This window comes from Neorhizobium sp. BETTINA12A, from assembly GCF_023006485.1.
In the GTDB taxonomy this organism is placed as follows: domain Bacteria; phylum Pseudomonadota; class Alphaproteobacteria; order Rhizobiales; family Rhizobiaceae; genus Neorhizobium.
The window spans coordinates 57,672-103,386 of the sequence record NZ_JALBGW010000004.1; the positions used below are offsets into that span (position 1 = coordinate 57,672).

Consider the following 45,715-nt stretch of genomic DNA (forward strand, 5'->3'; position numbering starts at 1 on the left):
TTCCATCGCTGGTCCTCGTCGAGACCTGGCAATGGACGCCGCTGATCATGCTGATCGTGCTCGGCGGCCTCGCCTCACTTCCCCGCGAACCTTATGAGAGCGCCGAGATCGACGGTGCCAACGCCTGGCAGAAATTCCGCTACCTGACGCTCCCGATGATCGCGCCCTTCCTGATGATCGGCGTCATCATCCGCTCGATCGACGCGATCAAGAGCTTCGACATCATCTACGCGATGACGCAAGGGGGACCGGGCACAGCGTCCGAGACGATCAATATCTACCTCTATAACACCGCCTTCTCCTATTACGACATCGGCTACGGCTCGGCGATGGCGGTCGTCTTCTTCGTCATCATCATCGCGCTCTCTTTCGCGCTGATGATGGTGCGCGCACGGGCAAACTGGTCGGACATGGAGACGCGCTGATGGAACACGCCCTCGTCGAACGCCCCCTCAACAAACGCCCGCTCGTCAGACGTAAGACGCTCGATCGCATCGGCCTGCTGTTCGCAGCCCTGGTCATGGTGTCGCCGGTGGTGCTGTTCTTCCTCTGGATGATCTCGCTGTCGCTCAAATACGAGATCGACAACGGCGCCTATCCGCCGATCCTCATCCCGGAAAACTTCGCCTGGTCGAATTATGTGCAGGTGTTCCGCGAGAACAATTTCTTCCTGTATTTCTGGAACTCCGTGCTGGTGACGGGGGCCGCGACACTGCTGGCGCTCATCATTGGCGTGCCGGCGGGATACGGTATCGCCCGGTTGAAGGCTGAGAAGGCAGCGATCGTCATCATGATCGCCCGCATGACGCCCGGCCTTTCGTTCCTCATTCCGCTCTTCCTCCTGTTCCAGTGGCTGAACCTGCTCGGCACGCTCTTGCCCCAGATCATCATCCATCTGGTCGTCACCGTGCCGATCGTCGTGTGGATCATGATCGGTTATTTCGAGACGACGCCGATGGAATTAGAGGAGGCTGCCAGCATCGATGGCGCAACGCCCTGGCAGGTATTCCGCCTCGTGGCTCTGCCGATCGCCAAGCCCGGCATCGTCGTCGCCTTCATCCTGGCGCTCATCTTCTCCTGGAACAACTTCGTCTTCGGCATCGTTCTCGCAAGCCGCACCACGCGGACGCTGCCCGTTGCCGTCTACAACATGCTTTCCTTCGAACAGGTCAGCTGGGGACCGCTCGCCGCGGCCGCGCTGATCGTCACCCTCCCCGTGCTGGTACTCACCCTATTCGCCCAGAAGCAGATCGTCGCAGGCCTGACGGCCGGCGCGGTCAAGGGCGGCTGAGCAGGCTCACAAACAGGATCGAATTTCATGGCAACCGTCACCCTTCACAACATCCAGAAGCGCTTCGGCGCGGTCAACGTCATCCAGGACCTGAGCGTCGATATCGCCGACGGGGAGTTCGTGGTTCTCGTCGGTCCGTCGGGCTGCGGCAAGTCCACGCTGCTGCGCATGGTCGCCGGCCTCGAAGAGGTCAGCGGCGGCGAGATCCGCATCGGCGCCCGCGAAGTCAGCAACCTGCCGGCCCGCGACCGCGACATTGCCATGGTGTTCCAGAACTACGCGCTCTATCCGCATATGACGGTGGAGGACAACATGGGCTTCGCGCTGAAGCTCAAGCGGGCGAACCCCGCTGATACCGCCGAGCGCGTGAAGAAGGCCGCGGCAATCCTCGGCCTGGAAAACCTGCTTCAACGCTACCCCCGCCAGCTTTCGGGCGGCCAGCGCCAGCGCGTCGCCATGGGCCGGGCAATCGTCCGCAATCCGCAGGTGTTTCTTTTCGACGAGCCCCTCTCGAACCTCGACGCCAAACTGCGCGTGGTGATGCGCAGCGAGATCAAGGCGATGCACCAGCGCATCGGCACGACGACAATCTACGTGACGCATGACCAGATCGAGGCCATGACCATGGCCGACAAGATCGTCGTCTTGCACGACGGCAATATCGAGCAGGTCGGCGCTCCGCTGGAACTCTACGACCGGCCGGCCAACCTTTTCGTTGCCGGCTTCATCGGTTCGCCGGCCATGAACTTTCTGGACGGCAAGATCGAGGAAGGCGTTTTCCGCACCGAAAAGGGGCTGATCCTGCCTCTTCCGGCCGAAGTCTCGCCGGCGAAGGCTGGCGGCCGCCCGCTCGTCTACGGCATCAGGCCGGAACACATCCGCGCCAGCGATCAGGGCATCCAGGGCCGCGCGGCGATCGTCGAAGGCACCGGCTCGGAAATCTTCGCCAAGCTCGATTGCGGCGGCGAGCAACTCTCCTGCCTTTTCCGCGAGCGCATCGATGTCAGGTTCGGCGACACGGTCGGTATCTCGATCGACGCGAAGCAGGTTCATCTCTTCGACAAGGCGACGGGCCACAGGCTCTGAGTGAGAGTTGGCGGCGCCTAACCATTTGCGCAAGCGCAAAGACAGCCGCTTTTTTCTTCTCAATCTGGGGGCATGAAAGCAGATGCCACAATTCCCCGCCACTACGCCAATCTCCAGGATTTCGTAGCCCTTCTGGAAAGCAGGGGGCGGCTGAAGCGGATTTCGCAGCCCGTTTCGCTGGTCCATGAGATCACCGAGATCCACCGCCGGGTCCTTATGGAAGAAGGACCGGCGCTGCTCTTCGAAAAGCCGGTCGATGCCTGTGGCAATACCCTGGCAATTCCGCTGCTTGCCAACCTGTTCGGAACCCGCGAGAGAATAGAGTGGGGCCTCGGGCTCGGAGCCGGCGGCATCTCACGCCTTGCCGATTTCCTGAGCGAATTGCGCGAGCCGCGGCCGCCGAGATCAATGCTCGACGCATGGCGAAAACTTCCGCAGCTAAGGGCGGCGCTCTCGCTGAACCCCCGTTCGGTTTCGCACCCCTCCTGTCAGGAGATCGTCTGGCAAGGTGCCGATATCGATCTCGACCGGCTGCCGATCCAGTCCTGCTGGCCCGGCGAGCCAGCCCCTCTCGTGACCTGGCCGCTGGTGATCACCCAGGCGCCGGACGATCCGGCGGATGTCAATGTCGGCGTCTACCGGATGCAGAAGCTCGGCAAGGACCGGCTGATCATGCGCTGGCTCGCTCATCGTGGCGGCGCTAGACACCACAGGATGTGGCAGGCGCTCGGCCGGGACATGCCGGTGGCAGTGGTCGTCGGCGCCGACCCGGCGACAATCCTCGCGGCCGTCATGCCGCTGCCGGACAAAATGAGCGAGCTGAATTTCGCCGGCGTCCTGAAAGGCAAGCGTCAGGCGGTTGCGCCTGCGTTTTCCGTACCGCTCCCCGTTCCCGCGGAGGCGGAGATCGTGCTCGAGGGCACGATTTCCGCTACGGAGATGGCGGACGAAGGACCTTATGGCGATCACACCGGCTATTACAACGCCGTCGAGAGCTTCCCGGTCCTCTCCCTTTCGGCGATCACGATGCGCCGCAATCCGGTTTATCTCTCCACCTATACCGGACGACCGCCGGACGAGCCGTCCAGGCTGGGCGAAGCCATGAACGAGATCTTCATCCCGCTGGTCAGGCGCCAGTTCCCGGAGATCAGGGATCTTTGGCTGCCACCGGAGGCCTGCTCCTATCGAACCATGGTGGTGTCTATCGACAAGCGATATCCGGGCCATGCCCGACGCATCATGATGGGCCTGTGGTCGATGCTGCCGCAGTTCAGCTACACCAAGCTGATCATCGTGGTCGATCCGGACATCGATGTGCGAAGCTGGCCGGACATCATGTGGGCGATTTCCACCCGTTTCGATGCCGGCCGCGACCTTATGGCCGCCGACAACACGCCGATCGACTACCTCGACTTCGCCTCTCCGCGGCCGGGCCTCGGCGGCAAGCTGGGGCTGGATGCCACGACCAAGATCGGCTCCGAGACGACTCGGGAATGGGGTCGGGTTCTCGAAATGTCCCCCGAAATCATCGAGAAGGTCGACCGGATATGGCCATCGCTCGGTCTCGACGGGACCTCGTCATGACCGGCCGGACACTTGCGACGAAACCATTATCGGCAGACGGCTTTCCAAGATTTCAACCAGTGTCGTAGAACATAAAAAGGCGTTGAACCGGCAAAGCTTGCCGCAACACCGTCGATTTGAGGAAGAGCGATGCATATCGAACGCGACCCGAACGGCGACTTCATCCTGGAATCCGGCGAGATTGCCGGTCGGTTCGGGCTGTCTCGCGACGATTTCCGGCAGAGAATCCGCCAGGGTCTCGTGACAAGCACGGTCGAGCGTGGCGAAGCCGAGGATATCGGAACGTCCCGCCTGAGCGTCCGTCTCGGAAACCGTGTCTGGCGCGCCGTCCTCAACAACGAAGGCGAGGTTCAGAACGAGGCCGTGACCTTCGTTCGTGGGAGAGGCCGATCCGGCGGATTCTGACGCCGATCGCGGGCCTTTCAAAGAACCATCGCTCCTCTTTGCGCTGGCTCAAGCACGGCCGCTCCCGCAACCGATAGCCTGTGCCTGCATTTCAGCAGGACGCATGAATATGGAATTTCCCCGCGCACTCGCCATCCCCTTGGCCTACATGCCACTTGCCGCGATCGAGCGGGCGACAGGACTGCTGTTTCAGCGCGTCCTGAAAGAACATCCCGACCTGTTCGAGCGGCTGGGCGAGTACAAGGCGAAACGCTTTGCTTTTCTTCCGAGCGACCTGCCGCTCGCCTTCATCGTGGAACCGGCCGGGCCATCCATCCGCGTCATCCGGAAATCAGCGATGCAGGACCTCGCCGATGCCTCCGTCGAAGGGCCGCTTTTCCTGCTGCTTGCCCTGCTCGAAGGCCGCTGCGATGCCGACGCGCTGTTCTTCTCTCGCGATCTCTCCGTCACCGGCGATATGGAAGCCATGCTTGCGATGCGCAATGCGCTCGATGGCGCCGACATCGATCTGCCCCGCGACCTGTCGAGGCTTGCCGGCCCTCTCGCGCCCCTCTTCGGAAAGGTGGGCCGGGATATCCGCCGCCGCGCACTGAACTGCGAGACTTCCCGATGGAACTGATCTGCCCGGCCGGAACGCCGGCGGCCTTTCGCGAGGCCGTCGATGCAGGAGCCGACGCCGTCTATTGCGGCTTCCGCGACGAAACCAACGCTCGCAATTTTCCCGGCCTCAATTTCAGCCGCGAGGAATTGCGCGAGGCGATCGCCTATGCCCGCCGGCATGGCACCCAGACCTTCGTCGCCCTCAACACCTTCATGCGCGCCGGAGACGAGGAGATCTGGTACCGCGCCGCCGCCGATGCCGTTGCTCTTGGGGTCGATGCGGTGATCCTTGCCGATTTCGGGCTTATGGCACATGTGGCCGAACGTTATCCCGAGCAGCGGCTGCATGTCTCGGTCCAGGCCTCCGCCTCGAACGTCGACGCGATCAACTTCCTCGTCGATGCCTTCCATGCCAAGCGTATCGTCCTGCCGCGAACGCTCACCATTGCCGACATCGCCCGCATCGCGCCGCAGATCCGCTGCGAGATCGAGGTCTTCGTCTTCGGCGGGCTCTGCGTCATGGCCGAGGGCCGCTGTTCGCTCTCCTCCTACGCGACGGGGAAGTCGCCCAACATGAACGGCGTCTGCTCGCCGGCAAGCCATGTGCGTTATCGCCAGGAAGGCACGGAACTGGTGTCCGAACTCGGCGACTACACGATCAACCGCTTCCCAGCCGGCGAAGCGGCCGGTTACCCCACCCTGTGCAAGGGTCGTTTCGATATCGCCGACAGCCCCGCCTATGCATTCGAGGATCCGGTTTCCCTGGATGTCATGGGCGAGATCGACGCGCTTTCGGCAGCGGGCGTCAGCGCCCTGAAGATCGAAGGCCGCCAGCGCGGCAAGGCCTATGTCGCCGAAGTGGTTTCGACCCTGAAAAAGGCCCTGTCGGCCGGACCGGAGCAACGAAAAGCGCTGCTGATGCGCCTGCGTGGCCTCAGCGAAGGCCAGAAGACCACGTCGGGTGCCTACGAGAAGCGCTGGAGATGAGCATGCACCGCACCACTTCGCCCTCCCTGACGATGGGACCCGTCTATTATCTCTGGGACGGCCCCAAATGGCGCGATTTCCATTTTCGCATCGCCGACGAAACGCCGGTAGACCGTGTGGTGATTGGCGAAACCGTCTGTTCCAAGCGGCAGCATTTCATCGAACCGCATATCGCCGAGGTGATCGAGAGGTTGGAAACCGCGGGCAAGACCGTAGTCCTCTCGACGCTGTCGCTCGTCACTCTGGAGCGCGAGAGCCGGCAGATCCGCGATCTCGTCGCCGACAGCGAACATGCAATCGAGGCCAACGACCTTTCCGCCCTCGGACTGCTGAACGGCAGGCCCCACAGCATCGGCCCATTGGTCAACGTCTACAACGCGCCGACGGCCAGATTGCTCGCCGACCGGGGAGCGACCAGCATCTGCCTGCCGCCGGAATTGCCTTTCACGTCGGTCGAGAAGATCGTTGCCGACGCGCCCACAATCGCATTCGAGGTCTTCGCCTTCGGCCGCATGCCGCTTGCCATCTCGGCGCGATGCGCTCATGCGAGATCCAAGGGCAAGATCAAGGACAATTGCCAGTTCGTCTGCGGCGAAGATCCCGACGGCCTGCCGGTGAAGACCCTTGACCGGCAATCCTTCCTCGCCCTCAACGGCGTGCAGACCGTGTCTCACACCTGCCAGGCCCTGCTGGGCGAACTCGCCAGCCTCGCCGCATGCGGCATCTCGGCGATCCGCCTGTCGCCGCAGGACTGCGACATGGTGGAGGTCGCAAAGCTCTACCGCGCCGTGCTCGATAACGCATTGGACGCGGACGAGGCGATCATGCTGCTGCGCGAAATCTATCCCACCGCTGCTTTGTCGAACGGTTTTCATCATGCCCGCGAAGGCGCGGCATGGGCCGCGCGTGCCCGCGACACGGCCCATGGTCGAGCTTGAGCACTTGCCTTGCGAGGCGATCAGGCGCCAAGAAACAGAAGCGGATCCGCGCCCACCAAAGCCGCATGTCCCCCACCGAGAAGCCAGACGAGCAACGCAGTCGTGCAAAACATGGCGGCGGCCATCGGCATGTCAAATGTAATTACAGCCTTACTATTTATCGCCGCTGCGAACGGAATGACGGAAGTCTGCGACGAGGCCGTCGGCCAAGTTGGCCCCAGCGATCGACGTGCCCTCTTTTCGAGCATGAACAAGCCGCCGGCGGAAAAGGCGGCGAAGCCGCCGAACAGAAGCAGCGAACGCAGATCTCCGTTTGGAGGAATGTGCCCGACCGACCAGCAAAGAAAACCCCAGAGAACCGGATGGCGCGTGACGGCCACGATCGCATCCGGCTCGCCTCCCTTGCGGAAGGAAATCGAGAAGGGATTGCGGCTGAAGAGACCGGCAAGGACCAGGAAAAGCCCGATCGGTGAAAGTACGAAGGCAGGCCAGGCCTGCCACGGCCTCGGTTGCCAGATTTCCACGTAATCGAGGCTCATAGCGGACAGGAAGAGCCAGGCCAGAGCCGCGGTCGAGATGGTCGAATAGGCGGCGATATAGCTTCCATGCCCCATCCATCCGATCAGCGCGCCGCGAATCTTCGGGACTGCGGGCTAGGAATGCAGGGCGATGAAGGCTATGAACGCCAGCAGAAACCGCAGCATGGCACGGCCGCTACTGTTGCCAGAAGAGAACGCCCGCGATGGCGACGGAAAAGACGACCGCCGCCAGCGAGCTGTAGCCCTGCAGGACACCCATCCGTTTCAGGGCGATGGCGAATATGACAATGATCGGGGCGGCCATCAGAAGGCCGACTTGTGCATCAGACATGGCAAATCCTTGGTTTGCCGTCATCCTAACCTCTCTATCTGCCGTTTCTTTGCGATATGACAAAGAGCCGGATCTGTATTGCCTCCATTTTCCGGGACGGAAGAATACCGGAGGTTTCGGAATGGCGGCGATCTCGACCAGCGAAGAGAGGGATGAAGGTGGCGACCTTCTTCTCTGGGTGCTCGTCTGGGGCGAGCTTGCGGCTTTCGGTATCCTGCTGACCGGCTATGTCGTCACGTCCATGCTGCATCCGGAAAGTTTTGCGCTCGCAAAGCTCCACCTCGCACCGCGGCTGGCGGGGCTCAATACAGTCGTGCTGCTGGCGAGCAGCTGGCAAGCGGCGCTTGCCGCCAGATCCCAGGGAAAACCTCGCCGGCAGCGCCTGTTCCTGCTCGGCGCAGCATTCCTGGGTTTGCTCTTCGTCGCTCTCAAATTGACCGAATACAGTTCCGAATGGGCGGCGGCAGGGGACGAGAACCTGCAGAGCTTCTTCGAACTCTACTTTCTCATCACCGGCTTCCACCTCGCCCATGTCGCGTTTGTTGCCGTCCTCTTCGTATTGGCGGCGATCAGGCTGGAACGTTCGACGATCGTCACGCTGACGACCATCTGGCACGTCATCGACATCGTCTGGCTGGTAATGTTTCCACTGATCTACCTGAGCTAGGAGGCCGGAATGGACGGTTCGAAACTCTTCGGCAGCGCCAATTGGGTGATGATGCTCGGCATCGTCGGCGCATTGATCGCTGCACAATGGAAGCATGAGGTGATACCGGCAGCGGCACTTGCCGTCATCCTCCTCATGGCCATTGCAAAGATACGGCTCATCGTGCTCGACTTCATGGACCTGCGGGGGATGCGACCCAATCTGGCCCGTGCGCTGATGATCTGGCCTATCTTCTTCTCTGCCCTCTCGCTGGGCAAGGTCGTACTGATGGCCATTCTTTAGGTTCAGTTCTCACCTGCACTTTCCCCTCCGGCACCTGCCTGAGCTCAGGCCGGTCCATGGTTGCCCGCGCGCCATCGGGAAAGCTAACGCTTACCTTTCAAAAAATAGCGGACCCCGCAGGGCAACGCTTTTTTGTTTGGTAAATCGCAAAGAGCGGCTCCGGAAAACCCCTCATAGAAGCTTCACGGGTCGTCGTCCGCTTTTCGCGGATGTGGCCCCGCAGCAACCCGCAAGGCATCCGCACAAAGGGGACATGAGGATGGCAGAACGCCTCACAAAGACCGGGGCTCGTAACGTCTTTTACGGCGGCTCCGCGTTCTTCTTCGTAATCTTTCTCGGGCTTACCGCCCACAGCCACTACTACATGCGAACCACGTCCACGGACGAAAGCACGCTTACGGATTCCGTCGCGCGCGGCAAACATGTCTGGGAAAAGAACGCCTGTATCAACTGCCATACGATCCTCGGGGAAGGCGCCTATTTCGCCCCCGAGCTCGGCAATGTGTGGAAACGCTGGGGCGGCGATACCGACCCGGACACCGCCCGCGCGACGCTGAAGGCCTGGATGGCCGCACAACCGAGCGGCATCGAAGGCAGGCGGCAGATGCCGCAGTTCAACCTCACGGAACGGGAACTCGACGACCTGGCCAACTTCCTCGAATGGACGAGCAGGATCAAGACCCAGAACTGGCCGCCGAACGACGCCGGCTGATCTCACGGGAAGGGAAAAACACATGAAATATCAAACCCAAAAGGTCGCCATGCTGTATTTTTACGGCGCGCTCGGCCTGTTCATCGCCCAGATCCTGTTCGGTGTTCTGGCGGGAACGATCTACGTCCTGCCGAACACGCTTTCGGAACTGCTGCCCTTCAACATCGTGCGGATGATCCACACCAATGCGCTCATCGTCTGGCTGCTGATGGGTTTCATGGGATCGACCTACTACCTGCTGCCCGAGGAGACCGAAACCGAGCTGTTCAGCACCAGAATCGCGGTTGCGCAGTTCTGGCTTTTCCTCGTCGCGGCGGCGATCGCCGTGGTCGGTTATCTGTTCCACTATCACGAAGGCCGCGAGTTTCTGGAACAGCCGTTCCTCATTAAGATCGGTATCGTCATCGTCGCGCTGATGTTCCTGTTCAACGTCACGCTCACGGTGCTCAAGGGCCGCAAGACCGTCGTCACCAACATCCTGATCTTCGGCCTCTGGGGCGTCGCGATCTTCTTCCTGTTCGCCTTCTACAACCCGGCCAATCTCGCGCTCGACAAGATGTACTGGTGGTATGTCGTCCATCTCTGGGTCGAGGGCGTCTGGGAACTGATCATGGCCTCGGTGCTGGCCTTCCTGATGATCAAGCTGAACGGTATCGACCGCGAAGTGGTCGAAAAATGGCTCTACGTGATCGTCGGCCTTGCGCTCTTCTCCGGCATTCTCGGCACCGGCCACCACTTCTACTGGATCGGCGCCCCCGGCTACTGGCAGTGGATCGGCTCGCTCTTTTCGACGCTCGAAGTGGCTCCCTTCTTCACCATGGTCGTCTTCACCTTCGTGATGACCTGGAAGGCCGGGCGCAAACACCCGAACCGGGCCGCACTTCTCTGGTCGATCGGTTGCTCGGTCATGGCCTTCTTCGGCGCCGGTGTCTGGGGCTTCCTCCACACGCTGTCTTCGGTCAACTATTACACCCACGGCACCCAGCTCACCGCAGCCCATGGCCACCTCGCCTTCTTCGGCGCCTATGTGATGCTGAACCTTGCCGTCATGGCCTATGCCGTGCCGGAGCTTCGGGGCCGCAGCCCTTATAACCAGTGGCTTTCGATGGCCAGCTTCTGGATCATGTGCATAGCCATGTCCGTCATGACCTTCGCACTGACCTTTGCCGGCGTCCTTCAGGTGCACCTGCAGCGTGTCCTTGGCGAAAGCTTCATGGATGTCCAGGACCAGCTGGCGATCTTCTATTGGGTCCGGCTCGGATCGGGCGCATTCGTGCTCATCTCGGCGCTGATGTTCCTCTGGGCCCTGTTCGTCCCGGGCCGCGAACGGCATCCCGCCGGCACCGCGAGAATCCAACCGGCCGAATGATGCAGCGCGGCTCCGTTTCAACGACGGAGCCGCCTTTCTCGGTCCCTCCAAGATCAGGACATTCCAATGACCATGATTTCTCCGATGAAGCCGGCCCAGGCCGCACCGATTTCCCACTACATTCCCGCCGGCAACGAATGCGAGCTGTTCGAAACGGCCTGGAAGCGGCAGCTTCCGCTTCTCCTGAAAGGCCCGACCGGATGCGGAAAGACCCGCTTCGTTTGCCATATGGCCGAGCGTCTCGGACTGCCGCTTGCGACCGTCTCCTGCCATGACGATCTGGCCGCCGCCGATCTCACAGGCCGGTTCCTCCTGAAGGGCGGCGAAACCATCTGGGTGGACGGCCCCCTGACGAAGGCGGTACGCGGTGGCGGCATCTGCTATCTCGATGAAATCGTCGAAGCGCGGAAGGATGTCGCCGTGGTCATCCACCCGCTGACCGACGACCGCCGTATCCTGCCGCTCGAAAGGACCGGAGAGGTATTGGCGGCCCCGCCGGAGTTCATGCTGGTCGTCTCCTACAACCCCGGCTACCAGAACATCCTCAAGGCATTGAAGCCTTCGACCAAGCAGCGCTTCGTCGCCATCGAGTTCGACTTCCTTCCCCGGGAACAGGAAGTGGCGATCGTTGCGGCCGAAAGCGGCCTTTCCGAGCGCCATGTCGTGCCGCTGGTAAATCTCGCCCATCGCCTGCGCGCCCTCAAGGGACACGACCTGGAGGAGGGCGTTTCGACGCGCCTGCTCGTCTACTGCGCCACGCTGATCGAAAGCGGGCTCGATCCGCGCCATGCTATTCGGGCTGCCATGATCGAGCCGTTGACCGACGATCCGGATGTGCGTGCGGCGTTGATCGAAGTGGCGAATGCCGTGGTTGCCTGAGGTGCTATGATGCTGGATTTTCTCGAGCTGGAAGAAACCGTCGGCAAGGTCTGGCATCGCCTGGTCGGCCAGACACGAAGCCTGCCGCGTTATCCCGAGCATGCAGTGACGCTGGACGAGGTAAAGCCCGTCCTCGCCTCCTGCTTCCGCGGCTTCGGGGGCGATCACGCAGTCCAACTCGTGGCAGCCCATCAGCGCACCTCGAAACACCGCCTGAAGCTTCGCCAGCTTGTGGGGCTCGGCGAGGAGCGGATTGCCCAGTCGGGCCGGGATTTCGCCCGCGCGATGCTGCCTGATGTCATCGACTTCTTTCCGGACCGCAGCCTGAACCGAGCATTGTACGTCTGGCTGACGGCGGCAATAGCTACATTGCCCGAGGCCCGGCCAGCCTCGCCGGATCCCCTCGCACGGGATCTCGAGCGGCTGCATATGGCGATCTCCAATGTGGACGAAACGCTTGCCGTATTTCCCGGCCTGCGCCAGGTCTATCGAAATTTATGTCAGGCAACGCTTACCGAGCGCCACCGCGGCAGGCTTCCCTCGGTGGAACGGCTGCTGGAAAGCAGGATCATCAGCCTGCTGCGGGCAGGCGCCGGCCTGTCGGACGACACGCCGAGCGCGATCTTCCCCCGCCATGCCCCACCGGGCTACCAGCCTATGATGGACGTGCCGCTCTGGCCGGAATTCTTGTCCCAGGAGGAAAGCCGTTCTTCGGCGGAGGACTCGGAAACCCCGCTCGGCGATCCGCAGGGATCGGCCGAGAAGAGAAGGTTCAGCGCGAAGCGCGAGCGGGAAGACGAGAAGCGCTCCGAACGGAGCCCGTTTATCCTCAACCGCTTCGAGAAAATCCTGGCGATGACGGAAATGGTCAATGTCGACCGGCCGACCGACGACAAGCCCGAAGAAGACGGCAAGGCCGCCGAGGATCTCGACGAGATGGTTCTCGGGCGCCGCAAGGAACGCCCCTCCTCGCGTTTCCACTTCGATCTCGACCTTCCGCCGGAAATGGTCGACCTCCAGGAAATCGCTGCCGAACTCACCTATCCCGAATGGGATTACCGAAAGACCACCTATCTGAAGAACCATTGCCGGGTCCTTGCCGTCCCGACGTCGGCCAGCGGCGACCGCCTTGAGATATCGGAGGATACGAAGGCGCTGGCGAGGAAGGTGCGCAAGCAGTTCGAGATCCTGCGGCCGCGCCAGGAAATGCTCAAATCGCAGCTCGACGGCGTGGAGCTCGATCTCGACGCCGTCGTCCGGCGCCGGACCGATCTATTGGCGGGAGGGCAGGCAACCGACCGTATCCATGTGGCAAGCCGGCCGCGCACGCCCGATCTTGCCGTCACCATTCTCGTCGATGTCTCCCTTTCGACCGATGCCTGGATCGACAACAGGCGGGTTCTGGATGTCGAGAAGGAAGCGCTTCTCGTCCTCGCGCAAGGCCTGACCGCCTGCGGCACGGATCACTCCATCCTCACCTTCACTTCCCGACGCCGCTCCTGGGTACGGGTCGAGACCGTGAAAGGCTTCGACGAGCGGCTTTCTCCGGTTGTCGAGGATCGGATCGCCGGCCTAAAACCCGGATATTACACCCGCCTCGGAGCCGCCCTGCGGCACGCCACGGCGGACCTCGCAAAACGCCCCAACCGGACCCGGCTGCTTCTCGTGCTGACCGATGGCAAGCCCAACGATATCGACCACTACGAGGGGCGTTTCGCGATGGAAGACAGCCGCCGCGCCGTGCAGGAAGCAAGGCGCCTCGGCGTCAACATCTTCGCCGTGACGGTGGACAAGGATGCGAAATCCTATCTGCCGACGATGTTCGGACGCAACGGTTATGCGGTCGTCGGAGATATCTCAAAACTTCCGGCGGCTCTGCCCGCCATCTATCGCGGCCTGACGGGATAGGGAGCCCGGCCGCATGGAGGTCCGGCTCGGCGGATTGCCGGGCCTCCATTTCCCGTTCTGAACCCTATGCCGCCTTGCTGAACGACCTGCCGCTCCTGTTCAGATAGGCATCGAACGCCGAGGCCGCGGCCCTGACGATGAACCGGTGATCCTCCGAGACGCGGATGATGCCGTCCCGGCGTTCGATCAGGCCGTCTCGTTCAAGCTCATCGAGCCGATCGTTGCCCCGCAGCAGAAGCCCGGCATCGAAGCCATGCGCTGCCGCAAGGGCCGCAACATCCACCGTAAAGTCGCACATCAGCCTCTCGATCACTTCACCGCGCAGGCGATCTTCCGGCGTGAGGCGATAGCCCTTGGCGACCGGCAGTTCGCCTTTCGACACCCGGGTCGCATAGAGGCCCGGCGGAACCTCGTTCTGGATATACCCTTGCGGCAACCGTCCGATCGACGACGCTCCGAGCCCGATCAGGGCGTCGCAGGCGTCCGTCGTGTACCCTTGGAAATTCCGGTGCAGCCGGCCTTCGGTCTGCGCAAGCGAGAGGTCGTCGCCCGGCAGGGCGAAATGGTCGAGACCGATCCTGACATATCCTGCCGCCATTAAGGCCCCGGCGATCGCCGACGCCTGAAGCGCCCGCTCCCGTGCATCCGGAAGCGCCGCCTCGTCGATGAGCCGCTGGTGCTTCTTGAAGCTCGGGATATGCGCATAGCCGAAGACGGCAAGACGATCCGGCCGCATGCTGACGGCCGCTTCGACGGTCTCGACGCAGGATTCGACCGTCTGAAACGGCAGCCCATAGATGAGGTCGAAATTGATCGCGTTGATGTTGTTATGGCGAAGATGCGCGACGGCATCCATCGTCGTCTCGACGCTCTGAACACGGTTGATCGCCTTCTGGACCTTCAGATCGAAGCTCTGGACGCCAAGGCTTGCGCGGGTGACGCCCGACTGACCGAGCGCAACTGCCATCTCCTCGGTCAAGGTTCGCGGATCGATTTCGACCGCGGCATTGACGGCGCCCGCAAAACCGAGACGGTCGCGAAACGCGTCCATCAGCGCGATGAACTCCTCTGGCCTGATAATGGTCGGCGTACCGCCACCGAAGTGGATTTCCCCGACGCTGAAGCCATCGTCCCTGGCGGACGCCAGAAGCTCGATCTCCCGGTGCAATGTCTCGATATAGTCGAGAATGGGCCTGTCGCGCTCGGTGATCGTCGTGTGACAGCCGCAATACCAGCACATCGACCGACAGAAGGGGATGTGGATGTAGAGCGAGGTTGGCTGTCCTTGAGGCAACGCCTTCAGCCAGGCCGGATAGTCGAGGGCGTCGAAATCCGAGCTGAAGTTCGGAGCCGTCGGATAGCTCGTGTAGCGCGGCAGCCGTGCATCGCCATATTTCTCGATTATCGCTGCGGACATGTCGGGCTCCTTTCAGTTTTCTTCAAAGAGCATTTAGCTGGCCGCCGCCGGCCTCTCTTTGTGCAAAATCAACGACAGCGTCCTCTTTCTGCAAAATATTTGTCCCGCCGCAAATTCCGTCGATCGCGCCGCTGCTAAATCATCGAGGCGGCCGGGATCGGCCAGGCCGCTGCACCAGCTCGAAAGGCCCAGAACAAACCATGTCGGATATTGAGATCCCCTCCATCGACGTCAGGACGCTCGCGCCCGCCGAACGTCACCCGAAGATTTTTGGCGTGCTGACGTCCCTCATTCCCGGCGGCGTCATGCATGTCACGAGCGACCATGATCCCCGGCCGCTGCACTACCAGATCGAGAGCCGGTATCCGGAAGAGTTCGACTGGCAATATCTCGAACAGGGTCCGGATGTCTGGCGCGTCGAAATCCAGCGGGCGCAAAGCTCCGGCTGCGATTGCTGCTGCGGACATTGAAAGACGAAAGCCATGCCCGGCGCCACTCTCTCCCCCTGGACGATGTCCTATTTCGCGACGGCGCTGGTCTGCCTGGTCGCCGGGCTGGCCTTGACGATATCGGGCTTCGGATATCCATCCGCTCCCATCAACGATCCGGCCTCGCTGGTGATCGTCCACCTGATCGCGGTCGGCTGGCTCGGTCTCCTGTTTGCCGGATCGCTGCTTCAGTTCGTGCCGGTGATCGCCTCGCAGCAGCTGCAATCTCCCCATCTCGCCCTGCCCGCGCTGCTGCTGACCATGATCGGGCTTCCCCTGCTGCTGACCGGCTTTCTGGGCCTGGCCGATATCGTGCCCCTCTGGATTTGGATGCTGCCGGCCGGAGGCCTCCTCCTGACGGTGGCCTTTGCGGGTCTCTGCTGGATGGTGGCGGGCACGCTTGTGGCGGCCCGGCCGTACTCGCTGCCGGCAAAGTTCGTCGCGCTCGGCTGCGTGTCATTGATCGTTACTGCGCTGGTCGGGCTGCTGTTTGCCCTTTCCCTCTCCGGCCTTACCGATAATCCGCATCTCATCGGGCTGATTCTGTCAGCCGGACCGGCGCACGCTTATCTCGGCTTGTTCGGATGGATGACCATCACCGCGATCGGCGTCAGCTACCGCCTCCTGACGATGTTCCTGCTGTCGCCGGAAAGAACCCGCGGGACAAGCCGGGCGATCGGCTGGCTATCGGCCGCCGCCCTCGTGGCCGCCGGCTGTGGCATTTTCTCCGATGGAACCGGCTTGACCGCGGACTGGCCGCTTTACCTGGCGATCGCCCTTTCAGGACTTGCCGCTCTTCTCTACACGCTCGATATCCACTCGATCTTCCGCGCACGGAAACGGAGGTCCGTGGAGCTGAACGTGATGGCGAGCCTGGTGGCGATCGGCATGCTGGTCTTTTGTTTCGTTCTTTTTGCCGCCGCGATCGTGATCGGCAAACTGCCTGAGATGGTGATGCCGGTCGCCTACCTCTTCACCTTCGGATGGCTGACCGGGCTCGGCCTCGGGCAGCTCTACAAGATCGTGGCATTCATGACGTGGCTGGAGTTTTACGGCCCTGTTCTTGGCCGCACAATCGTCCCACGCGTCCAGGACCTCGTCAACGAGCGGCGGGCATCCTTGTGGTTCGCGCTCTATTTCACCGCGACGGCAACGGCGACCGCGGTCCTGATCCTCGACATGCCGTACATGTTCAGGGCGGCTACATTCGCTCAGCTCGCGGCTGTTTGCGCTCTCGCCTTCGAGTTCATCCAGGCCCGCCGCCTCGCCATGGTCCCGGTCGCGACCCGGCTGCCATCGGCCATCGCCGCACGGCGGCTCATCTTACCAAGCTTCAACGGGAGGTCACGATGACCCAGGAATTCAAGGAACTTGATGTCAGGCCCATCCTGAAGAACGGCGGCGAGCCGTTCGAAGCGATCATGACGGCGGTCGGGGCGCTGCAGCCCGGTCAGGGACTGAAGTTGCTCGCGCCCTTCAAGCCGCAACCGCTCTATCGCGTCATGGATGCCAGGGGCTTCGATCACGCCGTTATCGAACTCGACAGCGGGGATTTCGAGGTCCGCTTCACGCCGCGCCAGCAAGAAGCGGTCGCGCTCTCCGAAAACGCGGTCTCGCCCGAACTCTGGGCGGAGCCGTCCGTGCAGCTCGATCTTTCCGACCTCGATCCGCCGGAACCGATGCAGCGAATTCTCGGCGCGGCCGAAGCGCTCGACGCGGGCGACGTGCTCTTCGCGGTGCTGGCACGCGAGCCCGTCTTCCTGTTCCCTGAACTGACGCGCCGGGGCCATCAATGGGTGGGCAATTTCGATCGGGACGGCAGCGCCTACCGCATCATGATCCGGATCGGCAAAGGGGTTGCCGATGCCTGACACGTCCGAGCAGGCCAACCTGATCGAACAGGTCAGGCAACAGCTCTCCATGGTCATCGATCCGGAGATGGGGCGCAGCGTCGTGGACATGGGCCTGATCTACCGCATCGAGACGGATCAGGCCGGCGACATGTACATATCGATGACGACCACGACGAAAGGGTGCCCCGCCTCGACCTTTCTGAAGGAAGCCATCCAGGCCTGCGCCGCATCGGTCGCCGGCGTAAAGAGCGTCGAGGTGGAGCTGACCTACGACCCGCCGTGGAACGCATCGATGATGACGCCATGAAGCTTCTAACGCTGATCAGGCGCTGGGGAGGGGCCCGGCACCACGATAGGACGCCGCTCGTTTCGCATGCGGGAAATGTCCGGGACAAGCGCCATGTGGTCTACGAGATGGTAGCATCCGGCGCTGCGGACGACCCGGCCTTGTTCATCATCGAGGAAATCGAGCGCCTGAGCGACTCAATCGCCCGGGAGATCTGAGGCATTTCGCCGGGTTGTCCGGCGCCCGTTTCAGAACGCCTATCCCGCTCCGTTATCCCTTCGTGCTTTCGGCCAGCGCCAGCAGGCCTTCGGCATCCTTCACCAGCAGCTTCTGGCGTCCGCCTTGGACCAGGCCTTTCGCCTCCCATGCGCTCATGATCCGTGAGACGGTATGCAGCGTCGTGCCGGTCATCTCGGCTATGTCCTGCCGGGAGATCGGGAAATCGATCCGCACCGCGTCGCCTTCCTTGCGGCCCGCGTGCTTGGCCAGCCTCAGAACCGCGTGGGCGACCCGCTGCTCGACCTCCTGCGTCGACATCTCCCGGATGCGGGCGTGGGCTTCTTCCAGGCGCTGCCCGATCGTCTGCATGGCGGTCACCGCAAGCCGGGGATTTCGATCCACGAACTGCGGCCAGAGTTCCGTCGGCCAGCAAAGCGCGATGCTTTCCGCAACGGCCATCGCCGTGCCGGGATAGTCCATCCGTTGAAGCGCCTTGGCAAAACCGAAGAGATCGCCCGGGTGGACGACGCGCACGATGATCTGCTGGCCGTCTTCGGTGACCTGCGTGACCTTTAGCCTGCCATGCAGGAGCAGATAGAAATGCGCCGCGACCGCCCCCTGTTCGAAGACGGCTTCGCCCACAGGCACCCTGCGGGAGGTTGCGTGAGCAAGAAGCGCTTCCGTATCGGCATCCTCCATCCTTTCGAACAGGGGAAAACTTCTGACGAGGCTCTTATCGATCTTCAACGGCCTATGCTCCGCTACGGTCGGCACGAACCTAGCACAGCCCGCGGCGAGATCGAAGATGCGCTATTGCCGCGCCGGCAGCAAACATTCCCGCGTCTACTTGCGACGCCGCAATGAAGGGCGTCGCCGCCGCCGCTACAAGGGTGCCGAACAAGGAGTTCCGAAGATGACGACAATTCCGGCCGGGCGGCGACCTGGAAGCATCCCGAGGGGACTTTCCACAACCGCCCCCATCATATTCTCCTACGGCTTCCGGCCATTTTTTCTCTCGTCGGCCCTCTGGGCGGCTGCCGCGATGCTGTTATGGATGGCAAGCCTGGCCGGACTGATCGACGTGGCGGTTTCCTACGGCACCGTCCATTGGCATGCACACGAGATGCTGTTCGGTTATGCGAGCGCCGTGCTGGCCGGTTTCCTGCTGACCGCGGTTCCCAACTGGACCGGCAGGCTGCCGGTGTCCGGTTGGCCACTGGTCTTCCTGTTCCTCGTATGGGTCGCCGGCCGGCTGGCGCTGCTTCTGTCCGACTTTATCGGCACCATGGCCGCCATCCTGGCCGACAGCGCCTTTCTGCCCCTCCTCCTCTTCATCTGCGTGCGCGAGGTGGTCGCAGGACGGAAGTGGAAGGATCTGAAGGTCGTCGGTGGCCTGATCGCCCTCTCCGCCGCAAACATCCTGTATCATCTGGCGGTGGCCGGCGGGCAGCACCCATCCGTGGGTATCAAGCTCGCCCTCTCGGCCTATACCGCAATGATCCTCATAGTCGGCGGCCGAATTATCCCGAGCTTCACCCGCAACTGGATCAACAAGACCGGACGGACGGATTTCCCCGCCGCCTATGACCGGTTTGATACGGCAACCATCCTGTGCGGGTCGTCGCACTGGCCGCCTGGGTCATTCTAGGTGATGGAAAGCTCGTCGCGGGGACGGCGGGACTGGCGGCAGTCATGCATACGGTTCGGCTCGCACGCTGGCGCGGCTGGACGACGACGGCCGAAATGCTGGTGACGGTCCTGCATATCGCCTACCTGTTCGTGCCGCTTGGGTTCCTTGCGATCGGCCTTGCAGCCGTGAACCTCTTCGACGGGACTTCGGCTATCCACGTCCTGAGCGTCGGAACCGTGACCACGATGATGCTCGCCGTCATGACACGGGCAAGCCGGGGTCATACCGGACGGGTCCTGACCGCGTCGCGGACGACTGTCGCATCTTATGCGGCAATCGTGCTCTGCGCCCTTCTAAGGCCAAGCGCCGGCCTCTTTCCGGAATTTACGAGCCTGATCTACTCGCTGTCCGGGGCCGCATGGCTTGCCGCTTTCGGCCTGTTTGTCCTCGAATACGGACCGATGCTGACCCGCGTGCGGCGGCGGGTGGCGGAAGGATAAAGGAATGTGGCTTTACCGACGCTCCGCACTGGAGGCGCATCCGGCTGGCGTCGGGTCAAGGTGCGATTTCGATCTCGCCTTCCATCCTGGTGATCTCGAAATCGCTGATGATCACGTCAAGGCGAAGTCGCCACCGCCCGGGTACGGGAAGCATGATATCGGGCACCGACCACCCCTCCTTGCCTTTCTCGGCCCGGCGCCTTATCGGCTCGATCCCCGCCCCCGGGTTCGACAGCACGACCGTTACTTCCTGAGGCTCGATCGGCGACCGGTCGCTTTTGGCGATGATCGCGGATATCGCGACCTCCCCTACCCTGTCCGGCGTGATCCTGACATCAGCCACGGCCTTGCTGGTCTCCAGATGAACGACGGCAGTCCTCTGGACTTCGGCGATCAAGGTGCGTGGAGGCGGCGTGAAGCGCCACGTCGCAGCCACCGCGAAAATGAGGAGCAGGATGACGGTCTCCGCGGCGATCGAACGAACGAGCTGGCGGATCGCCGCAGGCTCCCCCTTCTTCGAACCGGAGGTGAGTTTCCACCGGTTGACGGCTGCCAGGGCGAACAGCAGGGCGAGCAGCACGAGCTTGACGAGGAATACGATCCCATACGCCGTCGTGACCAGCCCAGCCGGAGTGCGGATCTGGACGACGGCGAGCACGCCTCCGGCCACGGCAAGGACCAGGACGGCCCATGGTATGAAGACCGAGAAGCGGTGCAGTGCCGCGCCGCCCGCTTCTTTGTCTTGTCCGAACTCGGCCAGGAGCGGCAGCAGCGCGCCGGCCCAGATAGCTATAGCCGCGACATGCAGGAAAACGGCCGGGCGCATCAGCCATTGCGGATCTGCAGCACTCGCGTGCCCGCTGAGGCAGAGGGAAAATGCCGCGGTTATGACGGCGGATATCGATATCGAGCGGGCATCCCTGCCCCGGCCGCTGGCCAGAGCGAGCCCCGCAAGCGCCAGGGCCGCGATCGCAAAAATGACCGTCGGTCCGAAACTCGTAGCCATTCCCGCCTTCCAGACAGCCGGCGCGACGAGCCGTGAGATCGGCTCGCCCACCGTATCCAGCCCCTGAAAGCCGGCTGAAAGCAAGGCACCCGCAAAACCGATGCAGAGGGTTGCAAGCACCTGCCTCAGCGCATTGCGGGAACCGTCCGCGAACCAGTGGATGGCAAACGCGCCGCCGACCCCGAAGAGGAGACCGACATAAAGCGCCAGCTTGCCGATCCAGAGGCCAGCGCGAACCGGCCAGTCGATATCGGCCGCAGTGCCCCGGACGTCGGCGTTCGATCGCCCGATCGAGAAGACGACCGAGCCGCCGATCGGGTGACCATCTTCCGAAACAACCCGCCAGGAAAGGAGATAACTGCCGTCCTTGAGGTCTCCGGGCGGCGTGATCTCGACCGCCTTGTCCTTCAGCACGAAGTTTTTCAGAGGGGCGATACTGCCATCCGGCCGCGTGAGCTTGAGGCTGGTCGGCGAGACAGGCTCGCTGAATGTCAGAGCGATTACACGCGGGGCCGTGGACACGACCGAGCCATCGCGCGGCTCGGTCGTATTGAGGGATGCATGGGCGGATGCCGCCGCCGTCATGACCAGCCACAGCAGGATCGCAGACACGAGGCGCTGCAGAGTACCGGTCAGTGAAAGTGCCTTGTGGCAAAGCGGCGTCATCGGCCTTCATGCTCCCGGGTGGATCGATGGCTTAGTTGGCGGTCTTCTGAAGAAGCTTGACGCCGGGGGCCGGGAGTTCAAGGTCCGACGCCTTCTGGCCTGCGGCCGGCACTTCGATCCAGCGTTCCTTGAGGCCTTCCGGGCACTCCTGGATCACCGGGAAATAGAGCATGTCGCCGGCTTTCAGATCGGCGGCAATCGTGCCCCGTAGAACGAACTCGTCATATTCGTCGTCGCCGAGATTACCGCCGCTCCAGACCACTTCCTTCACTCCTTCGGCGACGGGAGAACCGTGATTGTCGTAGGCCTTGGCATAAGCTCCTTTGACCTTGTCGAGCGTCCAGCCCGCCTTCGGCTGCGGCTTGACGCCGTAGAACCCCTCCGGAATCTGGACCCGCACGGTGTTCGTGGGCTTGCCTTCGCAGCCATGCGGCACGCGCAGCACCGCCTTATAGGTCGAGCCGACGGGAGCGTCTTTTCCTTCCAGGGTGACATGCGCCAAGGCGGCGGTGCTGCCGAACACGAGGATGGCGGTGGTTGTGGTGATTGTCTTCAACGTGATTGTCTTCAACATGTAACTCTCCATGCTTGGCCGCGCGTTGGGCGGCCTGATTTTCGGGCGACTGGCAGCCACGAGGGCGCCGGCCGGTATGGCTGATGGCTTGAAAGGGCGGTCCTATCCGTGTTCCGGTCCGGCCGGCCGCGAGGGCGCGACACGCGGCTTCCGCCGCTTCGTTGCCGTTTAGCCAGGTGTGAACTCAGAAGATCGCAGGATTGCCCGACTTACAGCGGCCCGCGATCTCAATGTCGCGCGTCACGCTTAAGTCTTTGTTCCGCATGTCGTGTTGCAAGACGGCGTTCGTTTTGCACGACAAGCCTTCAGGCCGCCTGAGGCGGCGCGCGGGGATTCCCGGGAGAGGTTTCGGGGCGTTCGAAGGGACCTGTATCCACTTCGATTGGAAGCAGTTTGGAGGTGGCCTCCAGCCGGTTGTTCAGAAAATTGTCGGAAAATTGCGGCGCGAGCGCTGGAGCGAGAACGCTGCATGCCTGCGTGCAGCACTCGGGCAGTTTTGAGCCGTCCTTGTGATCCGATTGGCCGCTACCGCCGGCATGGGTAATGCAAAGCGGGTTTCCAAAGTCATCGAGGACGGGAGCTGCGACCGCCGAACCGAGAAGGAAGGACCCAAGCAGCATCTGCACGACGAGCGCGTAGGCCGCGATCGACGCGAACACAACACTGCAGGCAGCTGCTTTGCGGTTCTTCACGGTCCCCTCATCAGTTGCGGCAAGCCGCGGATGTCCGATTTGGACATCCGTTATTGGCACGGCACGGTGACATCTGTCTATGCGCCCTTCCGCCACAGCGCTCTTTGATGCGCGTCAACCTCTCGGCTCAAGTTCGACCTTGATCGTTTACGGGACTCCGACAGCTTTCAAAAATTCCCGCCCGATGAATCAGAGAGAAAACTTCGTCAAGCGGTCTTCTGCCGCATTTGGCTGACTGTGAGCCAAACCGCCGAGACAAGAAAATAGAAAGCACCGAGACCAGCATAGCCGGCAACATTGGCAATTGAAGGCTCAACGGGCTTCAGCGCTTGGGCGATGAAGAACGCGCCTGCTATTGCCGACTGGCCGCCACTCAGGATCATTGCCCACTGCCCACTGCTCGTCTTCCAGCGCCGAACCGCTGTGGCAAGCTGTGACAGGCCGGAAAAGATTGCCCACAGACCAAAGCCGCCAAGGACCCAGTTCATGTTCATTGTGAGCGCGACAATGACTGCAACGGTCATAACCAAACTGACCGCAACGTTTATCGCCTGGCTCCGGTTGTTCGCCAGGCCGCCGTTTCGTGCGGCATCGACGTAATTGGCGGCCGCATCCCAGGCGGGGTAGATAATCAGCAGAATGGCCGCGATAGTGAAAGACTGGCGGCCGGCCGTCAGCGCTGCTGCGACCCAGATTATGGAAAACGCCGCTCGCGCAAAGTAGTACCGCTTCAGCCAGTAATGCCCGCCGTTTTCGGCGATGTCCGTTTGGTACTTTGTCATAGTGAAATCCTAATTCTGGTTTGATTGAGTTGTTCTTCTGTTTTCAAGCATGTTGGAAATCACACGTAGACGACGTGCTTTCCGAAGGGTGTCTTGTCTCCCCGATTGCCTTGACCGATCCGAAACTCACGGGCCAGGGCATCGCGACCCTGAAGAAGCCTTTGCGCCTTCATGGTCAGTTGTTCGGCTGAACGAAGAACAGTGGCGGCGGATAAATACTGTCCGAGGATATCGAACGTTATCGTTGATGGCGGTCTCGTTCATGACGGCGTCCCTTCGTCGGTCGCGTCGGGTGCAGATTAAGCAGCATTTGTGTGTTGTCGCCGGCCGAACCGGTATGGCGGCCGATCCAGCCAGCGACGGCGACGTGGTTTACATTGGGGGAACCACGCCATTCTTACCGACGATCACCTGATGCGCGATCGTGCCGGTTGTACCTTTCTCGGCGGCAATGAAGACGACGGCACCGGGAACTAGATCGTCATTGGTGGCTGGAGCGATGGTCACGACAGGTGTGCCGTCCGGGATGGCAATCTTCTTTTCCTTGCCATGATAGGTCACGGTCACCGTCCGGCCATCGACGCCTTTAACGGCATCCGCGACGGTCGCGTTGGTCATACTGCTATCGGGTTTAAGATCCCAACCGTAGCTACCCTCGCCGGCGCCTTTCATGGCCGGCGGGAAGATGAGGACTTCAAGCGCACCATCACCACCGCCGTCTTTTGGCATGGATGCGATGCCGACGAAGTCGCCTGGCTTGATGTCTGTGACTTTGGCGTTCGCGACGCTCGCAACTTTCCAGTCTGCAGCAAGGGCGACGTCGACGGTCTCACCTTCACGGGTCTTCACCTTCAGAGTGGATCCGCCAAAGTTGACGATGCTGCCGCGAACATGGATCTGAGCGGCCTTCTTATCTTCCGCATGGGCGGGCGTTACGAGGATCGCCATAGACGAGAGACTTGACAGCACCAGGGCAATGGTGGGGAGGTGGTTCTTCATCATTTCACTCTTCCTACTAGTTGGTAGTTGATGATGGCGCAGTTTTACCTGAGGAAGCCAAGGCCGCCCGCAGGATTAGTGAGTGGCGACGGGCGACAGCCGGTTGAGAGTGGGAGCCAGTATGGTGGCGAATACCTCCCCGTTGCCGTAAGCGCGGGCAGAAAGCATCGCGCCGTAAACAGTTGCTAGGAATGCCTCGGCTTCGACGCCGGGCTCGCTCGAAAGGTTGAGCGTCTTTTCCTTCGCGCCGCGCTCCATAACTGAGGTCAGCCATGAAGAGATGAAACGAAAGAATGCCGTGACCTCTTTCGCGACCTCTGGTGGCAGCGATGGCAGCTCGCTGGCAAGCAGAGCGCATACGCAAAAAGGCCTGCTCGAATCCTCGATGCACTTGGCCCAATGACCTGCATAAGCCCTCAGGATATCAAGCGGGTTCGAAACGTGTTGCTCAAGAGTTGCCATCCCTGCCACGCCAACTTCGCGGTATTGCTTGACCAGTTCTCGCACCAAGTCGACCTTGCTGGGGAAATGGTGGTGGATGCTGGCTTTGCGGATGCCGACAACTTCGGCAATATCAGCATAGCTGAAGCCATTATAGCCGCCGCTCATGATCAAGGTTCGCGCGGAGGCCAGGATTTCATCGGAGGTCGTAGAAAGATTGCTCATATCTCTTTCTACCTTCTAGTAGGCAGAGCGTCAATAGCATAACGCGATCACATTGTTTGTCAGCCGTCGGTCGAGAGGGTCACGGATTTCCAGGCGTCGATTTCCTGCTGAAGGCGCTCTATCCTGGCCGACACGTGCTTGTAGGCATCACTGCCCAGGAGAAGTTGCGGCGGGGGATTATCGGATCCGACCAGGGTCAAGACAGCAACTGCCAATTTATCCGGGTCGCCGAGCTGCTTGCCGCTCATGGCCTGTCGGGCCTCGCGGATCGGATCAAAAAGGCTGTCGTAATCTGCAATGGACCGCTCTGTGCGAACCATGGAGCGCCCCGCCCAGTCTGTCCGGAAGGAGCCGGGGCAGCTAGCGTGATTTGCTTCCCGGGCACCGCAAATAACGGATTGTCCGCGAATGAGAGCCTGCGCGACGCCTATCGTCCGCGGTTTTCGATCGTCAACGTCGGAGCTTCCGCTCGCGATTCGAAAGCTACCAATGGGATGACAACTCAGCCGAACCCGAAAACTCAATTCCCTTAACCGATTTCGGTAACTTCTAGAGTATAGAACGGGCACTGAGGCCAGCTATTCCAATGCTGCGTTGTCATTTTTCCGCACGATGAACTCCAAAATCATCACCTGAAGACAGCCCGTCTGGGTGATCCTCCGAGAATTGTCTGGCGGCAAGAAGAACCGGCATCAGAGCAAATCCCATTGTTGTTAGCCGATATTCGACGCGCGGCGGCTGCTTGCCGAAATCTCTCCTGTCGATCAACCCTTCCTGCTCCAACTCTCGCAGATGTTGCGTCAGCATTTTTTGGGAAATGCCCTCTATTTCGCTAAGCAACTGGGAGCTTCGCATCGTTGAATCGGCATAAAGGCGAAACAGGATCGGCATCTTCCAACGCCCGCTAATCATGTGAAGCGTGCGTGTGACATGAGCGACCGCCCCATCCGGACCCAGGCATACGGATCGGGCATCTAATGGAACAGGCACCTTTTGGTACGTTCTTGTAGCTTCCACGCAGCCTCCTATGTGGTCCGACAAAAGATAGGTGATTGGATCATGGATTTACAGCTGAATGGCAAGGTCGCGCTCGTAACAGGAAGCAGCAAGGGCATCGGGGAGGCCGTGGCAAAAGGACTTGCGCAAGAAGGAGCGACGGTCATCGTTTATGGTCGCGACAGAAACGCGACAGAGCAGATCAAAGAACAGATCATCTCTGTCGGTGGGGATGCGCATTGTGTGACAGGCGATCTGACGGTTGAAGAGGACGTTGCCGCAATGGTCGCGGAGGCGCAGCGGCTTGGTGGGGCAATTGGCATCTTGATCAACAACGCAGGCGGGTCTGGCCCCGGGGAGGACTGGAGCAATGCTTCACCCCAATCCTGGGCCTCGACCTACGACCGCAACGTGATTGCTGCCCTGCGGGTTACCAACGCAGTGCTACCGGGCATGCGACTGGCAAAATGGGGCCGGGTCATCAATATATCGAGCCTCGCGGGCCTGATGCCCCCTCCTGTCAATCCGGATTATTCCGCCGCCAAGGCCGCAATGCTTGCGATGACCGCATCGATGGCGAAGGCCGTCGCCGGCGAAGGGGTGACAGTGAACGCTATCTCTCCGGGCACGATCCACAGCGCGAAGCTTGACATGAAGTTTCGCGAGGTCGCGGTCAAGCACGGTGTCGCCGCCGACGCACCTTGGCGGGACGTCGAGAAGGTCGTGTTGCCACTGTTTGCGCAGGTGCCAGTGAACCGGGTGGGAACGTTGCAAGAGATCGCGGATGCCATCGCTTTCCTTGTCAGTCCACGAGCAGCCTACATCACAGGATCAAATATTCGATTGGATGGCGGGATGCTCCCTACGATCTAGGCTCAGGACTCGTTAAATCAAAGCCGGATCGTGCGGGATGACAACCTTTCGGCTTGCCCGAGATGGAATGCAGGCCGTAATCCTGCGTGCGGCCAAGACGTCTCGAAACCAGGATCCGCTCTAGCAGAAACAACTGGCGCGTAACGCGTCGATTGTGCATCCCCGGTGAGCCTGTCATTGATCGGGCATATCACTGTCAGCGCCATTCGCTTCGCCTTGCCTGATTGTGCTGCCGGCCTGCGGCGAGCCAGCGCACTCGATTATCTTTGCCGACAACCAATCCAGGCCAATGTCTGATGCCGATCTTACATGTCGCACGAGGCTGAACGTGAAGGGGTTGATGGCGAGCGGTGGTTCAAGCACCGCAAGCCCGAATTGATTGGCGTATTTGGCAGCGAGTCTGGCCGGAACCGTTGACGAGAGGTCGCTACTCGCGACAACGCCCATGGCGGTCATGAACATTGGAACGCTCGCGACGACCCGCCGCCGAAGCCGGCGCTTTTTCAAAGCCTGATCGACCATGCCATGAAAGCCGCCTCTGAATGAGACAAGCACGTGATCGAGTGCCAGGTAGTGGTCGAGCGATATCGGGCCCTGCGCAACGGGATGGTCTTTCCTGACCACGACGACAAAGTCCTCCTCGAAGACCGGCACGGCTTGGAACTCATCCGGCAGATCCCAGACGCGCCCGATCGCCATCTCCATTTCGTTCGTGCGCAGGGCGTTCAGGCTTTCGGCTCCGACAGCGAATTGAAACGCGACCCGGCATCCAGGTGCTTCGGCGCGCAGCATCCCTATCAGCGGAGGGGCAATCACGGCGCCGACGAGGTCGTTGCTCGCAAGCCTGAAGGTGCGCGATGATGATTCAGGTTCGAAATGCGTGGGAACGTCAAGGGCCTCGTGGGCAAGCCGAAGAATGATTTCAATCTGCGGAAGAAGCTGTGAGGCGCGAGGCGTCGGCTCCAGCCCGTTCGGGCGCCGGATGAACAGGGGATCGTCGAACAGCTCGCGCAGCCGCGCGAGCGCATGGCTGACGGCGGACTGACTGACACCCAGCGTTGCCGCGACGAGCGTGGTTTTCTGCATCCGTACGAGATCGCGGAAGATTGCCAGCATGGTGAAGTCCAACCGGCGCAGCTTCAGCTGATCGGCATTGGTTTTGCGCATCAACTGCATCTCCTCCTCGCAACGCGATTACCTGTTTCGGCGACGTGATATCACATTCGTTCATATCGCATATCTAGCGATTTCAGTTGATCGAATAATGGCAAATCCTATGATCGATGGCTAGAGGCCGGTACTGGCATGGCCTGTGGAGCTTGGAGCAAATTGCTGACCATGATGCGTACCCCACTTGCGACAAAGCCCGTATCACTGGATCGAAGGCAGTTCCTGGGCATGGCCGGCGCACTGGTCTTGTCGGCGAACTTGACCGTGAAAGCGCGGGCCGCATCCCTGGGCAAATTCATGAATGCCTGGTTGCGCATCGATCCCGACGATCAAGTGACGATACTGCTGTCCCAATCGGAAATGGGACAGGGCATCCAAACCACCCTTCCCCTGGCGCTCGTGGACGAGCTCGGCGCAGACTGGTCGCGGGTCAGGCTGGAATGGTCCGATTTCGATCCCGCTTACCGGCATCCGCAATATCAGTGGATGTTCACCGGCAACAGCGAATCGATCTCGACCTTCTTCCCGATCATGCGGACCATCGGCGCGGCCGCACGCGAGATGCTCGTCGAGGCGGCCGCGGCGCGCCTGAGTGTTGCGGCTGCCAGCCTTCGCGTCGACAAGGGCCGCATCCATCATGATCCGACAGGCCGGATGGTGACCTTTGGCTCGGTTGCCGCGGACGCGGCGAGGCTCGATGTCCCGAAAAAACCCCAGATCAAGCCGACAAGCAGCTCGGACCTCATCGGCAAGCCGCAGCCCCGCGTCGACATACCCTCGAAGGTCGATGGATCGGCGATCTTCGGCATCGATGTGAAAGTGCCTGGCATGGCGGTGGCCGCTATCCGCCGGGCCCATTCGCAAGGGGGATCACTCGCGACATTCGATGCAACGGCGATCAAGGCCGAACGTGGCGTGCTTGCCGTCGTCGAAATTCCGTCCGGCCTCGCCGTCGTTGCCAATGACTACTGGACAGCGAAGCAGGCTCTCGACCGGGCCGAGCTTACATTCACGCCTGGTCCGCTCGCCGGATATTCAACCGAGGGCCAGAAGGCCGAATATATCGCGCTGCTGAAATCCGCCTCGTTCGACGCCAAGGTCAAAGCAGGCGATGCCACCGCCGCTCTGGCGGCCGCGAACGACGTGCTGGAGGCAACTTTCGAGATCCCCGCTCAGGCGCATGCGACAATGGAGCCGATGAACTGCACGGCCCATGTGACGCGGGACCGGTGCGAGTTGTGGATTCCGACGCAGGGCGTCGAGATCACCCATGCCGTCGCTAAGCAGGTGACGGGCCTCACGGACGACCAGATCATAATCCACCGGACCTTGCTCGGCGGCGGCTTTGGCCGGCGGCTGCTCGCGGATTTCGCCAAGATCGCCATCATGGTCGCAAAGGCCGCTGGCCGTCCCGTCAAGGTCATCTGGAGCCGGGAAGAAGATTTTCGCTACGACGCCTACCGCCCGCCAATGGTTCATGATGTGAAGGCGTCTCTCGGCAGTGACGGCCTACCGGTGGCGATGACCCATCGTGTCGTCTCGCCGTCCCACATGCTCTATATATTCCCGCGCGGCGTTATCAAGGCAGAGGGCGACTGGGCGCGGCCGATCATGCCGCCGGCGGCCTATGACGGCATGGCGGTCGAAGGTCTGACGGAAACGCCTTACGCCATTCAAAACTACGCGGTCGAGCAGCATCGCGTCGGCACACCGCTTGCCGTTTCCGTCTGGCGCACAACCGGCCACGGGCCGAACAACTTTGTCCTGGAAAGTGTCGTCGACGAATTGGCGTATCGCGCCAAGGACGACCCGCTTTCATATCGGCTGAAGCTTGCCGCTTCCGATCCTCGCGCGGTTGCCGTGCTGAAGGCCGTTGGGGCGCTGTGCGGCTGGTCGAACGCATTGCCGGCCGGGCGGTTCCGCGGCCTGGCGCTCGCCAAGGCATTCGGCGGCTATATCGCGCAAGTCGTCGAAATCTCCGTCATGGACAAGGACGTTAGGTGTCACCACGTCTGGAGCGCCGTCGACATCGGCCGCGCACTCGACTCAGGCATTGCCACATCCAACATCGAAGGAGGCGTGGTCTGGGGTCTTTCCGGTCTGCGCACGGAGGTCACTTTCGCTAACAGCGAGATCGAGCAGACGAACTTCGATCAATTCGATCCGTTGCACCTGTCGGAAACCCCTAAAATCACGACGCGGTTCGTCGACAGCGGCGGCGAGCCGACCGGTGTTGGCGAGTTAGGTCCGGTGCCGACGCACGCTGCTTTCTGCAATGCCGTGTTCGCCGCGACTGGCGAGCGCATCCGAACCCTGCCGATTTCGCGCAGCGGCTATCAGTTGGTCTGACGGGAGCCATACAATGACGCGATTTTTAGTCAATGGGAGTGCGGTCACGGTCGACGCCGATCCGGACACGCCGCTACTATGGGCGTTGCGCGACCACCTCGGGCTGACCGGCACCAAATTCGGCTGCGGCATCGCTGCGTGCGGCGCCTGTACAGTGCATGTCGACGGCCAGCCAGTACGCTCCTGTTCCTTTTCGCTCGCTGACGCGGAAGACAAACAGGTCACGACGATTGAGGGGCTATCGGACGATCGCTCGCATCCCTTGCAGCGAGCCTGGATTGCGGAACAGGTTCCGCAATGCGGCTATTGTCAATCGGGCATGATCATGGCCGCCGCCGCCCTGCTCAAAGACAGGCCGCATCCAACCGATGACGACATCGATGCGGCAATCACCAATCTGTGCCGCTGCGGCACCTATGCCCGCATCCGCGCCGCAGTGCATCGTGCAGTGCGAGGTGCGTGATGATTGGCCGTTTGCTTCAGGCACGAACACTCGCCGGTGTGACGCTCGGCGTGATGGTAGCCTTGGCCTTCGTGCCGCCTGTGCGGTCGCAAGCGAAGGGCGACAGTACGTCGGCGGCCGACGCCTTCGACACGGTTGCACGCGTCATGGCCAGCCCCCGCTGTCAGAATTGCCATACCCTGACGGGCTTTCCGCGCCAGGGCGACGACCGGCATCGACACATGTTCCATGTGATGCGTGGACCCGCAGATGATGGTGCGGCCGGCCTGCCTTGTTCCACCTGTCACGGACGATCGAACAACGCAGCCAGTGGCGTCCCCGGCGCCAACGACGAATGGCGGCTCGCGCCACTCACCATGGGTTGGGACGGCCTTTCCCAACATGAGCTTTGCGAACACCTGAAGGATCCACAACACAACGGAAACCGCAATGGTGGTCAGGTCATAGATCATCTCAGATCGGCTCTCGTCAGATGGGCCTGGTCGCCAGGCGTCGACCGGACCGGGAAGACACGAACAACCCCGCCCGTCCCCTATGAGGAATTCATGAAGGATGCCGAAGGCTGGGTGAGCAGCGGAGCCGCATGTCCGAAATAGCCGAAGCTCAGGACTTGCCGGATCGCGGCGCATCAAGCAAAGGCGACATCGATCGACGCCGCCACTTCCTGCAATCTGTGGCCGCAGCGACGGTCGCGCGGGCCGGGTTTTGCGGGTGCGGACTTCATCCGGCGCTCGCGGCCGGCGGCACCATCGCGGCGTCCGGCACAGGCCCTCTGGTCGATCCCGGCAAGGGCTACCTCGTCCAGCAGATTGACGACCGGCTCCAGGCGTAGAAACGGCTACGGCCTCCGTGGGGATGCCGCGAAGTTATTGAAGTTGTGGGAAGAATTTGGTTGCGGGGGCTCGCAACCAACGATTCCTGCGATTGGTCGAAAGGCCTATCCCAAATCTAGCGGCTTAGGCCGTAGAGGTAAACCCAGTTCGAATCCCTCGCCTTGATGGGCTTCGAACCAAGGACCTAGGCTTTCCGTCGCTTCCAATCAGCACTCAAGTAGCTGAAATACAACGAAAGCTTAGTCGATCGCTGCCGGCCCTGCGCCCCACGCCGGGGTCCGTGACGATGTCCCAGAGGCTATGGCCGGCACGGGTAACGGACCTCTTGTACCTCTGGGTTTCCGTACGCTTGGAAAGTCGTTTCCCGCCGGAAAGCGAGAGGCGTTATTTGGTGAGGTCGGCGATGCGGTTGAGCGCGCCGGCGAGGCCCTTCAGGGAGACGGCCAGCGCCAGCGGTTGGGCCGGGCTGGCGGCGGAAACGGTGACGTTGAGGGCCTTGCCGGCCCTGAGCTTTGCAATCGTGTCTGCCTCGAAGGCCAGCGGCACGACGCAGCCTTGCGGCAGGCAGGTCGAGAAGGGCAAAGTATTGCCGAGCGCGGCATCGTCGATCTTTAACTGAGCGCCCTGGGGCAGCGCCAGTCCGAGCGGCAGCACCAGCGTGCCCCGGAACTTGCCGTCGGCGCTCTTGCCGATCTCTACGGCCAGGACGGTCTGCTTGGTCTGGTTGTTGGTTTGGACCTGCCGGACGAGGCAGGATGGAGCATTGGCCTGTATCTGGCAGACGACGCCCCAATCGTCGTAGGTCTCGACCAGCGAGCTGGCGCCGCCCGGCAGGGCGGCGGCGGTCGCGGTGCAGCTGACGAGAGCGAGCGCTGCCGCCAGCAGTGAAGCCTTCGGCAAATAGCGGGATAAAGTCATTCGAACAGGTTCCTTTCATATGGCTGGGATCCGACCATCCGTGCCAGAGCGGTTCAGACCCGCCGACCGGCCAGCGTTTGGCGGCTTGTGTATAGTGATTATGGCGTTGACTGGGCCGGGAGCGAGACGCAGCCGCTGCCATTGGCGAGGCAGACGAACGTTCCTTTGAAACGCGGATCGGTGATCAGGTCGCGACTGTCATCCGCGGTTTCGGCATCGTCGGACACCGGCCGGATCGGCACAAACCGGCCGGCATCGAAGGTCGGCGTGACGGAGCTTGCCTGTGTGCCGGGTCGGGGGTCGGCGGCCTTTTCCACGGTCAGCACGCCGGGAAGGAAGCTCATGCGATAATTGGCGGACGCCAGAAGCGTGCCTTGGGTGATCGCATAGGCGCCCGGCTCGCTAAGGCTGGTTGCCGACGTAGCCAGCCTTCCTGAAAGCCTGTCGTTATTGACCAGGCCCGTACCCCCGACCGTGTAGGTGAGCGCCGGATTGGCAAGGCCGTGGCGGCGGCTGAGAGAGTCGGCGGCGACCGTGATGGCGCGCTGGTTCACAATGAGGTCTGCACCCGTGTAGCTGATGGCGTAGTTGGCGTTTGCCAGCGATCCTTGCGTGATCGCGTAGGCGCCGGCATCGGCATATTGCCCCGCCGTAGTCGCGAGCGATCCGGAGAGCGTGTCGTTGTTGACAAGGCCCGCCGCCGTGTAGCTCAGCGTCGGATTGGCATCGCCATAGGTCTTCGACAGCGCATCCGCCGTCACCGTCAGCGCCCGCTGGTTCACGCCCAGATTGGCGCCGGCATAGGTCAGGGCGTAATTGCCGGAGGCCGCGAGCGTCCCCTGGGCAATCGCATAAGCACCGACATTGGAATACTGCCCCGCCGTGGTCGAAAGCGATCCGGAGAGCGTGTCGCCATTGACCAGGCTTGCACCCCCGACCGTGTAGCTCAGCGCCGGGTTTGCATCACCATAAGTCTTCGACTGCGCATCCGCCGTCACCGTGATTGCGCGTTGATTGATGCTCAAGTTGGCTCCGACATAGGTCAGGGCGTAGTTGCTTGACGCCGAGAACGAGCCGGTGATGGCATAGGCGCCAACGTTGGAATACTGCCCCGCCGAGGTCGAAAGCGATCCGGAAAGTGTGTCGTTGTTGACAAGGCCCGTCGCCGTATAGGTCAGCGCCGGATTGGCATCGCCATAGATCTTGGACAATGCGTCTGCCGTCACCGTCAGCGCCCGCGGGGTCACGGTGAGGTTGGCGCCCGTATAGCTGATGGCGTAGTTTGCATTCGCCAGCGATCCTTGCGTGATCGCGTAGGCGCCGACATCGGAATATTGCCCCGCCGTGGTCAAAAGCGATCCGGAGAGCGTGTCGTTGTTGACAAGGCCTCCGACCATGTAGGTTAGCGCCGGATTGCCATCGCCATAAGTTTTCGATAGCGCATCCGCCGTCACCGTCAGCGCTCGCGGGGTAATCGTCAGATTGGCGGCATTATAGGTGAACGCATAATTGGCATTGCCGAGGCTGCCGATGGTGATGCCATAGCTACCCACATTCGAATACTGCCCCGCCGAGGTCGAAAGCGATCCGGAAAGTGTGTCGTTGTTGACAAGGCCCGTCGCCGTATAGGTCAGCGCCGGATTGGCATCGCCATAGATCTTGGACAATGCGTCTGCCGTCACCGTCAGCGCCCGCGGGTTCACGGTGAGGTTGGCGCCCGTATAGCTGATAGCGTAGTTTGCGTTGACCAGCGATCCTTGCGTGATCGCGTAGGCGCCGACATTGGAATATTGCCCCGCCGTGGTCGAAAGCGTACCGGAGAGCATGTCGTTGTTGACAAGGCCCGAACCTCCGACCGTGTAGGTTAGCGCCGGATTGGCATCGCCATAAGTTTTCGATAGCGCATCCGCCGTCACCGTCAGTGCTCGCGGCGTGATTGTCAGATCGGCGGCATTATAGGTGATCGCGTAATTGGTATTGCCGAGGCTGCCGATGGTGATCCCGTAGCTACCCACATTCGAATACTGCCCCACCGGGGTCGAAAGCGATCCGGAGAGCGTGTCGTTGTTGACTAGGCCCGAGGTTGTGTAGGTCAGTGTCGGATTGATGTCACCGTAGGTCTTCGACGCAGCGTCCGCCTGAACGGTAATCGCCCGCTGGCCGATGGTCAGGTTGGCGCCGGTGTAGCTGATCGCGTAGTTCGAATTGGCGAGCGTCCCAATGGTAACGCCATAGTTGCCGACATCGGAATAGCGGCCTGCCGAGGCCGAGAGCGACCCCGACAGCGTGTCGCCGTTGACCAGACCCGTCGCCGTGTAGGTCAGCGTCGGATTGACATCGCCGTAGGTCTTGGTGAGCGCGTCCGCCGTCACCGTGAGCGCCCGCCGATTGATCGTCAGGTTGGCGCCGGTATAGCTGATCGAATAGTTGGAATTCACCAGCGTGCCGATGGTGATGCCATAGGTTCCCGCATCCGAATATTGCCCCGCCGGGGTCGAAAGCGAACCGGAGAGCGTATCGCCGTTGACGAGGCCCGACGTGGTGTAAGTCAGCGCCGGGTTGATATCGCCATAGGTCTTCGACAGGGCATCAGCCGTCACCGTGAGCGCCCGCTGATTGATCGTCAGATCGGCGCCAGTGTAGCTGATCGAATAGTTGGAATTCGCGAGCGTGCCGATGGTGATGCCATAGGTTCCCGCATCCGAATATCGCCCCGCCGGGGTCGAAAGTGAACCGGAGAGCGTATCGCCGTTGACGAGGCCCGACGTGGTGTAAGTCAGCGCCGGGTTGATATCGCCATAGGTCTTCGACAGGGCATCAGCCGTTACGGTGAGCGCCCGCTGATTGATCGCCAGATCGGCGCCAGTGTAGCTGATCGAATAGTTGGAATTCGCGAGCGTACCGATGGTGATGCCATAGGTTCCTGCATCCGAATATCGCCCCGCCGGGGTCGAAAGTGAACCGGAGAGCGTATCGTTGTTGACGAGGCCAGAGACCGTATAAGTTAGTGCCGGATTGGCGTCACCATAGGTCTTGGCGAGCCCGTCCGCCGTCACGGCTAGCGTACGCTGATTGATGGTCAGGTTGGCGGTGTTGTAGGTGATCACATAGTTACTCGATGCAGCGAGTGTGCCTTGGCCAACCGCATAGTTACCCACGTCCGAATATTGCCCGGCGGAGGTTAAAAGCGATCCGGAGAGCATATCGCCGTTGACGAGGCCGCTGATTGTATAGGTCAGTGCCGGATTGGCATCGCCATAGGTTTTCGACAGAGCATCCGCCGTCACCGTGAGCGCGCGCTGGGTGACGGTCGCATTCGCGCCGACATAGGTCAGGGCGTAGTTCGACGAAACCGACAGTGTCCCCTGCGTGAGGGCATAGGTGCCAACATCGCTCGAGCTAGTGATACCCGCGAGTGCTCCTGACAGCGTGTCGCTGTTCACCAGCGACCCGCTGGTCACGCTGTAGGCGAGTGTGGGCGCATCACTATAGCTGAAGCTCTGACCCGACGTCGCCGTCACCGTGATCGGGCGGGCCGCGATGGTCAAAGCGTTGCTGGTGTCGATATAGGCGGTGCGCGAACCGGTCACGGACACGACATTGGCATCCGAATAATTGTAGGTGCCGGCATTGGTGGCGGCACCCACCGCGCTGCCCCAGATCAGGGAGACATTGCCCGTGCCGACGCCCGTCAGCGCCGCGCCGGAAATGGTGCTATTGGCGTCGCCATAGACGCGCGTGGCGCTGCCGATGGAGATATAATCGTCATAAAGGCTTGTGCTGAGCGCGCGCAGCATCATATAGCCGCTGTTCGCGCCGCTGGTTGATTTGCCCCAGTCAGACGAGAAATCCCAGCCCGCATTGATAAAGGTGAACGGGTCCTTCATCTGCGCCGTGGTGAGGCCTATTGCGGAAAAAGAATATGGGTATTGAACCTGTCCACCGCCAGATGGCTGTCCCGTGGTTTCGATATCCCAGAAGCTGGATGATACGGTGGCTACTTCGCTCCCACCCACCAAGCCTCCGAGATAGGGGCCATTATAATTGTTCCAGTTTCGACTAGTGGTGAAGGTGCCGCTGACGGCACCCGTGGCATAGGCGTTGGTGATAGTGGTATGGTCAATGAATCCCACCAAACCTCCGAACTTGCCATTATCTAAATTATCAAAATAATACGTGCCGCTGACAGCGCCCGTGGCATAGACGTTGCGGAGAGTGCCGGAAAGGTCGTGACCCACCAGCCCTCCAAAGTTGCCAGTAGAGCCGCTGGAACCGGTGCTGGTGACGGCGCCGGTGGCATAGACGTTGGTGATGGTTCCACCATAGTTGAAACCCACCAGGCCTCCGGCTTCGCCAATGGCGCCGACAGCGCCGGTGGCGTAGGCGTCGGTGATGGTTCCGTGGTCGTTGTAACCCACCAGGCCTCCGGCATAGTAGCCATGAAGCCCTAAGCCGGCGCTGACAGGGCCGGTGGCGTAGGCGTTGGTGATGGTTCTTCCGGACTTGTTGTAACCCACCAGGCCGCCGACATAGTCCGAGCCGCTGACAGCGCCGGTCGCGTATGCGCCGGCGATCGTGCCGTCGTTGTAACCAACCAAGCCTCCGCTGTAGACAAGGTAGCTGGTGACAGCGCCGGTGGCGTGGGCGCTGGTGATCGTGCCATAATTTTCACCCACCAGGCCTCCGACGTATGAATTGCCGGTGACAGATCCGGTGGCATAGGCGTTGGTGATCGTGCCGTAGTTGGTACCCACCAAGCCTCCAGCGTCCATATCAAAGATGGTGACATTGCCGGAGGCATGGGCGTTGGTGATGGTTCCTCCGCCATCGTTGTAACCCACCAACCCGCCGACGTAGTCCCAGCCGCCGACAGCGCCGGTGGTATAGGCGTTGGTGATGGTGCCATTGTTGTAACCCACCAGGCCTCCGATATATGTACCGCCGTTGGGGGCGATGATGGCGCCGGTGGCATAGACGTTGGTGATGGTTCCCCCGTTGTTGTAGCCCACCAAGCTGCCAACCCATTGGGCGCCTGTGATGGATCCCCCGATCAAACCGACATTCGCAATGGTCGCGCCTGGACCGACATAGCCAAACAGGCCGGTATAGGCATAGAGTAATTGATTGTCGATCGTCAGACCGGAAATCGTGTGGCCTTGGCCATCGAAATTGCCGGCAAATCCGGCGCCGCCGTTCAGCGCCTGGAACCCATCGGTGCCGATCGATCGGAAGCCAAAGCCATAATTCCAGTTGGCGGTGTCGGAGGCGTCGATATCCTTGCCGAGCGCGAAGCTTCCGGTGAGGTGATCCTGGATGCTTTGGAGGCCGGTGGGATTGTTTACCAGCTGATAGGCGACGAGGCTGTTTGCCGTGACATTGCCGCTGAAATCGGTCGCGGTCCCGAACATGGCGGGATTATAGTAGATATTTGCCGTGGAGGCCGATCCGGAAAGATTGACGGAACCACCCGCACCGAAGGAGACCGTGCCCGTACTGGTGCCCGAATTGTCGGCTTGTAGCACCACCCCGGCGCTGGTTCCCGAAGCCGTGATGGCGGCGTTGATCGCGATGTCGGACGCGGCGCTGAGGGTGAGCGTGGTGCCCGCACTCCAGGAGAGCGCATCGGCCACCGTGATCGTGCCGGCCTGCGAGCCGGCGGAGCTGCCGTCGCCGGTCGTCACAGTGACATTGGCGCCCGCGAGTGCGGCCTCGAGCGTGCTGACATTGATGACGCTGTCGTCGCCGGTGGCGGTGAAGCCGGACGAATTACTGTCAGTGCCCGACGAGATCGTGACGTTATACGGATCGAGCAGCAGATTGCCGAAAGCGCCATTAGCCGCCGTCAGGTCGGTAAAGCCCGTATAGGAAAGTAGCGCCTTGCCGGAGACTTCCACATCGGCGCCGTTGCCGGAGAGCGAACCGCCGCGGGCGGTGATCAGGCCTTCGAATTGCGTGAGATCGTCCGACCACAAGACGACATTGCCGCCCTTGCCGGTCGTGATTGCATCGGCATTGATGACGGTGCCGGCATCGACGGTCAGCGTCTCGGCGTGCTTCAAGGTGCCGCTACCCTGCCGCTCGCCGCCGATATTGATCGTGCCGCCGCCGCTCTTGCCGGAAGCATTCACCCTGGCAGAAGCGAGCTTGATCGACCGCCCGGTCACCGTGACCTTACCGCCGATGCCGGCAGCATTGCTGGCATTGAGCGTGCCGGAGATCGCCACCTCGCCGTCACCGCCGGTGAGCGTGATGTCGCCGCTCCTGCCGGAAACGCCCTTGGCTTCGATCGTGCCGGACATGTTGACCGCCTGACGCGCCATGTCCCTGGCGGCGGCGGCCGAAAGCTGCACCGTACCGCCATTGGCGGAGATCTTGCCGCTGTTGGAGACGAGCGCTTTCGTGCCCGCGGCCGTTGTCGGGATCGCCACCTGCAGGAATCCATCACCGGCCAGATCGAGCGTCGCCTGCTCGCCCGAGCCAAGCGCCACCTTGCCCATCGGCACGGTAATCACGCCGGAGTTCTCGACCGAGCGGCCGATCAAGGCGAGATAGCCACTCCGATTGATGGTGATCGTGCCCGCATTGGTCACGGAGCTGGATGCGCCGTTGCCGGTAAACGTCCGCTTGCCGGCCATGAAGTCGTCGTCGGAGATGCCTAGCGTCGAGGCGACGAAGGCACCGGTATTGATCGTCCCCGTCGGGGTAATGGCAATGCCGTTAGGGTTGACCAGATAGACCTGTCCGTTGGCAGTGAGACTGCCAGCGATGGTCGTCGTGGTCGAGCCGATGACGCGGTTGAGGATGGCCGAGGAGGCATTCGGCTGGATGAAAGTGACGCCATTGCCCTGGCCGATATTGAAGTTCTGCCAGTTGACGACGGCGTTCGCGCTCGTCTGGTTGATCGTCAGCGTGCCGTTTGACGGCGTGCCGATCGTCACGCTGCCCGCCGCGACGCTTCCACCCGTCGGCAGGGACTGGGTGAAGGCCGGATTGGCCCCGACCAGTGCCGTGGAGGCAAGAAGGACGATGAGCCGGGTCCTCGTGGGGACGGGGCGGACGATGGAGCGGTGGTCTTTGACGTGCAGCATGGCGATGGTCCTAAAACTGGAACGCTGCCGAGAGCGTGAAGCGATTGTCGTTTGAACCATCACCGAAGCGCTCGGTGCGGCCATATTCGAGGCTGAGGGTCATGGAATTGAAGCTCGCCTGCTCGGCGGCGCCGAGGCGCAAGCCTGCCCCATACGACGCCCCTTGTGTCCAAGCTGCTTCCAATGCGGTCGGCTGATGCAGGCGCACACCGCCATAGGCCCCAAACAGATAGGGTGAGGCGAGGAAGGCGCCGCTCGCCGCCCCGTCCGCCGGCAGGTTAGTGCCCTGCTGCGCCGGGAAGGCGGATAGCGCGAACGGCAGGCTGAACGGCATGGTGAACGGAAACTGCGCCTCGGCGCGGACGACGAAGCCGTCATCGCCCTGCATCAGGCCGGAGGGGAACGTCGAAAGGCCGGAGGTCGAGGCAAGGCCGATCTGCTCGGAATTGAGCAGCGGTTGGCCGAAGGAGGTCTGTGCCTTGGCGACCAGATCGAAGGTCAGGTGTTCGGCGACCGGCTGGCGATAGCCAAGCGTGAGTTCAAGCTTCTGGAAGTCGGCGTCGGCGCCCTGCCGCGACAGCGGCGTATCGCTGGCGGCAGCATCCGCAGCACTGCGCGCACCCAGACCGTTGATGCCGAAGGAGCCGGTCAGCCCGGCCGAGAACAGAGAATCGCCGAACACGTACCAGGAGAGGTCCGCCCCGGTTCGCAGGACGCGCAGCCGGTCCTTTGATAGAGCAACGCCGCCGAGATTGATGGCACTCAGTTTCTCCTGCTGCGCGTCGAATGCGCCTGTCAGGTTAAGCGTCAGGTTGCGCGACCGGATCAGCGGATAGTTGAGTTTGGCGGAATAGCGGGTGAAGTCCGATTGGAAGGCAATGCTGCCAGCCTCAGCTTCCGGCGCGGTGCGCGAGACCGTCGCCTCCAAATTGAGGCTCAGTCCATCATTGCCGAGCGGCAGGGTGACGCCGCCGGCCAGCATGCGGTTGCGCGGCGCTCCTGAGAAGAAATCGGTGTCGCCGTCGAAGCGCGGAGCGCCGGAAGCGCGCAGATAGATAAGCTCCCCGAAACCGAACACCGAATTGAAGTCGATGCCCATGCCCGTATTATATTTGCCAAGCTGGTCCGACTGACGGTTGTCCGCGTTGAGAGAAAAGAGCACCGGCTTGTAACGGGCCTCGATCGTCAGCACACTGCCGCCAGCCGTCGTCCCCCTGGAAAGGGTAGAGCGCAGCACGATGCCCGGCAGGTCGCCGGCCAGCAGCACCCGTCGTTCGATCTCGGCATTGGTGATGCTTTTCTTACTTACCAGCGGCGCCAGCAGTTTCGCGACGCGTTGACGGATGTTGTCCGGCAGATGCGAGGTGTCGATCCTTTCCAGGAAACCGTCGATGACGGCGATGCGCAAAGTCGCGCCGTTCACGAGGCGTTGCGCCGGCAGGAGAACGCGCACCAACGGATAGCCTTTTGCGGCATAGGCTGCCTGCAAACGGCTCGCGGCGGCGAAGAGATCGGCAGCGGTGACTGTCTTGCCGGCAAGTTCCGCCTTCAGCTTCGCCGTGTCTTCCGTCAGCGCCGGCAGGCCGCCTTCTACGACGACACTCCCGATATGGACGTCGAGCTTTTCCGCACCGGCGGGTGCGGCCTGCTCCGCGCCTTCGGGAATCACGATACCGCGCGCCTGCTTCTGCAATTTTGGTTCAAACGTCTGCGGCGTCACTTGCGAGGCGGTCTGCGCCAGGACCGGTCCCACCGAAAACAGCATGATCGCCGTTCCGGCGAGCAACGCGGCCCGCCGCACATCGTCACATCTCGAAATCAAAATTCACCTCGACCTGCCTGTTTCCCCGCACGCTTCCCCCGGCGATCGAAGGCGAGCCCAGCAACGCCCTAGACAACCCACAAAAGTCGCGCTGCTCACTCAGCGCAGACCCATGCAGAATCCGTCCGTGGAGCGGCTATTTTGCCCGCAATCGCGAGAACAGGGCGTTCGGGGAACCTGTTCCGCCCAAGAGCTAGGAAAATTCTCCGTGATTGTCTGCGTCCATTTTTGACTGCCCGTGAACCGGCATCCGCGATTTGCTATGCTTCAGGGGTTGCTTGGACGGACTGCTGCCGAACAATGTCGGAACCTATGCGATCATGCAGGGGTCGCAGATCGTTGCCGCCTTAGTGCCAAACGGTATCTGGCGTCTATCGCGGATCGCCGGTCGGCAGGCCGATTTCGACAAGCGTTCGCAAAACGGCCTGGGTGGCGACGAGGTAGGTGTCGCTCGCGTTGCGACGCGACAGGGGGAGAGTGCGGACGGTGAAGTCGGGACGTAGCGCCATGCCTTTCAGGAACGCTTCCCATGCCTCCGTCTTGCGGCCGAGGCGCCGGTAGGCGGTCGCCAGCAGCATGTAGGAGCGGCCGGAGCCAGGAGTGATGGCGATCGAGCGTTCCAGCAAGCCGATTGCTTTTGCGTTGCGATCGAGCAGCAGGTTCGCCCAGCCAGCCCCGAGCAGCCAGGTCCAACGGGAGACAGCCGGCGTATCGAAGCGGTCGGCCTCGGCGAATGTCCGCAGCCCATCCTCGAAGCGGCCGAGTTGGACCTCTGCGAGACCGATCTGATAGAGCGCCGCGCCGTCCCAGGGATTGAGTGTCAGCGCAAGCGCGCAGGCGACAAGGCCTTCGGCGAGCTGGTTGGTCGCCGTCAGCAAGCGGCAGTATGCACCCAGCACGGCTATGGATTGCGGTCGCGACCGGAAAGCATCTTCCAGCAAGGCGCGGGCATCGGTTTCGGCGGCGGCGCTTTCGGCGGCGTTATACCAGCCCATTTGCACAGCGCGCAGATGCAGGCCGGCAAGTGCCACTCGCAGGTCGACGTTTCCAGGATCGGCGGCACGATATGTCTCAAGGATCTCCCGCGCCGTTGCAAAACGCTCACGCGTCGTCTGGTTGATCGACGCGACGGCCTGCTGGATCGCGATATCCGCGCCGCCGGTTCGGTGCGTGCTGTCTCGTTCAGCAAGATTGTTCATCCGGACGGCCAGCGCATAGCCGACGCCCGCCGTAAGGCGGGACTGGAGACGTTGTGGATCGGTTTCCCCGGCGTCCACCGATATCTCGGCGACCGTCTGGATCTCGCCGCTTGCAACATCGATGAGGCGCGCCTGAATGGTCCAGGATAATCCAGTTTTGCGCAGATCAGCTTGCACCTGGTAGGAGGCACGGGTGTTCGATCCCTCGCTTGCGACGAGATCGATGCCTTCGATCTTGGAAAGGCCGCCGACCAGCTCGGCGGTGGTGCTGCGGGACAGGGCCACACCCTCGGGACTACCGGAGGCATCGGCGACCGGGAGCACTTCCAGCACGGGCCGCGATTGTTGGAAAAGATAGGAACGGTTGAAGAGAATGAGGAGTGCTACAACTAGAACGCCGAGGCTAGCGAGCACCACGGTGCGAAGTCTCCGGCGCAGCCTTGCGCCGGACTGGTTCCCCGCTTGCGGGAGCGGTAGTGCCGTCTCGCGCTCCTGTCCGTGGGTAACATCGACGGCGAAGAGATAGCCTCGGCCCGAGACCAGCTTGATCATCTGCCGCTCGCTATCACCGAGCGCGGTGCGGATTTCGCGGATGCACTGGAAGAGGCTGTCCTCGCCGACATGGATGCCGGGCCAGACGACGTCCATCAAGTCCTGCTTGCCGAGCACGCGATGGCTGTTGGTAACAAACAGTTTCAGCAGTTCGAAGGCTTTCGGGCGCAGCCGGGTCACGGACCCGTCAGGCGCGCGCAGTTCGGCACGGTCCGGATCCAAAACGAAGCCCGAGAATAAGAACAAGTGCCCTCCACGCCCTTACACAATAGGGCGCACCATAATGAGCACCCGGCAGAGCCGTCAACCGGTGGGGTCGGGCGTGTGGGGACGGTATGGCGCGGTCGGTGCAGGTGGGCAATTTCAGAAAAGAATCAGGAAATTTCAGAATTCTGCCGGCTGGCCTTCAGGACGTTGCGCCGGCATCGCGGCTATCTGTCGAACGGGTCACAGGGCGGCGGCTGGTGATGCATGACTGGGGAATGACCGTGCCTGACAAAAAAAGGGAGCGCAGATCTGTCTGTCATGGCTCCATATCGCTCGAGTGTCATGCTGTGACGTCCATGTTTGAGCGGCGCTTCCACCTTCTGCCGGAAGCAAGCGGGATCGACGGTCTGATGGCGGCGGAAGCCTTTGGCGATGCGATCGCGTTGCTGGCACAGAGTTTCATCGCGAGCCATGTCGCCGCGCCGCGTCCATCGGCGCTATTCGCCTCGCAGCAGCGCTGGCTGCTCTCCCAGGCAGCGCTCGCTCGGCATTTTCGCGCCGCAGGGGCTGGCGGACCCGGCGTGTCGCGAAGGGCCATCGGGCATCTCGCGGTCCAGCACAGCATTGCCAGCCGCAACACCGCCTATGCCTTCTTCGACGAAATTCTGAAGTACGGCCTAGTCCTTCCCGCGCCCGAAGAGAGCCGCGCGGGGGAAGTGGTGCCTGCGCCCGCAGCCCTACTGGTACTCGGAGGGTGGTACGAGGTGCATCTTGCCGCTCTCGACTGTATCGACGGGGGAGATAGGGGCAGTCGCTTTCGCAGCGCGCCCGAACGGCTGCTTCCGCTTCTCGCGCCGGCCATAGGCGATCGCCTCCTGGCGAGCCCCGAGATACGAAGGCCGGGGCCGCTCTACCGGATCTTCGCCTGGATCGATGCAGGCGGGCATTTGATGGACCGGCTTGTTGCGGGCATCGACCGACACGCATCGCGGCCTGGCGGCTACCTAACGGATGTCAGATCGATCTCGCATCTCGCCGATTTCCTAGCGCTTTCACGGGCGCATACCAGCCGCAAGTTCGCCGAAGCGGAATCGATCGGCGGCTTAGGCTGGAATGGCCGTCGCGGGCGCTCGCGCATCTGGATTTCCGACGGTTTCTATACGGAATACGCGATGGCGCAGGCGCGCAAGCTCATCATCTTCCAAGAGGCGTTCGCAGAGATCGGAGGGCGAGCACCAAAAATGGACGACGAGGATTGTGCCGTTTTTTCATAGTTTCGGCAGGGCTTCTCTTTTCGGTGTCTGAGGTGGCTGCAGCTCCAACGCCAGACTTATATCCAGCGACGTCAGAGATAACGGCGCGCCACGGACAGCGATTTATTGCCAATCCAATGCAGGAGTCCTGAAAGATCGGGGGCGGCTCGCGGCCACATCCCTTCCTTCTTCTGCGGCAACTATGAATTTGAACCGGACAGGAGAATTTTAAACTTTGGACATTTGCTTTGACTATTCGTAAAGCGCTGCTTGCTGCAACATTTCCGGAGGGATGAAAGCCTATCTTGCTTTCCCCATGCTCATTCACATTGAGATCCACATATCCGGGCTTTGCCACAGCAAGGAAACTGCAAAACTGTGCTGGTTGCGGGGTGTAGTACCCACGATTTGAACCTACACAGCTAAATCATTGATTTTGTTTAATCTACGCGCAAATGGGCCTGTACGCACAGAAAGCAAAAACCCGGTAACCTATTGGGTTGCCGGGCTTTTCGAGAGTGTACGTTGGTTGCGGGGGCAGGATTTGAACCTGCGGCCTTCAGGTTATGAGCCTGACGAGCTACCGGGCTGCTCCACCCCGCGTTATAAGCTTTTTGCCGAAGGCAAAATAGCGAT

At 61.6% G+C, this 45,715-nt stretch carries 41 protein-coding genes, 1 tRNA gene and 2 pseudogenes (1 of these 44 running past the window's edge); 26 read left to right on the forward strand and 18 right to left on the reverse strand.

All coding sequences use genetic code 11. The features are described from left to right. The 8 genes from MOV61_RS02360 to MOV61_RS02395 form a co-directional block, all read left to right on the forward strand. On the forward strand, positions 1–425 hold the final stretch of the coding sequence (locus MOV61_RS02360; RefSeq protein WP_038546220.1) for a carbohydrate ABC transporter permease. Its footprint begins 511 nt before the window's first position; only the last 425 of its 936 coding nucleotides appear in the window; its start codon lies beyond the left edge, outside the window; its stop codon occupies positions 423–425. After that, a complete protein-coding gene (locus MOV61_RS02365) occupies positions 425–1,291 on the forward strand; it encodes a carbohydrate ABC transporter permease (RefSeq protein ID WP_247135400.1) in 867 nt (288 codons plus the stop codon). Before MOV61_RS02360 ends, MOV61_RS02365 begins: the two co-directional genes overlap by 1 nt. Before the next feature lie 27 nt (positions 1,292–1,318). Beyond that, positions 1,319–2,377, forward strand: a complete 1,059-nt coding sequence (locus MOV61_RS02370) for an ABC transporter ATP-binding protein (RefSeq protein WP_046666284.1) — start codon at positions 1,319–1,321, stop codon at positions 2,375–2,377. Between the two features lie 72 nt (positions 2,378–2,449). Beyond that, the gene (locus MOV61_RS02375; RefSeq protein WP_247135401.1) at positions 2,450–3,961 is read left to right on the forward strand and encodes a UbiD family decarboxylase; all 1,512 of its coding nucleotides are present in this window, start codon (positions 2,450–2,452) and stop codon (positions 3,959–3,961) included. Between the two features lie 129 nt (positions 3,962–4,090). Further along, positions 4,091–4,366 carry a DUF6522 family protein gene (locus MOV61_RS02380; protein WP_247135402.1) on the forward strand — a complete coding sequence of 92 codons (276 nt, stop codon included), beginning with the start codon at positions 4,091–4,093 and terminating at the stop codon, positions 4,364–4,366. A gap of 109 nt (positions 4,367–4,475) precedes the next feature. After that, positions 4,476–4,985, forward strand: coding sequence for an SCP2 domain-containing protein (locus tag MOV61_RS02385; RefSeq protein WP_247135403.1), 510 nt, complete (start codon positions 4,476–4,478; stop codon positions 4,983–4,985). After that, a complete protein-coding gene (locus MOV61_RS02390) occupies positions 4,976–5,953 on the forward strand; it encodes a peptidase U32 family protein (RefSeq protein ID WP_247135404.1) in 978 nt (325 codons plus the stop codon). The genes MOV61_RS02385 and MOV61_RS02390 overlap by 10 nt, the downstream gene beginning before the upstream one ends. Positions 5,954–5,955: 2 nt before the next feature. Next, the gene (locus MOV61_RS02395; RefSeq protein ID WP_247135405.1) at positions 5,956–6,891 is read left to right on the forward strand and encodes a U32 family peptidase; all 936 of its coding nucleotides are present in this window, start codon (positions 5,956–5,958) and stop codon (positions 6,889–6,891) included. 20 nt (positions 6,892–6,911) lie between these two features. Here the strand turns inward: MOV61_RS02395 and MOV61_RS02400 are convergent, their stop codons facing one another. Both MOV61_RS02400 and MOV61_RS02405 read right to left on the reverse strand, forming a co-directional pair. Further along, positions 6,912–7,529 (reverse strand): NnrU family protein, encoded by a 618-nt coding sequence (locus MOV61_RS02400; RefSeq protein WP_309493606.1) that lies wholly within the window; start codon positions 7,527–7,529, stop codon positions 6,912–6,914. A gap of 76 nt (positions 7,530–7,605) precedes the next feature. After that, on the reverse strand, positions 7,606–7,761 hold the full coding sequence (locus tag MOV61_RS02405) for a hypothetical protein (RefSeq protein ID WP_167551678.1): 156 nt from the start codon (positions 7,759–7,761) through the stop codon (positions 7,606–7,608). 121 nt (positions 7,762–7,882) lie between these two features. On the opposite strand from MOV61_RS02405, the gene MOV61_RS02410 reads away from it, so the two are divergent. The 6 genes from MOV61_RS02410 to MOV61_RS02435 all read left to right on the forward strand — a co-directional run bounded on the left by MOV61_RS02410 (position 7,883) and on the right by MOV61_RS02435 (position 13,578). Next, complete coding sequence (locus MOV61_RS02410) at positions 7,883–8,428, forward strand: cytochrome c oxidase subunit 3 (RefSeq protein WP_247135406.1); 546 nt, start codon at positions 7,883–7,885, stop codon at positions 8,426–8,428. A 9-nt stretch (positions 8,429–8,437) separates the two neighbouring features. Beyond that, entirely contained in the window at positions 8,438–8,710 is a 273-nt protein-coding gene (locus tag MOV61_RS02415; RefSeq protein ID WP_038546243.1) for a cytochrome C oxidase subunit IV family protein, read from the forward strand. 259 nt (positions 8,711–8,969) lie between these two features. Beyond that, entirely contained in the window at positions 8,970–9,422 is a 453-nt protein-coding gene (locus tag MOV61_RS02420; RefSeq protein ID WP_038546246.1) for a cytochrome c, read from the forward strand. A 22-nt stretch (positions 9,423–9,444) separates the two neighbouring features. After that, positions 9,445–10,791 carry a cbb3-type cytochrome c oxidase subunit I gene (locus tag MOV61_RS02425; protein ID WP_247135407.1) on the forward strand — a complete coding sequence of 449 codons (1,347 nt, stop codon included), beginning with the start codon at positions 9,445–9,447 and terminating at the stop codon, positions 10,789–10,791. A 66-nt stretch (positions 10,792–10,857) separates the two neighbouring features. Continuing rightward, positions 10,858–11,670: a CbbQ/NirQ/NorQ/GpvN family protein gene (locus tag MOV61_RS02430; RefSeq protein ID WP_408962340.1), complete on the forward strand. Its 813-nt coding sequence runs from the start codon at positions 10,858–10,860 to the stop codon at positions 11,668–11,670. 9 nt (positions 11,671–11,679) lie between these two features. After that, positions 11,680–13,578 carry a nitric oxide reductase activation protein NorD gene (locus tag MOV61_RS02435; protein WP_247135431.1) on the forward strand — a complete coding sequence of 633 codons (1,899 nt, stop codon included), beginning with the start codon at positions 11,680–11,682 and terminating at the stop codon, positions 13,576–13,578. A gap of 64 nt (positions 13,579–13,642) precedes the next feature. Here the strand turns inward: MOV61_RS02435 and hemN are convergent, their stop codons facing one another. Beyond that, positions 13,643–14,995 (reverse strand): oxygen-independent coproporphyrinogen III oxidase, encoded by a 1,353-nt coding sequence (hemN, locus tag MOV61_RS02440; protein WP_247135408.1) that lies wholly within the window; start codon positions 14,993–14,995, stop codon positions 13,643–13,645. Between the two features lie 200 nt (positions 14,996–15,195). On the opposite strand from hemN, the gene MOV61_RS02445 reads away from it, so the two are divergent. The 5 genes from MOV61_RS02445 to MOV61_RS02465 are packed head-to-tail and all read left to right on the forward strand — an operon-like array spanning position 15,196 to position 17,840. Next, positions 15,196–15,465, forward strand: coding sequence for a DUF2249 domain-containing protein (locus MOV61_RS02445; RefSeq protein WP_038546255.1), 270 nt, complete (start codon positions 15,196–15,198; stop codon positions 15,463–15,465). Positions 15,466–15,477: 12 nt separating this feature from the next. Continuing rightward, positions 15,478–16,836, forward strand: a complete 1,359-nt coding sequence (locus MOV61_RS02450) for a hypothetical protein (protein ID WP_247135409.1) — start codon at positions 15,478–15,480, stop codon at positions 16,834–16,836. Further along, a complete protein-coding gene (locus MOV61_RS02455; RefSeq protein WP_247135410.1) occupies positions 16,833–17,354 on the forward strand; it encodes a DUF2249 domain-containing protein in 522 nt (173 codons plus the stop codon). Before MOV61_RS02450 ends, MOV61_RS02455 begins: the two co-directional genes overlap by 4 nt. Next, complete coding sequence (locus MOV61_RS02460) at positions 17,347–17,643, forward strand: metal-sulfur cluster assembly factor (protein WP_247135411.1); 297 nt, start codon at positions 17,347–17,349, stop codon at positions 17,641–17,643. The genes MOV61_RS02455 and MOV61_RS02460 overlap by 8 nt, the downstream gene beginning before the upstream one ends. Continuing rightward, positions 17,640–17,840, forward strand: a complete 201-nt coding sequence (locus MOV61_RS02465; protein ID WP_038546262.1) for a hypothetical protein — start codon at positions 17,640–17,642, stop codon at positions 17,838–17,840. The genes MOV61_RS02460 and MOV61_RS02465 overlap by 4 nt, the downstream gene beginning before the upstream one ends. Positions 17,841–17,892: 52 nt before the next feature. Here MOV61_RS02465 and MOV61_RS02470 read toward each other — a convergent pair whose 3' ends face one another. Continuing rightward, positions 17,893–18,588, reverse strand: coding sequence for a Crp/Fnr family transcriptional regulator (locus tag MOV61_RS02470; RefSeq protein WP_247135412.1), 696 nt, complete (start codon positions 18,586–18,588; stop codon positions 17,893–17,895). Between the two features lie 166 nt (positions 18,589–18,754). On the opposite strand from MOV61_RS02470, the pseudogene MOV61_RS02475 reads away from it, so the two are divergent. Continuing rightward, a pseudogene (locus MOV61_RS02475) lies at positions 18,755–19,971 on the forward strand (NnrS family protein). Positions 19,972–20,026: 55 nt separating this feature from the next. Here MOV61_RS02475 and MOV61_RS02480 read toward each other — a convergent pair. From MOV61_RS02480 to MOV61_RS02515, 8 genes and pseudogenes are all read right to left on the reverse strand, one after another. Then, the gene (locus MOV61_RS02480; protein WP_247135413.1) at positions 20,027–21,643 is read right to left on the reverse strand and encodes a copper resistance CopC/CopD family protein; all 1,617 of its coding nucleotides are present in this window, start codon (positions 21,641–21,643) and stop codon (positions 20,027–20,029) included. 31 nt (positions 21,644–21,674) lie between these two features. Then, the gene (locus MOV61_RS02485) at positions 21,675–22,217 is read right to left on the reverse strand and encodes a YcnI family protein (protein WP_038546268.1); all 543 of its coding nucleotides are present in this window, start codon (positions 22,215–22,217) and stop codon (positions 21,675–21,677) included. 305 nt (positions 22,218–22,522) lie between these two features. Further along, a complete protein-coding gene (locus MOV61_RS02490; RefSeq protein WP_247135414.1) occupies positions 22,523–22,909 on the reverse strand; it encodes a hypothetical protein in 387 nt (128 codons plus the stop codon). 206 nt (positions 22,910–23,115) lie between these two features. Further along, positions 23,116–23,691 carry a DUF308 domain-containing protein gene (locus MOV61_RS02495; RefSeq protein ID WP_247135415.1) on the reverse strand — a complete coding sequence of 192 codons (576 nt, stop codon included), beginning with the start codon at positions 23,689–23,691 and terminating at the stop codon, positions 23,116–23,118. 372 nt (positions 23,692–24,063) lie between these two features. Continuing rightward, entirely contained in the window at positions 24,064–24,693 is a 630-nt protein-coding gene (locus MOV61_RS02500; RefSeq protein WP_247135416.1) for a hypothetical protein, read from the reverse strand. Between the two features lie 72 nt (positions 24,694–24,765). Continuing rightward, a complete protein-coding gene (locus MOV61_RS02505; RefSeq protein ID WP_247135417.1) occupies positions 24,766–25,356 on the reverse strand; it encodes a TetR/AcrR family transcriptional regulator in 591 nt (196 codons plus the stop codon). Between the two features lie 59 nt (positions 25,357–25,415). Continuing rightward, positions 25,416–25,715: pseudogene (locus tag MOV61_RS02510) on the reverse strand (short-chain dehydrogenase/reductase); the annotation flags it as partial. A 238-nt stretch (positions 25,716–25,953) separates the two neighbouring features. After that, a complete protein-coding gene (locus MOV61_RS02515) occupies positions 25,954–26,373 on the reverse strand; it encodes a helix-turn-helix domain-containing protein (RefSeq protein ID WP_247135418.1) in 420 nt (139 codons plus the stop codon). A gap of 42 nt (positions 26,374–26,415) precedes the next feature. Here MOV61_RS02515 and MOV61_RS02520 point away from each other — a divergent pair, with 42 nt between their 5' ends. After that, complete coding sequence (locus tag MOV61_RS02520) at positions 26,416–27,225, forward strand: SDR family NAD(P)-dependent oxidoreductase (protein ID WP_247135419.1); 810 nt, start codon at positions 26,416–26,418, stop codon at positions 27,223–27,225. Positions 27,226–27,399: 174 nt separating this feature from the next. Here the strand turns inward: MOV61_RS02520 and MOV61_RS02525 are convergent, their stop codons facing one another. Beyond that, positions 27,400–28,392, reverse strand: coding sequence for a LysR family transcriptional regulator (locus MOV61_RS02525; RefSeq protein WP_162182341.1), 993 nt, complete (start codon positions 28,390–28,392; stop codon positions 27,400–27,402). A 300-nt stretch (positions 28,393–28,692) separates the two neighbouring features. Here MOV61_RS02525 and MOV61_RS02530 point away from each other — a divergent pair, with 300 nt between their 5' ends. The 4 genes from MOV61_RS02530 to MOV61_RS02545 are packed head-to-tail and all read left to right on the forward strand — an operon-like array spanning position 28,693 to position 32,039. Beyond that, positions 28,693–30,744 (forward strand): xanthine dehydrogenase family protein molybdopterin-binding subunit, encoded by a 2,052-nt coding sequence (locus MOV61_RS02530; protein ID WP_247135420.1) that lies wholly within the window; start codon positions 28,693–28,695, stop codon positions 30,742–30,744. A 13-nt stretch (positions 30,745–30,757) separates the two neighbouring features. Next, the gene (locus tag MOV61_RS02535) at positions 30,758–31,207 is read left to right on the forward strand and encodes a (2Fe-2S)-binding protein (protein WP_038546276.1); all 450 of its coding nucleotides are present in this window, start codon (positions 30,758–30,760) and stop codon (positions 31,205–31,207) included. Then, positions 31,207–31,803 (forward strand): hypothetical protein, encoded by a 597-nt coding sequence (locus MOV61_RS02540; protein WP_247135421.1) that lies wholly within the window; start codon positions 31,207–31,209, stop codon positions 31,801–31,803. The genes MOV61_RS02535 and MOV61_RS02540 overlap by 1 nt, the downstream gene beginning before the upstream one ends. Beyond that, on the forward strand, positions 31,791–32,039 hold the full coding sequence (locus MOV61_RS02545; protein ID WP_247135422.1) for a hypothetical protein: 249 nt from the start codon (positions 31,791–31,793) through the stop codon (positions 32,037–32,039). Before MOV61_RS02540 ends, MOV61_RS02545 begins: the two co-directional genes overlap by 13 nt. A 385-nt stretch (positions 32,040–32,424) precedes the next feature. On the opposite strand, the gene MOV61_RS02550 is transcribed toward MOV61_RS02545, so the two are convergent. The 4 genes from MOV61_RS02550 to MOV61_RS02565 form a co-directional block, all read right to left on the reverse strand. Next, positions 32,425–32,958 (reverse strand): invasion associated locus B family protein, encoded by a 534-nt coding sequence (locus tag MOV61_RS02550; RefSeq protein ID WP_247135423.1) that lies wholly within the window; start codon positions 32,956–32,958, stop codon positions 32,425–32,427. A gap of 98 nt (positions 32,959–33,056) precedes the next feature. After that, positions 33,057–40,046, reverse strand: coding sequence for an MBG domain-containing protein (locus MOV61_RS02555; RefSeq protein WP_247135424.1), 6,990 nt, complete (start codon positions 40,044–40,046; stop codon positions 33,057–33,059). Between the two features lie 10 nt (positions 40,047–40,056). Beyond that, complete coding sequence (locus tag MOV61_RS02560; RefSeq protein WP_247135425.1) at positions 40,057–41,811, reverse strand: ShlB/FhaC/HecB family hemolysin secretion/activation protein; 1,755 nt, start codon at positions 41,809–41,811, stop codon at positions 40,057–40,059. A gap of 428 nt (positions 41,812–42,239) precedes the next feature. Continuing rightward, positions 42,240–43,865 (reverse strand): winged helix-turn-helix domain-containing protein, encoded by a 1,626-nt coding sequence (locus MOV61_RS02565; RefSeq protein ID WP_247135426.1) that lies wholly within the window; start codon positions 43,863–43,865, stop codon positions 42,240–42,242. Positions 43,866–43,954: 89 nt separating this feature from the next. On the opposite strand from MOV61_RS02565, the gene MOV61_RS02570 reads away from it, so the two are divergent. Next, positions 43,955–45,100, forward strand: a complete 1,146-nt coding sequence (locus MOV61_RS02570; protein ID WP_247135427.1) for a hypothetical protein — start codon at positions 43,955–43,957, stop codon at positions 45,098–45,100. 505 nt (positions 45,101–45,605) lie between these two features. On the opposite strand, the gene MOV61_RS02575 is transcribed toward MOV61_RS02570, so the two are convergent. Further along, positions 45,606–45,682: transfer RNA gene (locus MOV61_RS02575), tRNA-Met, on the reverse strand. Positions 45,683–45,715 lie beyond the last annotated feature (33 nt).

Bases quoted from the DNA above. Each gene is read 5' to 3' on its own strand.
- MOV61_RS02365 (WP_247135400.1), top strand. From the start codon at position 425: ATGGAACACGCCCTCGTCGAACGCCCCCTCAACAAACGCCCGCTCGTC.
- MOV61_RS02370 (WP_046666284.1), top strand. From the start codon at position 1,319: ATGGCAACCGTCACCCTTCACAACATCCAGAAGCGCTTCGGCGCGGTC.
- MOV61_RS02375 (WP_247135401.1), top strand. From the start codon at position 2,450: ATGAAAGCAGATGCCACAATTCCCCGCCACTACGCCAATCTCCAGGAT.
- MOV61_RS02380 (WP_247135402.1), top strand. From the start codon at position 4,091: ATGCATATCGAACGCGACCCGAACGGCGACTTCATCCTGGAATCCGGC.
- MOV61_RS02385 (WP_247135403.1), top strand. From the start codon at position 4,476: ATGGAATTTCCCCGCGCACTCGCCATCCCCTTGGCCTACATGCCACTT.
- MOV61_RS02390 (WP_247135404.1), top strand. From the start codon at position 4,976: ATGGAACTGATCTGCCCGGCCGGAACGCCGGCGGCCTTTCGCGAGGCC.
- MOV61_RS02395 (WP_247135405.1), top strand. From the start codon at position 5,956: ATGCACCGCACCACTTCGCCCTCCCTGACGATGGGACCCGTCTATTAT.
- MOV61_RS02405 (WP_167551678.1), bottom strand. From the start codon at position 7,761: ATGTCTGATGCACAAGTCGGCCTTCTGATGGCCGCCCCGATCATTGTC.
- MOV61_RS02410 (WP_247135406.1), top strand. From the start codon at position 7,883: ATGGCGGCGATCTCGACCAGCGAAGAGAGGGATGAAGGTGGCGACCTT.
- MOV61_RS02415 (WP_038546243.1), top strand. From the start codon at position 8,438: ATGGACGGTTCGAAACTCTTCGGCAGCGCCAATTGGGTGATGATGCTC.
- MOV61_RS02420 (WP_038546246.1), top strand. From the start codon at position 8,970: ATGGCAGAACGCCTCACAAAGACCGGGGCTCGTAACGTCTTTTACGGC.
- MOV61_RS02425 (WP_247135407.1), top strand. From the start codon at position 9,445: ATGAAATATCAAACCCAAAAGGTCGCCATGCTGTATTTTTACGGCGCG.
- MOV61_RS02430 (WP_408962340.1), top strand. From the start codon at position 10,858: ATGACCATGATTTCTCCGATGAAGCCGGCCCAGGCCGCACCGATTTCC.
- MOV61_RS02435 (WP_247135431.1), top strand. From the start codon at position 11,680: ATGCTGGATTTTCTCGAGCTGGAAGAAACCGTCGGCAAGGTCTGGCAT.
- hemN (WP_247135408.1), bottom strand. From the start codon at position 14,995: ATGTCCGCAGCGATAATCGAGAAATATGGCGATGCACGGCTGCCGCGC.
- MOV61_RS02445 (WP_038546255.1), top strand. From the start codon at position 15,196: ATGTCGGATATTGAGATCCCCTCCATCGACGTCAGGACGCTCGCGCCC.
- MOV61_RS02450 (WP_247135409.1), top strand. From the start codon at position 15,478: ATGCCCGGCGCCACTCTCTCCCCCTGGACGATGTCCTATTTCGCGACG.
- MOV61_RS02455 (WP_247135410.1), top strand. From the start codon at position 16,833: ATGACCCAGGAATTCAAGGAACTTGATGTCAGGCCCATCCTGAAGAAC.
- MOV61_RS02460 (WP_247135411.1), top strand. From the start codon at position 17,347: ATGCCTGACACGTCCGAGCAGGCCAACCTGATCGAACAGGTCAGGCAA.
- MOV61_RS02465 (WP_038546262.1), top strand. From the start codon at position 17,640: ATGAAGCTTCTAACGCTGATCAGGCGCTGGGGAGGGGCCCGGCACCAC.
- MOV61_RS02480 (WP_247135413.1), bottom strand. From the start codon at position 21,643: ATGACGCCGCTTTGCCACAAGGCACTTTCACTGACCGGTACTCTGCAG.
- MOV61_RS02485 (WP_038546268.1), bottom strand. From the start codon at position 22,217: ATGTTGAAGACAATCACGTTGAAGACAATCACCACAACCACCGCCATC.
- MOV61_RS02495 (WP_247135415.1), bottom strand. From the start codon at position 23,691: ATGACAAAGTACCAAACGGACATCGCCGAAAACGGCGGGCATTACTGG.
- MOV61_RS02500 (WP_247135416.1), bottom strand. From the start codon at position 24,693: ATGATGAAGAACCACCTCCCCACCATTGCCCTGGTGCTGTCAAGTCTC.
- MOV61_RS02505 (WP_247135417.1), bottom strand. From the start codon at position 25,356: ATGAGCAATCTTTCTACGACCTCCGATGAAATCCTGGCCTCCGCGCGA.
- MOV61_RS02520 (WP_247135419.1), top strand. From the start codon at position 26,416: ATGGATTTACAGCTGAATGGCAAGGTCGCGCTCGTAACAGGAAGCAGC.
- MOV61_RS02525 (WP_162182341.1), bottom strand. From the start codon at position 28,392: ATGCGCAAAACCAATGCCGATCAGCTGAAGCTGCGCCGGTTGGACTTC.
- MOV61_RS02530 (WP_247135420.1), top strand. From the start codon at position 28,693: ATGAATGCCTGGTTGCGCATCGATCCCGACGATCAAGTGACGATACTG.
- MOV61_RS02535 (WP_038546276.1), top strand. From the start codon at position 30,758: ATGACGCGATTTTTAGTCAATGGGAGTGCGGTCACGGTCGACGCCGAT.
- MOV61_RS02540 (WP_247135421.1), top strand. From the start codon at position 31,207: ATGATTGGCCGTTTGCTTCAGGCACGAACACTCGCCGGTGTGACGCTC.
- MOV61_RS02545 (WP_247135422.1), top strand. From the start codon at position 31,791: ATGTCCGAAATAGCCGAAGCTCAGGACTTGCCGGATCGCGGCGCATCA.
- MOV61_RS02550 (WP_247135423.1), bottom strand. From the start codon at position 32,958: ATGACTTTATCCCGCTATTTGCCGAAGGCTTCACTGCTGGCGGCAGCG.
- MOV61_RS02555 (WP_247135424.1), bottom strand. From the start codon at position 40,046: ATGCTGCACGTCAAAGACCACCGCTCCATCGTCCGCCCCGTCCCCACG.
- MOV61_RS02560 (WP_247135425.1), bottom strand. From the start codon at position 41,811: ATGCTGTTTTCGGTGGGACCGGTCCTGGCGCAGACCGCCTCGCAAGTG.
- MOV61_RS02570 (WP_247135427.1), top strand. From the start codon at position 43,955: ATGGCGCGGTCGGTGCAGGTGGGCAATTTCAGAAAAGAATCAGGAAAT.